Consider the following 57,671-nt stretch of genomic DNA (forward strand, 5'->3'; position numbering starts at 1 on the left):
CACAAGCTTTTTCAATAACTATTTTTAAGGTTTTTTAAACCCCATAACCCAAGCAGCTGAAAAACAAGTTTTTGCAGACTCAAAAAAGGAGGAACAAGATAGTATTTTTTATTGAATATCCCAATTAGGTAAGTCATAATTTACATTAGCCATATCGTTTTAGGCCAACATCCCATCCAATACACCACAGAAGAAAGCTTCAATAAGAGCTATTCCTTATTACCTGCATTGTCTTTCCAGATATTATTAAGGGTGGCATAATCATAATCCAGCACAGATGGCTGCCTCTCCAAACTAAAATCGGCAAAGGCTCGTTGCAGAATATCCTCTATAAGATAGTCTTCATGCACCACATCGGGTTTAAATTCCTCCTTAAGACTTATACTGAACATACTAGCAGTGGTATTGTACCAAAAAGCCCGCCAGCCACTTCGCAGCTCCTTAACCAAGTCGAAGGCAGTGGTGCCTGTTTGTCTATAGATCAACTTCACCAATATCTGCCCTTCACTACGGGTTAGCTTCTTTAACTCCTCGGAAAACTCGTCTTCAATAAATCTTTGGACCTTACGCGTAAACCTTCTTTTGTGCCTATTTTTCTTAATATACACCAAGCTATCGTTCAATTCCACCAATCTTTCGGCGGCCAATTTCGCATAAGGATAAACCTTCATCGTCCTTCTCCGTAGAATATAATAGCGTAACTTATCCTCATAGGAATCAAAACGCAGCTTCCCGAAAACAAATACTTCATTTAAAGCAATGGAGCTTTGCATTACGGAATCCCCCTCCATCATAATATACTGTTGGGAAACGGAGTCCAACGGTTCATCGGGAACCTGTGAAAACCCAAGGAATCCCAATAATCCAATTAACCATATAGCTGTTTTTCTTACCATCGCATCTTTCAACTCAAAAGCCCTGCCAAAATTAATGATAAAGCATGCACCATATTATTAAATAAAAGTGAATATTGTTAAGTTTGCAATTAAACAAATAAGTATATGAGCACAAAGAAGATACTTAATAAGAAGTCTATTGATTTTTTAGAGAAATACCTAAACAATGCTTCTCCGACCGGCTACGAGTGGGAAGGCCAAAAATTATGGATGGATTATATAAGACCCTACGTGGATACTTATATAACCGACACCTATGGGACTGCTGTGGGAGTTATTAACCCAGATGCCAAGTACAAGGTAGTTATTGAAGGACATTCCGATGAAATTTCCTGGTACGTAAACTATATTACGGACAATGGAATGATCTATGTTATACGAAATGGAGGTAGCGACCATCAGATTGCCCCCTCTAAATGGGTGAACATTCACACCAAGAAGGGAATTGTAAAAGGTGTTTTTGGTTGGCCTGCCATCCATACCAGGGACAACTCCAAGGAAGAACCTCCTAAATTAGATAATATATTTATAGATGTTGGTGCCAAGGATAAGGACGAAGTAGAAAAAATGGGAGTTCATGTTGGTTGCGTCATCACCTACCCCGACGAATTCCAGATTTTAAATGAAAATAAGTTTGTTTGTCGCGCTATAGATAACCGTATCGGTGGATTTATGATTGCGGAAGTGGCTAGGCTCTTGCACGAAAACAAAAAAGAATTGCCCTTTGGATTATACATCACCAATTCCGTTCAGGAAGAAATTGGCCTCAAAGGTGCAGAAATGATCACCCACACCATTAAACCCAATGTAGCCATTGTCACCGATGTGACCCACGATACTACAACTCCAATGATCGAGAAAAAGAAACAGGGTCATACGGAGATTGGTGCTGGCCCCGTAATTGCCTATGCACCGGCAGTGCAAAACAAGCTAAGGGAACATATAATTGAAACGGCCGAAGCCAACAATATTCCATTTCAAAGAATGGCTTCCTCCAGACACACAGGAACAGATACGGATGCCTTTGCCTATAGCAATGGCGGTGTGGCCTCTGCCCTTATTTCCTTACCACTTAGATACATGCATACTACTGTAGAAACAGTACATCAAGACGATGTGGAGAATGTGATTCGATTGATCTATGAAACCTTGCTAAACATCAATCCAGACGAAACCTACAGTTATTTTAAATAGGTAGCTGCAATCCAGTCGCAAAAAAGCCGTTTCATAAAATATGAAACGGCTTTTTTTATGATGAAGAAGAAGGTATTTTACCTCCCTCCAATATTACAGTTCTTCTATAAACTGTTCTATACTATCTAAACTATACTCCTTTTGACCGCCTTGAACCATATCCCTAACTACAAATGAATTTGCTTCTAGCTCCTTATCCCCAATCAACACCACATAGGGAACATTGCGGTTATTGGCATATTTCATTTGTTTTTGCATTTTAGCACTTGAAGGGTACAGATCGGCACTTACCCCATTTTTCCTAAGCTGACTCACCAACTTTAGGGAAACCAATGCTTCTTTATCTCCGAAATTAACACAAAGCACCTGTAAAGAATTCTCTATGGTTTCCGGAAACAGCTCCAATTCTTCCAACACCAAATAAATACGATCTAGCCCAAAAGAAATCCCGATTCCGCTCACATCTTTTAAACCAAAGATCCCAGTAAGATCGTCATAGCGACCTCCCCCACCAATAGACCCCATACGCACCCCTTCTGGAGCAGCCACCTCAAAAATGGCTCCGGTATAATAGTTTAGTCCACGTGCTAGGGTTACATCTATATCTAACTTAGCAGATTGCAAGCCCAAATCTCCCAAGGTTTTAACTATAAAGTGGAGTTCTTCTACCCCCTTAGTCCCTATTTCCGAAGAAGCCAAAAGCTCCTTAAGAACAGCGAGTTGCTCCAAGTTGGTGCCATTAAGCGCATATAACGGTGCAGCTTTTTCGATAGCGGTTTCAGAAATACCCTTTTCACGCATTTCTTTGGTAACGCCCTCTATCCCAATTTTATCCAACTTATCCAAGGCCACGGTAAAATCGATCAACTTATCACTCTCACCAATAACCTCGGCAATTCCGGCTAAAACCTTTCTGTTGTTTAGCTTTACGGTCACCCCCGTCAACTTCAACTCCGTAAAAACCGCATCGTACAATTGCACCAACTCCACCTCCTGCAATAAGGAATTGGATCCCACTACATCTGCATCACATTGAAAAAATTCGCGGAATCGCCCCTTTTGCGGCCTATCGGCCCGCCAAACAGGTTGAATCTGATATCTTTTAAAAGGAAAGCTAATCTCATTTTGATGCATTACCACGTAACGAGCAAAGGGCACGGTTAAATCATAGCGCAATGCCTTTTCAGATATTTTCGCAGTAAGCTTATTGGAATCCTTGCTACTAAGCAACTCTCCATCTACCTTCCTTAAATAATCCCCGGAGTTTAATATTTTAAAGATTAGGCGATCTCCTTCTTCCCCGTATTTCCCCATAAGGGTATCCGAGTTTTCAAAAGACGGTGTTTCTATAGGTTGAAATCCGAAGGTTTTAAAATGGTTTTTCACTATATCCATAATATAGTTTCGCTTATTTACTTCGGACGGGGAAAAATCCCGTGTCCCTTTAGCTATGGAAGGTTTTTGTGCCATAATCTGGATTCTAATGTAATTCTATTTATTTACCTGTTTTGTTTTATAAAGATACTGCCCTAACCAATCATCTGATCAAACCATTCATACAGTTCCCCCTTGGTAATAACCGCTCCCTGCTTTATTAGGTTAAACTTATCTAGGTTTTTATCCTCTCCATAAGCTTTGGATGCGGTTAGATACTCAACAAAGTCTGACTGCCAGTTTTTCTTAAACCATGCAAATCCCTCCTTAGTTTTTAAATCAACCTCAGGATTCATCACTTTTACCGATATCAGTTTCATCTCCTTTTCTTCCATGTGGAACAAATGCATATGCTGTGCGGAAATATTCTCCACAAACTGAACTTTAGACAATACCCCTTCCCAAATTAGGTCGCTAAAAACATCCAACTCTTCTTCGGCAACATGGGGCCGCTCCTTTTTTATGGTTTCCCACTCCTCCGCTGTGATGGATTGAGTGGCCAAAAAATTGATAAATTCTTGGTGCAGTTCTTCCAGTTGTTCCTTGGTAAGTCTTGTATATTTCATCGTCATCAATTTTACTCTGGGCATTAATGCTCAATACCTATACTAAATCCCAACTCCCCCCAATAGGCGGAAGTCAATAATTTGCAAAAATAAGAAGGCTGCGCGATTTGCACAGCCTTTTTAGATCTTTAAATGGTAAAATTATTAAACCGGATCTCCTAGAAGAGCCGTTATTCCATTATTTCGGTTAAAATATGTATCGCAATCCTACTTGAGCCTGCCATCTGGATAGCAAACTAGCATCATAGCCATAGGTTTTTATCACCGTATTATCAAAAGTATAAGTAGGTATATTAGTATTGGGATCTACCGTTACCCCAATTGGGCTAATATTGTTGGGTTGCTGAATTACCCCCCAATCGGAATTAATAAGGTTTCCAATATTTAACACATCTACGCTCAACTGAATGGTATTGGTTTTATCGCCTGCCACCTTAAAGTTGTAGTCCTGTAATAATTTCAGGTCCCAGCGCCCTCTCCATGGGGCAAGTGCCCCATAACGTTCCATGTATTCCCCGCGATGATCTTTTAGATAATCATCTTGCTGAATATATGCTTCAAATGCCTCTGCCTGCCCTGGTCCGGAAAACTGCATTTGCCCCACTTCCGAGCTGGTAGGGATATACAACAAGTCGTTGTTTTGGAAAGAGCTATCACCGTTAATATTCCCGGCATAGGTATAATTATACCTTCCTCCCTGTGCATATTCAAAAAAGGTAGAGATGGTGGTTGCCCAAGTATCGCCTCCATATTTAAACTGTTTGGACGCCACCCCAATAAAGCGATGGGTATCTCCATATTTTGAATACCCCAATACATCGTTATTAGCATTTCCTAGGTTGGGGTTAAAATCGAAGGCATCCCCCGTGATTTCTGCCTCTATAGAATTTACATCCTTGGCATTAAGGTAACTATAGGCTAGGCTGGCGTATAGACCGGAAGAGAAGGTTTTTTGCCCCTTCAGCGATACATTCCATATCCTACCCTTGTCCGAATTGGTAAACACATAGGCATTATTCCCTTTATCGGCCGCTGTGTATATAGGCCTGTTATCGCCAGGAGCGTTTAAGGTTCCACTTGGATTTCTAAGCCCCCAATTTTGAACATGAGCAGCATTAATATCCTTGGTATAGGAAACATCCACTGTCCCGATAAAGCCAGACTCGAAACGCTTATCCAACCCCACATTAGTTCTCCAAACCTGTGGGAATTGAAAATCTGGATCCACTAGCTGGAAAAATCCGTCATCGGCACCACTAACCTGGTTTCCCAACCACACAAAGGGCAATCTTCCAGTAAAAACTCCTGTTCCACCACGTAATTGGGTAGATCTATCGTCCATCACATTCCAATTAAATCCAAGACGCGGGGAGATTAACCACTCATTAGTTGGCATAGTAGTAGAGTTTAGAAACACCTCTTCACCCGTATTTGGATTAAAATAAGGAACGGAGGTGTCCCTAGTAGCCCCATTGTCCGTATTTATAAATTTTTGAATTAATCGGGATGTATTAAAATAAAGGGGTTTGTCTGCCCTTATACCATAGGTAAGTTTAAATTTATCCGTTGCATTCCATTCATCCTGTAAATAGAACGCCAATTGACCTACATTGAGTTCGGACAATTTCCATCCTCCATCTTTTCCTACCCCCGCAGCATTGCTACTATTAAATGCATTCTGTGTTGCGGCCAAGTACTTTTCAACCACGCCCCCGGGCTGCGCATTATCCAAAAATTCCTGCACACTCGGATAAGGATTAAACAATCCGTAATAAGGAAAAATTCCGAAATTGAAAGATTCATAATTAATAAGGTTAAAGGAGTTCTTAAACTCAAACTTTTCAAAAGAGAATCCAACGGTATACGTATGGTTTCCTTTAAAGAAGCTCAGGTTATTGGTCAATTGAAATACCTTTTGATCTAGCAAGTTATTAATAGAGAACGGCTCGTGCCCCGCAATAATATAATTGGATCCATTTCCATCTTGTATAGTTATAACGGGTGCGGGTGTGGAAAAAGGATTTCTAAAATCGTCAAATACAGAGTATCCAAGCTGTAATTTATTGGTAGCCTCATCGGAGAGACTGGAGTTAAGCTCTAACTGAATCGAATTTAACTTATTATTGATCTCATAACCCGAATTTTTAAATTGTAGGGTGGCAAAATTAGGTCCACGGGTTGCAATTGCCGTAGGATGGGCCGGCTTCTCCTTAGATGCATCCAAAAAGTTATAGATCAACGCCAAGCGGTTGCTGTCATTTATATTCCAATCTAGCTTAAAAATCCCCTTGGTAGACTGGGCTCCAAAAGTAAAACCTTCATAAGGGCCGGTTTCATATCCTAAATTTGCCAAGGCCGATTGCACCGACATCAAGTCACTTTCACTAACCCTGGATTCGTTCACTGCACCAGACCCCGTATTGGGGATCCAGCCATTGGTCCCCAAGTCGTCCCTCTCATCTTTTTCAAAATTGACAAAAAAGAACAATTTATTCTTAATAATGGGGCCACCAAGACTAAATCCGTATTGATTTTGTTTAAGGCTGGGCTTTACCACATTCTCACCCTTCACCTTGCCGCCTGTTAAATCCTCATTTCTGTAAAAGCCATAGGCTGTACCTTCAAATTCGTTTGTTCCACTTTTGGTTACCGCATTAATAGAAGCACCAGTAAATCCAGATTGGGTAACATCATAGGGAGCAGTCGCCACCTGTATTTGCTCAATGGCATCCAAGGAAATTGGCTGGGCATCTGTTTGTCCACCCGGAGTAGGAGCATCCAAACCAAATGGATTATTAAATATAGCCCCGTCCAAAGAAAAATTATTGTACTGATCATTACGCCCCCCAAAAGAATTACCACTTGCCGTTGGTTCTAGCCGGGTGAAATCTGAGGCGGATCTGGATATGGTAGGCAACCTAGTAAGTTCCCGACTGCCAACGCTGGTTTCGGCCCCCGTCCTGTCACTACCAAAAGTCCCAGTACCCCGATCCGATACCACAATCACCTCCTCTAGTGCCTGACTATCGGCAACTAGGATTACCTCTAGGTTTTGCGTGGTACCTAGCGTTAGAAAAATGTTGCTATCCGTTTGGGTTTTATAACCTAAATAAGAAATGGTTACCTCGTACGGACCCCCCACCCTAAGGTTTAGCAGGTTAAATCTTCCGTCCTCATTAGTTATAGTCCCGTACTTGGTACCTGTGGGGGTATGAATGGCCACAACATTGGCACCAAATAGCGCCTCATTGGAATCGTCCAATACCAACCCTCTAATATTGGAAGTGGTGACCTGGGCAGATAACAATAAGCTACAGCCCACAAAAGCTATGGTCAGTAGCAGTTTACTCTTGGTCAAATGTTTCATAATCAGTTATTTTATAAGTTGGTCCTTATAAAAATAACAAAAAAAAGGCCACATAAAAATGTGGCCTTTAACTAAGTTGTACAAAAGATATTAACCTTTTGCTTCAGCGACTACCTCAAATGGGAAATCTACGATAACCTCTCTGTGCAATCTGATCTGAGCATTGTAAGGTCCTGTTCTTTTAATAACACCACCTTGAATCCCAATATATTTCTTATCAATTGCATGTCCTTCTTTCTCCAAGGCTGCTGCTAGGTCTATGTTAGAAATAGATCCAAATAATTTATCACCAGCTCCGGATTTAGCAGTGATTTTGATGTCCAATTTCTTTAAACTCTCTGCAGTTTTATTGGCTTCATCAACTATTTTCTTCTCCTTGTGAGCTCTTTGTCTTAAGTTTTCCGCTAATACTTTTTTAGCAGAAGGGGTAGCCATGGCTGCCAATCCCTGTGGGATAAGGTAGTTTCTACCGTATCCGTTCTTCACGGTTACCACGTCATCTTTAAAACCTAAGTTCTGTATATCTTCCTTTAATATAAGTTCCATCGTCTTATTATTTTTATTTTAATAAATCGCCAACATAGGGCATTAAAGCTAAATGACGAGCTCTCTTAACGGCTACAGCCACTTTACGCTGATATTTCAAGGAAGTTCCGGTAAGTCTTCTTGGAAGCAATTTACCTTGCTCGTTTACCAACTTCATCAAGAAATCTGGATCTTTATAATCTACATACTTGATTCCGGATTTCTTAAATCTACAATATTTCTTTTGGGTGCTAGTCTCTATATTAAGAGGGGTCAAATATCTAATTTCCCCGTCTTTTTTACCTTTAGCTTGTTGTTCTATTGATGCCATAATCCTTACGCTTTAGCTTTTAACTTTGTTCTTCTTCTCTCTGCCCATGAAACAGCATGTTTGTCTAGTTTAACGGTTAAGAAACGCATAACACGCTCGTCCCTTCTAAACTCCAGTTCAAAAGGCAATAATGCCTCTCCATCTACTGTAAATTCGAACAAATGGTAAAAACCACTCTTCTTCTTTTGGATCGGATAGGCCAATTTCTTTAGCCCCCAGTTTTCTTTGGCTACCATTTTGGCACCTCTGTTAATTAAGAAATCCTCAAATTTCTTAACTGTTTCCTCTACCTGAGTATCAGATAGAACGGGATTTAAAATGAAAACAGTTTCGTAATTGTTCATATTATTAAAATTTTTAAGTGCGCAAAAGTAGTTATTTTTTATTCTATATACAAGAAAATGAATAAATCTTCGTTATAGTTTAGTATCTTGATAATGCAATGCGATAAAACTCAATTGATAACAACTATATTCAATATCATAACCATTTACACAACAAATATAGCAGTATTTACAACTTTTGTTGCAGCACAGCTATTTTTTTATGTACATTGACAATGATTTAACCCCACAAATCAACCAACTATGAAATTAAGATGTATAATTGTGGACGATTCGTCCATGCAACGGATGGCGGTTGCTAAATTGGTCAACAACCATCCCAGTTTAGCATTGGTCGCCGAATACAGCAATGCCATAGAAGCAAAAAACGGCATAAAAAACAATGAAATAGATTTAATCTTCCTGGATGTAGAAATGCCTATTATTACCGGATTTGATTTGTTGGAGTCCTTGGATAATAGCCCTCAGGTGATTCTAATTACCGGAAAACCCGATTATGCGCTCAAGGCATTTGAATACGATGTTACCGACTATTTGCACAAACCCATTTCCTTGTCCCGATTTGATGCAGCCGTAAAAAGGGCTATGGTAAAGTACGAGCAGATTAACAAGGTTATAGAAGACGAAGAACACATTTTTGTAAAGAGCAACCTTAAAAAGCGAAAGGTTATTCTAAATGACATAAAATGGATAGAAGCGTTGGGCGACTATATTAAGCTTGTCACCGATGAGGCTAATATCGTCATTTTATCTACCATGAAATCTTTTGAGAAGCAATTACCGGAAAATAAGTTTCTGCGAATCCACAAGTCTTATATTGTGAATTTGGAGAAAATAGAGAAATTCAACAGTAAAAATGTAGAGGTAAGCGGAAAGCAAATACCGTTGAGCAGGAATAAGAAAACCGAACTTGCACAGGCTCTTAATAATTTTTGATTAAATTATATGTGGTCTACATTATAAATTACCCGCACTCCTCTATAGTAGGAAATGGCATCAAAGGATTTTTGAATTCTCATTATGTTATTTTTTGTTTTCGCGAGAGAATGCTTCTTTTCTATTTTCAATAGTATATTTTTCAGGTACTGATTTCTAATTCTGGCCACCGGAGGATATTCTGGTCCCAACACCATTTCCCCAAAACCGGCCCGCAACGATTTTGCAAACCAGTCTGCAGCCTCGTTTAGTACGTTGTAGTCTTTATGCTTAAAGGTTATCCTGATAATCCGGTTGGCCGGCGGGTATTTAAACTGCTCCCGTTCATAGAGTTGTTCCTTAAACATCTCATCGTAATCATGGGTAGTAACCTGCTGTAAAATTCTATGGTCTGGATCATAGCTCTGAATAAGGACCTTACCCCTTTTTTGGGTACGCCCTGCCCTACCGGCTACTTGGGTGAGCAACTGAAAGCTTCTCTCATGGGCTCTATAATCCGGAAAGTTCAATAAGGTATCTGCCTGCATGATTCCCACTAGGTTCACATTCCTAAAATCCAATCCCTTGGTCAACATCTGCGTACCTACAAGGATATCTATTTCTTGTTGCTCAAAAGCAGTAATGATTTTTTCATAACCAAATTTCCCTTTAGTGGTGTCTAAATCCATACGGCCCACTTTGGCTTCTGGAAACAGAGACTGCAACTCTTTCTCTACCTGTTCGGTTCCAAAACCCTTGGTATCTAAAGTGGTACTGCCACATGCTTGGCAACTGGTTTGTAATGCAATATGGTGACTGCAATAATGACATCGAAGTTGTTTTCGCAATTGGTGGTAGGTTAAGCTAACATCACAATTGGGACATTGTGGGGTATGGCCACAGGTGGTACATTCCAAAATAGGGGCATATCCCCTCCTATTTTGAAAAAGGATCACCTGCTCCCCATTCTCCAAAGTCTCGGCAATTTCCTCCATGAGCCTTTCGGAGAAATGGCCTTTCATTCTCTTTTTCCGGGACTGTTCCTTAATGTTAACCAATTCCATTTCTGGCATAAGGACATTGCCGTAGCGTCTTTTTATCTGGGCATAACCATATTTGGAGGTTTTTACATTATAAAAGCTCTCCACACTTGGGGTAGCGGATCCCAATAGCACCTTGCTTCCATGAAAATTCCCCAAGACAATGGCTGCATCCCTGGCATGATATCGGGGTGCAGGATCGTATTGCTTAAAAGAACTTTCGTGCTCCTCATCTACAATAATAAGTCCCAGGTTTTGAAAAGGAAGGAATATCGCAGAACGTGCCCCGATTATAATCTGTGCTTTTTCTTTCTTTCCTAATACATTATTCCACACCTCTATCCGCTCCTGAACGTTGTATTTGGAATGGTATACAGCTACCTTTTCACCAAAATAAGTCTGTAACCTGGCAATTAATTGGGTGGTAAGTGCAATCTCGGGCAATAAGTACAATGCCTGCTGTCCTGCCTTAATAACCTCCTGGATTAACTTTACATATACCTCGGTTTTCCCAGAAGAAGTAACACCGTGCAATAGGGTAACCTTGCCCATTGCAAAAGATTTTTCAATGTCTTGTAAAGCCTGTTCTTGGTATTCATTAAGGGACTTTAATGCCTCCTGCTGATCCCCGCCCTCAAAAACTATTCGGTCTGTTCTAATAAATTGCTCTTCCAGAATCCCCTTATCAATCAAGGTTTTAATAATACCGGGAGAACAATTGGCAGCTTTGGATAGGTCTGTAACCTTCACCGGTTTTTTGGTCATTGCTTGCAATTGGAACAATGACAGCACCACCTCCCGCTGTTTGTGGGCCCTAGAGAGACTCTGCAGCAATGCCTCTAGTTGTTCTTCAGTGTGGTAATCCTTCCCCAATTGAACATATCGCACCAGTTTTGGCTTGTATTGCTCATAGACTTCTTCCTTTAAAAAAATAATGTCTTTTTCTAGCAGCCTGTTCAGGATTGGGATTACATTCTTCCTTTCTAGGATGTCACTAATTTCGCGCACCCTTAAAATTGATTGGTATTGAAGCGCTTCAAAGACCAAAAACTCCTCATCCTTTAGGTCGCTTTCATCAATTATTGCCTTCTCGTTCCTGTGGATTAGAGTTTCACTCTCAAGCAAAAAGGCGCTGGGGGTTGCGGCGCGAAACACCTCACCAACCGTACACATATAGTATTGTGCCAGCCAATTCCAAAATTGCAGTTGAATTGGGGTTACCAAAGGCTCCTCATCTATAATTTGATCAATTTCCTTGGCCTCATAGACAGTAGGAGCAGTTTGATGGACTGCCATCACCAAGGCGGTATAGATTTTAGATTTCCCAAAGGGAACAGCTACCCGCATCCCTGGTTTTAATAGCTGGGCCTCTGCACTAGAAATCCTATAGGTGAATTCCTTTTCTAGCGGAATGGGCAAAATAACATTGATAAAATACGGTAAACTCATAAATCTCTAACCTTCTGCCCGTAGCCACATCTGGGCTCTAAAATAGCAATAATAGCTTTAGGATTCCCTGTTCTATCGTCTATCGTCTTCCACCTACCAAATACACTCTGTGCATCGGAAGGGATATACATCAACAAACACAATATCCCAACGATCCATTTACTTCTTCTTCCCATCTATCCTAATTTTTTGCGCAAAGAGTTTAATGAGGCATTCAATTCGAACCCCAGCAATAATATATTTGAATTTAACCAAATAAAAACTAACAATATCAGCAGTCCTCCAAGCGCGCCGTACAATTCGTTGTACCTGGCAAATTTCTCTACATACACTCCAAACAAATATGAGGTGAGAATAAAAAGCAGGGTAGTCATCATGGCCCCTGCCGAGAAGAACCTTGCCTGCTTGCCCTCTTTGGTACCAAAATAATACAAGGTAGCCGTAATAAAATAAAAGAGCATTCCCAAAAATACAAACTTGCCATACGGTACCAAAGCAAAATTATCTTCATTCACCTTTAGGGCACTTTCCCCATGTATTATTTCGTATAGTCCCCCAAGAATATAGGCTTCAAAATAAACGTAGATTACCGCCCCCATTAAAAGCAGTACGGATAATAATAGTCCTACGGCCAAGGCAGACACGTATTGCCTAACCATGGTACGGTTGGGACTTTTATGATAAGAGGTTTCGAACCCTCCAAAAATAGCGTTCACGCCATTTCCCATTAAAAATATGGAAGTTATAAAGGCAATTGCCGATGAGAGTACGTCCCCGCGTTCCTGCTCTTTTAGCTGCAGATAGATCTCACTAAAATAGTCGCCGGTTGCGGTTGGAAGAAAAGATTCCAAAAACTCCAGAAACTCAGCGTCAAAATTAGAATTCTCTAGGGCAACATAGGGAATGATAAAGGGAATTAACGTAAATAAGAATATGAGAAGCGGAAACAGTGCCAAAAAAATACTAAATGAAATGGCACTGGCTCGTGTAGACACTGCACCTCGTATAATTCCCAGGATATACATCTCCAATAGATCGTAGGAGGACAAACCTTCAAAACCCGGCAATTTAATTTTCTTTAGCAATCCAATTGCCCAATTAAGAAACGGTATTTTGCTTAATTTTTCCTCAATCTCTTTAGACATCTATATGGCTTTAAGGCTCAGATCCATATTATAAACGGAATGGGTTAGCGCCCCAGAAGATATGTAATCTACCCCACACTGGGCATATTTAGCTATGGTTCCTTCATTGATTCCTCCTGAGGATTCGGTTAAGCAGGCATCTCCAATTAGCGCTACCGCCTTTCTGGTATCTTCCAAGCTAAAGTTATCCAACAATATTCTGTAAACCCCTTGCGAAGCCAATATTTCATTTACCTCATCAAGGTTTCTAGCTTCCACTATAATCTTTAAATCCTTTTTATTTTCCGCTAGATATTCATTGGTCTTTTCAATAGCCTTGGTTATTCCCCCGGCAAAATCGATGTGATTATCTTTTAACATAATCATATCATAAAGGGCAAACCTATGGTTTTCGCCTCCACCAATTTTTACGGCCCACTTTTCTAATGCCCTAATCCCAGGCGTAGTCTTTCTAGTATCTAGAATTTTGGTATTTGTGCCTTTTAACAGACCAGTAAAGTATTTGGTTTTGGTGGCTATTGCACTCATCCTTTGCATGGCATTGAGCACCAAACGTTCTGCCTTAAGAATACTTTGCGAATTTCCAGATACATGAAAAACAACATCCCCATAATTTACCGCAGTTCCATCCTTAATAAGCACTTCCACCTTTAAGTCTTTATCTATGTAGTGAAAGACCTGCTGGGCAAATTCTACCCCGGCGATAATACCCTTATCCTTGACCAGCAACTTTGCTTTACCCTCTGCCGAGGACGGTATACAGGCCAAAGAGCTATGATCTCCGTCACCCACATCTTCCCGTACGGCATTTTTAATAATTAAATCCAATTCGGTCCTAAACTGTTCTTCTGAAATCATGCTAACTTTATTTCCATGCTAAATTAATAAAATGTTTGGGTTGTGCGGAGATTATCCCTGTCAAAGGCAAAGCGTTTCCCCATCTATGAATCCCCATACCTCACAAAAATTGAAACTTATTGCCTGAAAATCATAAGGGCTCAAATTAAATTACCTATCTATTTTTTTATTTTTTTTCATAAAAAACAAAAATTGCAGTTTACTTTTGCCGCATGACCATAAAGTTACTTGTACTGGGAAAAACGGACAGTGCTCCTTTAATCCAATTAATTGAGGAGTACCAAAATAGGATAAAGCATTATGTGCGGTTTGAGTTGGAAATTATCCCGGACATTAAAAACACCAAGAATCTTTCAGAAAAACAACAGAAGGAAAAGGAAGGGGAAGCCATATTAAGTAGGCTGAATCCTTCGGATGTTCTTGTTTTATTGGACGAGAAGGGAAAGCAGTACAGCTCGGTGGCATTTTCCCAATATTTGCAAAAGAAAATGAATTCTGGAATTAAACAGTTAGTTCTGGTCATTGGTGGCCCTTATGGGTTCAGTAATGCGGTTTACCAAAAATCCCAAGGCTTACTTGGTTTATCCAAAATGACCTTCTCCCATCAAATGGTAAGACTATTTGTGGTAGAGCAGATATACAGGGCCTTTACGATCCTGAAAAACCAACCCTACCACCATCAATAGTCTATCTTTTATACCTTACTTTTTTTCTTCAATTTGACGCAGGAGTTCCGATACCGCTGTCCTTAATTGTGCATCTTGCTTTTTAGCTCTTTCATCCGGGGCACTTTTCACCAAGATATCGGGTACCGCGGGTTGAAGTTCCATATCCAGACCGGATTCCTTTATATACCACCCCCTATACGGCATGCGCACACTGGAACCATCTATCAGTCTATGGGATCCGGTGGAAATAACCGCACCAAAGGTCGGTTGCCCCACCAGGGTACCAATACCCAGGGCTTTGTAAGCATGCGAGAATATCTCGGCATTGGAATAACTACGCTCATTACAGAGGGCAATGGAAGGCTTGGTCCAAGCCGCCAATGGCAGTCGCTCGCTGTAGGGATAAGAGTCTACAAATTTCCCATGATCTTTTCCAAGGTCGTCTGTGGCACCCCTAGGAACTGTATACGCATGCTGCCTTACGGTTAATACAGCCATCAAATAATCCGTGGTCCATCCACCACCATTATAGCGAACATCAATTACAATACCTTCCTTCCCTTGTCCGGCAGCGGTCAACTCTCTTTCAAACTCCTCAAAACTGGTCCAGTTCATTCCTTGTATATGGATATATCCCAGCCTTCCTTCAGAATACGCTTCTGTAAGCCTTCTACGCTCTTTAACCCAAGCTTTATAATTGGCCCTTCTGTTAGACGAAACTGGCCTAATAACCACTTCCCTACTAGCACCCTTGCTGTTTTTTACGTTGAGATAGATCTTTTCGTTAACGGTATTGTTGAGCAAACTGTAGAAGTTGGTGGTTGGCGTTAATTTTTTACCATTAACCCCTGTTATGATATCCCCCACATAGAGGGTACTTAGTTGCTTCTGAGCTGGCATGGTTACCGTTGTAGAGACCACCTCTACACTTCCGTCCTTTAAGGGAGTTATGTCTACCCCCAATTGCCCAGTACTTTGGCGCTGCAAGGAGGTTCTAATCTCACCGCCCCTCATACCCATATGGCTGGCATTTATCTGTCCTAACATCCAATTAAAAACGAACTGGAAATCGGCCCTAGTAGATGCCTTTAAGGCCAAGGGTTTATATTGAGCCTTTAAAAGGTCCCAGTCTTGCCCATTAAATTGTGGATTGTAAAATCCGTCGTTTATTGCCCTCCAAGCATCCTCAAAAATTTGATTCCCCTCTTCCTCATAATGGATATCCATGGTAGCGGAAAAGGCGATTCTCTCTATAGCATCCTTTTTTAAGTTGATCCGATTAGGTTTTCCAGATCTGATATAGTATAGAAACTCTTTTTTACTTCCAAAAGTTACGCTTCTCGGATTGGCGTCCCCTTGGGTCAATGCCTTTTTATCTTCTCCATCCCACTGTATCTTATAAAGATCTGCGTAGTTTTTTATATTGGTTCTGGTACCATTGCCCGTGGTGTAATAAAAGGTTTTTCCGTCTGAAGATATTCCTTGTAGAAATTCGCCCCCACTATAACGGGTTACTTGTACCTGCCGCTCATAGATCCCATCCAAGTCAATGGTAATAGGAGCAACCTCCTTGTTTCCATTTTCTTTCTTGGAATCATTTTTAGCGGACACTGCTTTTTTATCTGCTTCCAAAGCTGCCAATTCTTTCCAATCTTCCGGAGTTCGCTCCCAGTCCTTTTTTTGAAGCCACACAAACCAGACGTCATAATCACTGTTATTCCTATTGGAGGTAAACCCTATTTTAGAACCATCATCACTCCAGATAGGATTAATATCCGCTTTGGGGTGCATAGAGATATTGGTAGCGGAAGACCTGCCATCTACCTTTTGTATAAAAATATCGGAGTTAAACTCTAGATCCTTTAAACTATAGGCCAACCACTTATTATCTGGGGACCAAGCTATTCCCGATGGCAAGGACCAACCATTGTTATTTAGGGTAACCGCTTCGGATAGCTGGCCATTCTCAGAAATCTTGGACACATACAAAGACCCCCTGCCTAAGGTATAGGCAAGCGATTTCTTATCTGGCGACAACACCGGATTACCTACTTCGCTCTCAAAAAAGCTAAGCTGCTCTATCTTATGCTTCAAAGAATGAAACAAATCCTTTTGTTGGGCATCGGAAGACGTAATTTTGTAGAAATTCTGTACGCCATTTCTATCCGAAGTAAAGATGATAGTCTCCTCGTTCAGCCAAAATGCATTAGCATCTTTATAGGGAGATTGCGTTAGGTTTACCGTTCTGGTCTCTTCTTTATCGTTTCGGGTCAAGAATAGCTCTCCCCTTACTGTTAAAATACTATACCTACCACTTGGAGAGGGAATTACCTGTTGGATACCATCTGTATAGGTTTTAGTAACAACGGGATCGAAACGGAAATCCGAATTTAACTCAAGTTGTACCAAACTAGACTCCTTGGAATCCACATCCACTAAAAACAACTTGTCCATCTGGGATAAAATGATGGTTTTCCCACCATTACCCAATTGGAAGGAGAAAATACCGAAATCGGCAAATTCGGTTATAGGCTCCATATCCAAAAGACCACCCTCTTCAGAAATACGAGCCATATGCACATTGTACTTCCCTGTCATGGACGATTGGAAGAATAGTTTATTGTCATTGCCCCAGATTGGCGAAAAATCATTGCCCTGAAAAGTAGTGATTTGGTGGTAGCTATCCGTTTCCAAATTGTATACCCATACATCCCTATTGGCACTGCCCCTATAGGCTTCCCTTGCAATACGGCAACTTCCCCTTGTAAATGCCAACAACCTCCCATCTGGAGAAAGCGTAGCATCGAACCCTAAACTGTTCAGTAATCTTTTTGGGGTACCCCCTTCCAGAGCCACTTCAAATATTTCGGGCTCCGACTCTACTTGGGCGAAATCCCTTTTAGATCCAAATAAGACCTTATTCTGGGAAGTCACATCCGTTAAAACATCGGATGCCGAAGCATAGGTGAGTCGCTTTGGAAGCCCTCCATTATAGGGAATCACAAATATGTCGTTACTCCCAAACCGATCGCTTTGAAAGACAATTTTTGAGCCATCATGAGTAAAGAAGGGGTTAGAATCATAGCCTTCGTGGATGGTTATACGTTTGGGATTGGAGCCATCTATATTGGCGGTCCAAATATCTCCTTGATATACAAACGCCAGCAAATCCCCTTTTGGACTTAAGTTTGGATTATGCACCAAATGATGTTGCGCATAGGCCATAAAGGAAAATGGCAGTAGTAGAATTGCCAAAAACTGCAAATAATAAGCAGTACGTTTGGTTAAAAAAACAGGTACATTCTTCATAAAATGAAAATTAAACAGAAATATTAAAAATTTAGAAAATAACATTTTTTACCTCCCCGATGGCAGGGCTATATAAAGGTTCTATCGCTAATATTAATATTGAACTCTATACATAAAAAACCTTTCCTTTTAACCAAGGAAAGGTTTTTACAGTTAAATCAAATAAATAGCCACTAGCTTAAATAGGATTTTGTTCTATCAAAGGATTGGCATCGATCTCATCTTGAGGGATGGCCCAAATCCATCTTTTATCATCCGGAGCAACTTCCAGTACCCCATTGGTGGTAGATTTTTTATGATTAGATCCAGTTCTATCCAAGGGAAGGTTCAATCGCTTTAGATCTAACCAACGGAATCCTTCTCCCCAAAGTTCTATACGTCTATGATCCATAATCTCATCAATTAAAGCCTGACCTGTATTAGTTGATAAGGTGTAATCGTCATCTCGGGTAGAGATTAAATCGAACAATACCTGTGCTGCCAGACCGTACTTCCCATCCCTAGCCAAGGCTTCGGCTTCTATTAAGTACATTTCGGCTGCCCGCATCATAGGAACATCCATTCGGCTATCCGAAGTACTTACCGTTAAAAACTTCTGGTTGGTATAGGGATATCTTTTGGCATTCCCTACAATGTTTACCCCAGAAGGCAGGTTTAAATGCTCACCAGTAGGATCCCACAAGGTTTTACGCACATCGGTATCGGATATTTTATCGTACAATAGGTTGCTTATAGATCTAGGGTTAGACCTAATAGAGGAAGAACTGTAATTTCTAGAAATATAAGCTCCCAGATTTCCAAAATAGTTGGTTTGATCTTCTACAATATGGCTTGCCCACATAAATTCGCTATTGGCATCAAGGTTATCCCTAAAGCCCTGCTTATAGGTTTCCTGATCCATTAAGGGGTACCCATTCCTAGCTTCCTGGGCAAATTGCGCAGCTAGCCCCCAATTTCCTTGAGTCAGTGCCACCCTCGCTTTTAATCCCTTTGCCACCGCTGCATTTAAGTGCGATTTATTGGGGCGCTCGTAACCTTCTAGTAAGGAAATAGCGTCATCAATATCTTTGTTGATTTGAGTATACACCTCTTCTACAGTAGATCGCTTAATAGGATCTATAGAGTTGTCTAATTTAATGGGGACTCCCAATTGCGAATTGCCACCCCCTTTTTTATATGCTGCAGCCCAGGTTTGTACCAACTGATAATGACCGTAAGCCCTGTACAAAAGGGACTGACCTTTAATTATGTCCTTTTCTGCTTGTTCTCCTTCGGCATCGTCTATACTATTGATAAGCACGTTGGCGTTGGCAATAAATTTATAAAACATCCCCCAATGACTAGTGTTATAGGAATTGGTTGGGGACGAGTTTAAATTCCACCTATAGGCGGTAGTCCATGTACTCGCATTAAAAACATGGTCTTCCCCCATTTCGTCCATATGCATACCAAAGTGACCTGCACCACCTCTTCCCTGGCTACCGTAACGAATATACATAGACCTATGAATACCGTTTAATGCCGCCATGGCCGTACCGGTAGTGGTAGAAACAGTTCCAGAAGAAACCTGATCTGTTGGGAACGTATCCAAGAAATCTTTCTCACAAGCTGTAAAGAATGGGAGTACAGCTAATATCGCGATAATTATATATTTTGATCTTTTCATCTTCTTACTATTAAAATTTTAATTTTAACCCTAGGGATACCACTCTGGAAGGCGTGTACACATTTGAGGTTGTACCGCTAAAATTCTGCTGAACGTTTAAGCCCTTCCTGGCGTTTATGGAAAACACATTCTCTGCATTTACAAAAAACTGCGCCGATGCCACATCTAATCTTTCTATCAGGTCTTGGGGTAGATTATAGGACAAACTTGCTTGTCTTAAGTTTAAATAGGAAGAATCTACCAACCATCTATCAGAAGTAGCATTAAAATCGGAGGTATTTCTAGGGTCCATTCTAGGCACATCGGTAATGTCCCCCGGCTTCTGCCAACGTTTTAAAATATCTACACTTAGCGCACTTCCGTAAGATCCAGAACTCATAACTCCCTGGTAGTTGTAATCTATACTTTCCCCACCCAATTGATATGTAAAGAGGAAGCCTAGGTTAAATCCTTTGTAGGAGAAAGAATTGGAAATAGCTCCTGTAAGATCTGGAATAGCCGTACCCGCATAATGATATTCTGCATTCCCTTGCTTAGTAGTCAGCGTGTTACCATCTATCACCCTTATGTCGTCACCATCGCTCTCTATAGCCTCTTCGTTGGCATAATACAAAGCAACCCCATCTGCAGGATCTACCCCGTACCAATTTCTAAGCCAGTAATCATAAATGGAACGCCCTACCATTAGCTTCTTAGAGCCGTTGATTATTTCATCTTGAGGCAGTCTAGTAAACCTATTTTCCAAGGTGGCCATATTAAATCCGAAGTCCCACTGAAAGTTCTCATTGCGTACCACATCAAAATTAAGGCTAAGCTCTATTCCCCTATTGTACATAGCACCAATGTTCCTGGTTATATCCGACACCCCACTGGAAAGCGGTAAGGGTACATTAAACAACAAGTTATCAGACTCCTTATTATAGTACTCTACTACCCCGCTTATTCTATTGAAAAGTCGGAACTCCAAAGCCACATCATAGCTTACGCTTGTTTCCCAGAACAGGTCCTTATTTTCCAAAGAGGCCTGCAAAACACCTGCTTCACTTTGGTTGTTATAACCTAGGTCGTACAGCCCTTGATAGGCGTAATAACCAATACCGGAGTTATTTCCTATTTCCCCATAGGACCCCCTTAGTTTTAACATATCTATCCAAGTTTGGTCTCGGAAAAGCTTTTCCCTATCCAAACGCCAAGCAGTACCAAACGACCAGAATTCTCCCCAACGGGTATCCTTGTAGAATTTGGAGCTACCGTCTTGCCTATAGGAACCACTTAAAAAATACTTTCCGTCATAGTTATAGTTCACACTACCAAAATAACTCTCATCTGCTTGGGAATCTTCATAGGAGTTTAACCTTAAAGTGGTAACAAAATTACTCAGTTCCGAGTTGCCATCGGCAATTACCCCTTGTCTAGACCCATTAAAATTATTGTATCTCATTCGCAGGGATTCGTGCCCCAACAAACCTCTTAGGTTGTGATCTCCAAAGCTTTTGGAGTAATTTAAAAGCTGGTTAAAGCCCACTGTAGTCCTTCTAGTGTAGGTTCTACCAGATCTACCCGCCGTAGCACCGTCACCTACAAACCTATTTTCAAAATCGGTATTGTAAAAATGACGTTGGTCCATACTGACATTGGTCCTAAAGCTCAGATCTTTCAATAGTTGAATATCTACATAGGTCTTTGCACTTAGGGAGGTAATTTCATCAATATCGTCGTTCAAGTCGATTTCAGCCAGTACGTGTCGGCCATTACTTGCACCACTGGGACGAATAACATCCAAGTCGTACATTCTTTTTCCATTTTCATCCAAAACATAGCCGCCATCAGGGGTATGCTGGTAAATATTATAAATTGGACCAATATTTCTAGTAAAACGAATTGGGTTTACAAAGGAGCTAGACTGGGAGGAAGTGGCCTGCGCCTGATTTCCATAGGAAGAGCTAACCCCTAGGTTCAATCCCGTCTTTAACCAACTGTTGGCTTTATAATTAACATTGGCACGACCCGACAATCTAGAAAAATCGGATTTTCTAATGTATCCGTCTTCCGTTAGGTATCCTAGGGAAACGTAGTAATCCATGGATTCTGAACCCCCGGTATAGCTCATATCATAGTTTTGACGATAGCCAACCCTTACTAACTCATCTTCCCAATCTAAATCGTCATAAATAAGTCGTGCATTGGGGTTTATTTTACCATTAGTCCCCACTATTTCATCGTTGGCAACATTATAGGGGTTGCTCAACAATTCACCATAGATATTTTGGGAAGCAAAGCTATTGGCAGCGGCTACATCTGCCTCACTGTCCAATCCAGGAATAGCCTCGGTATTTCTAAGGGCTTCCCACATAATTTCGTAATACTGATTAGGCTTTAACCTATCGTATTCTGGAATAGAACGGTTAACAACGCTATTGGAGACATTAAAAGAAAACTGTCCTTTTCTATTTTTTCCACTCTTAGTGGTTACCATAACCACCCCATTGGCCGCTTTGTTACCGTATAGAGCGGTAGAAGAAGCATCCTTTAAGATAGTAATACTTTCAATGTCATTTGGGTTGATGGAGTTGATAAAACCGTTAAAGGGAATTCCATCTACCACATATAGCGGAGCACTGGAAGCAGAAAAAGATCCAATTCCTCTAATCCGAATTTCCTGACCAGAACCTGGCTGACCACTTGATGCAGTTACGGCAACTCCAGCCGATGATCCTTCAATAGCCCCGGAAAGGTTGGTTATTGACCGCTTTTCCAAAGCGTCTGCATTAATTTGTGTGGCAGCACCCGTATAATCTGCCTTTTTAGCGGTACCATAGGCAACTACAATCACCTCGTCTAATTCACTGGAGCTTTCACTAAGCGTAATATTTATGGTTTTATTCTGACCAACCTTAACATTTCTGGTTTCCATCCCGATATAAGAAAAAACCAAAACGTCCCCTTCTTCGGCAACAATCTGATAATTTCCATCAAAATCGGTTTGTGTCCCTCTGGTAGTCCCTTTAATAACTATGGACACCCCTGGCAATGGAAGCTGCCCTTCATCCGTTACCACCCCTTTTACAGGAGTTTGCTGTGTAGCTTCGGCTATAATAGAAGTAATCTCCGAATCCGTAGCTACTCTAGACTGCTCTCTACGTGCCTGTTGCTCAAACTCCTTTAATAGTTCCTTTATGGAGGCGTTGTTTTTTTGAAACAACACAATTTGATTTTTAAACATCTTGTAATCCAAATCCATGTTAGACAAAAGACTGGCTAGCACATTGTTAATTTCTTGCCGTTTAACATCAATGCTGGTTTTTCTAGCAACATTTACCAAACTGTTGTTGTAGAAAAAATGATAGCCGCTTTTTTGCTCAATTTTATCGAGGATGTTCTTAAGCTCTGTAACCTCGGTTTTTAAGGTAATGGTCTGAGCGTGAACGTCATTAGCAACTAACTTTGCCAGACTAGTAATTAATAAAACTAGATAGATTTTCATAATTCTTAGAAACTGTTTTCTAAGCGAAAACCTTATTGGTCCGCTTTTTTTCATAACTTAGAAGTGTTTAAATGTTAGTCAATGGTTTAATTGATTAATAAAATGGACAAAAGGGGGTGCTGCTACACCCTCTTTTTATCGTTACTTTTTCTCTTTATAATCGAGAATAATCTTTTGGTTTACTTCTTTATATTGAATTGGAGAAGACATTACCAAAAGCTGTAATGCTTCTTTCATTGTTAGATTATCAAAGGTTCCCGTATATTCATATTTTAAAAGTTTTGGTGAGTTGATTTTTATTTTCACGTCGTACTTACGTTCCAGGTCCAACACAACCTGCTCCATGGGAGTGCTTTTAAAAATGAGACTTCCCTTTTGCCATGCCACCGCATCTTCCAACACCACTTTTTCTACATCCATCTTCTTATTTTCCTTGCTGAAGATGGCCTTTTGGGACGGGGCTAATAGAAGGGGTTCCTCAGCTTCTCGCAAAACCTCTACCTTACCGCTAATTAAGGTTGTTTCGGTCTGAGTGTCGTTTAAGTACGACTTAACATTAAAGGTGGTGCCCAACACCTTGATGTCAAAATCTTGGGTACTTACAACAAATGGCTTTATAGAATCGTGCGTAATATTGAAATACCCTTCCCCAATAAATGAAACCGATCTTTTAGCGCCCTTAAAGATTGCGGGGTATTCTATTTGACTGTCCATATTTAAGAGCACCGTGCTACCATCGGGCAACACCACTTCCTTTTGCTCCTTGCCCTTATTGTGGACCAGCATCATCTCGGAATTACTTGGACCTCCCTTATCTCCTAACTTGCCCGGCTGGTAAAGGTGTAAAAGCAATCCAAAAAGAACAACCACTGAAGCAGCAGCGGCGTATTTTGCAAGTTGAACCCTCTTTTTAGCCAACTGTTTTCTTTTAAACTTATCGTAGACTCCAGCTACCACCCCATCTTGCCCCTGTCGCAATTCCTCGGCAACCAGTTCTGCTTTTAAGGCACTAAACTGGGCCAGGTTATCGGGATTTTCCCTGAGCCATCGCAAAACCTGCTTGTCTTCTTCGTGGGAAGTTTGTTTTCTTATATATCTGTATAGTAGCTGTTTCATTGGTAAACTGCGTCTTATACATATAAAGACGAAGGAAATGACAGTACCCCCCACCCAAGTATCATTTTTTTTTAAATAGCTAATATTTTTGGTGGCCATTGACGCTCCAATGAAGGTTTCATTATGCCTAATGCCTTAAAACATTTCTTTAGGAATCGGTAGTAGTAGTAGTAGTAGTAGTAGTAGTAGTAGTAGCAGTAAGACCTGTTAGTGTGAACTAAAATGATGCTGAGGCCAAGATTGCCACAACTGAAAATTGAAAGTATGCCTAGTTTATAAAAACAGGTGCATAAACTCTTGTAAATGCAAGCGCATGTGTTTTAGGGCCTTACCAATTTGATTTTCCACAGTCTTTACGCTAATCTCCAGTTCCTCAGAAATATCCCTATGGGAGAGTCCGTCCACTCTACTTTTTACAAAAACATTTCTGCGTTTTTCAGGTAAGAGCGCAATAGCTTTTCTAATCTGTTGCTCTAACTCGTCCTTTAATAAACTGGAAGCCCCTTTGTTGGAGAGCGCCTGGTAATTGATCCAGTGCTCAATTTGTTCACTTCTCCCGTGTTGGTCCAAGTGCCTACTTTTTTTCCTTAGATGATCTAGACAGCGGTTCTTTACGGTTACAAAAAGATACCCACTTAGGTTGGTCAATACCACGCCATCCTTTCTTTTTTCCCAAAGCGTTAAAAATGCATCCAGGACAATTTCCTCGGCATCTTCCTCCCCACTCACATAACTCTTGGCAATGTGCAGCAATCTCTTGTAGTACAAGTCAAATATTTCTTCGAACTGTATGCTTCGGGAGGCATCTAAATCCATATAGGCATCAATTTGTACGCTCGGCACTACAAGCTTTTACCACTTGCGCATATTGCCAAACATAAATAAAAAAAAACAACTAAGGAAATGTTAAAAGGAAATCTTTGATAATAGCAAGTCTAAGAATTCATTGTACTGAATGCCTATTCTAGGGTGTGGTCTACAACTATTTTGCCCCTACCACAATCGCCATCCAAACGTCCATAATTGGAATTATACAGCAGCATCCTACTTGGAAATCTCCTTAGGGAGAACCCATCCATTTCCGTAACTTCAATGAAAAAGGAACATTTGGATTTGGTAAATATTGGTAATCTTCCCGCTCTCCTCTCTTTGATGAAATGTGGCCGACAGCACCAAAAAAAGAAGCCCCGGGAAGTTCACCCGAGGCTTTAATAATATGCCTGCAGATAAATTTCCCAGGGCGTTCATAATTAATTGGGTGGCTTTGCCATCCCTTTTACGCTTCTAGTACAACACTCTAAATTTTATGGTGTTTTCTATCTTTTTCAAGGCTTTAATAACATCCTTGTTGTATTTCTTATCCAAATCTGTAATCACATACCCCAACTCACTATCCGTGGAAAGGTACTGTCCGGAGATATTCATATTGAACCTTGCTAAAACCTCATTAATTTTAGCCATTACCCCCGGTACATTTTTATGGATATGCAAAAAACGATGTGCATTGTTTTGCTTAGGCAGTCTTATATTCGGAAAATTTACAGCATCTACGGTATTTCCAGAGTTTATATAATCCCTTATTTTATTAGGAACAAACTCTGCTATATCCCGTTGCGCCTCTTCGGTACTACCTCCAATATGCGGGGTTAGGATTACGTTATTTAGACCTTTCAACTCAGTATAGAATTCTCCGTTACTCCTAGGCTCCTCTGGAAAAACATCGATAGCCGCGCCAGCAATTTTCCCGCTCTTTAGTGCGGCTGCCAAAGCACTGATATCTATCACAAAACCTCTGGATAGGTTTACCAGAAGGGCACCGTCTTTCATCTGACTTATCTCTTTCTCACCAATAAAATTATGGTTCGCCTTATTATCATCAATATGCAGGGTAACTACATCCGAGACATTCAATAGCTCTTCCAGAGAAGTACATTTTGTAGCGTTCCCCAAGGCCAATTGATCGCCCACGTCATAGTAATAAACGTGCATTCCAAGAGCTTCGGCCAATACGGACAGCTGTTTACCTATATTTCCGTAACCAACTATACCTAGGTTTTTACCCCTTACCTCCTTAGAGTTTGCAGCGGTTTTATTCCATTCTCCATTGTGAATTTCGGTACTACGTGGAAAAATACTTCTCATCAGCATAATAATCTCACCAATGGCAAGCTCTACCACAGACCTGGTATTGCTATAAGGCGCATTAAATACTGCCACCCCTCTTTTCTTGCAGGCTTCAAGATCTATTTGTGTGGTTCCTATACAGAAGGCACCCACTACCATCAATTTATCGGCAGCTTCCAATACCTTCTCCGTTACTTGAGTCTTAGATCTGATTCCAAGAACGTGCACATCCTTTATTTTTTCTATTAACTCCTCCTCCGTTAAACTGTGCGTTAAAAGCTCTACTGAGAAGCCTTCTTCGGATAGGGATTCATACGCGTTGGGATGGATGTTTTCCAACAAAAGGATCTTAATTCTATTTTTTGGGTAGGATATCTTTCTAGGCAATTTATTTACATATAAAAATTCATCTAAATTTGGAGTGATGTAGTCAGCATTCTTCGCTGCTTTCTCCCTGTGTACATTTTCGGTATAAGCGAAAAACTTATCGGCAATACCTGCTTCACGCATTACGTAGTCGCTATACCCATCGCCAATAACCTGCACTTCCCCTTGAAGACCAAGGTTCTTAAGGCATGCAATTTTTCCGTTATGGGAAGCTAATACATTTTCTTCATCAAAGCCAATGATCCTTCCATTTTCATCAAATTTAAAGGTATTGGCATACACCCTATCTGCAGGGATGTTATACTCCTCTACAATAGGATCTATAAACTCCTTAAATCCGCATGAAATAACATAAATATCATCGGAATAGGTTTCAAAAAACTCCTTATTGGATGCTATAGACTTGGATATTTTATGGCGCAACAAATCTACCAATTGCTCCAAATCGTCTTTATGGGCATCCAATAATTTAATGCGTTTCTCCAAGGATTCCGTAAAAGAGATATCTCCATCTATCCCCAAATTGGTGATTTTCTGGATCTCTTCTATAATTTCTTCCTTATCACTTCTACCTTCCAGTGTGATTTCCGCCAAAACATCCAAGGCTTCTACCCTTGTGAGCGTACTATCAAAATCGAACACGTATTTTCTGCTTTCTACTACCATTTAGCCTGAAAAAAAATTAAGGTGTAAAAGTATGAATAATTATCGTCCGACGCTGTAAACTAACCCAAAAACTGAGCTAAGAACTGGTTATTTAAACAAAAATTAAGAAAAATTAAATTTGAAGGTTGAATATTATGAATTCCTTAAAATGTTTTACACACAACCACCTAAAATTGCTTTTATACATGGCTGAATAAAAGACAATTGGCTACATCCAATCTGCCACCCTCAACCACATTGCCTACTCCGAAGATGTTAATTCTCACCCAATAAGCAACAACCTCCTGCAGTTGTTAGCAGGGAATTAAATCTCTGTAGCGATTAGCTACACTAGTTGGTATTAATATAAATAATCCCCGCAATCATAGCCAGGCCAAAACTCATTAAGGTACCTATAAGAATATATTCTGTTAGCTTCCGAGAATTACCTTCCTTAAGATCATTAAACCGAAATACGGATTTTGCTGCAATTAACAACCCAATGGCCTCCCAACGTCCCATTACGATGAATCCAAGCACAAAAAGCCGTTCTATAATACCAATATACTTCCCAGCATTGGGCAGGGATTTATGGTCTAGCGATATCCGATCTGACATCCCTTCCAGAAGCTGTGCCATTATTATGGAGGAGGGACCCCCTACAAATACAATGGCGGTTACCAAAGACCAGTCCACCTCACTTATTAAGAACAAGCTATGCTCCAATAGATTAGCGTGGTAGGCACAGCTATAAAGCACCACTACGTGCAACAACTGGTCTATAAAAAAGGGAATAGAGCGTTGCTTAAACAAGTGAAGCGCATACATCTTACCCAGATCTATAAAATAATGGGTAACAGCAATCACTACTGCCCAAAACCATAGATCTAGATTCCACAGCAAAAGCATGGTAACCCCAAAATGTACCAAAATGTGCAAATACAAATAACCAGATGCCATTTTATGAACCTCCTTATGCACCACCCATCGGGTAGGTTGCAACATAAAATCGCCAATAAGATGTGCCAATAAAAGCTTGGTAAATAATAGCATCCCTATACTTTTTTTGTAATGGTTTCGTAATACTGCAATAGATCTAGTACTAGATCCATTCTTGCGCGTTGAAGGCGCTGACTCACCGCAGATTGCTTGATTCCCAAGCGATCTGCAATCTCTTGTTGTGATTCCGATGGATATTCTAAGGTTATCCGTACAATTTCCGAAGATACCTCGGACCAGTTATCCATAAAATCCAAGGCCAATTTCAACATCAGATTTAGAGACCTATCTTTTTGCTCATCCCCAGTAGCCATGGCCAGGTTCAACTTTTGATCCTTCAAGGTTTCAAACATCCTTCCAGACCGTTGGTGAGCCTCCCCATTAGACTCACTTACGCTTGCAGCAGTATAGGCTTCGCTCCCTATACCTATCCCCATCCTAACATCCAAAGACTTGTTCATCTTAATGATCGCTTTGATATGTATGGCCGTGCGCAAGGCTTTTTGCGGACTGGTCTTTATCTGGAACTCATCTCCCCTATAAATTTCCCAATCCAAGGGGGAATTGCCCAAACTCCCTAAAAAGCTTTTTAAATTGGCCATCCAATCGGAGGAGCTGTCCCTTTGAGAATTAATAATATCTCCAGTAATTATAGCAACCATTATATATTATCTATAAGGCTAATATACAAAAATATAAGTAAAATCGCTTATATAATGAAATATAAGGTGAAAAGCTTATAATAACCTTGCCATCCCCAGTGCATAGGCCTAGTGGCCATCTACGGTTATGGGGAGCTAGACAATATTAAAACCAACGCCTTACCAGTACGCGATATTTTTGAAACTCTTTTGGGAATTTTTTGAAGAGTATCTCCTCTTCCGGTTCAATTTGGAAAGCATTTATATAGTACACAAAACCAGCTGCAAGCAAGGTATTAAAGGCATTTCCCAAGTACAATCCCCAGCCTAATAAAACAAGCAACAAAGCCAAGTACATAGGGTTCCTAGAATACTGATAAATTCCTCCTGTAACCAATGTAGCAGTCTTGGTAGGTGACTTAGGATTTATAGTGGTAGAAGCCCTAATGAATTGAATTATAGACACCACCCCCACAATCAAAGCCACCCCAAAAAGAAAGGCCATTAGGTATTCCCTTCCAAAAAAATCGAAATACCCAACAGGTAAATATTCAGCTAAGACATACATGAACCCTGCAAAGATAATTGTAACAATCACAGGTGGAATTTTTAATTTCATACGGTAAAAAAATAATAGAGCAATAAAATTACTACTTTTGGATGAGCCAAAATAATTTATAAAACTAAGGCCTACAACTATACACTCTTTAAACTAGAATAATGCAATTGGTATTTGCCACTAATAACCGCAACAAACTACAAGAAGTACAAAAATTATTTCCTCCGGAAATAACCTTATTATCCTTGGAAGACATTGGCTGCCATGAAGATATAGCGGAAACCGCTACCACCTTGGAAGGCAATGCCATTATTAAGGCCAATTTTGTCACCGAAAATTACGGATATCCCTGCTTTGCAGATGATACGGGCTTATTGGTAGATGCACTAGACGGTGCACCGGGAGTGCATTCTGCAAGATATGCTGGAGATCAAAAAAACACAGAGGACAACATAGACAAGTTACTAGATCAATTAAAGGGAGTATCTAACCGCTCTGCTCATTTTAAAACCGTAATTGCATTAAACGTTGACCAGAAGCAATACCTTTTCCAAGGCGTTGTTACAGGTACCATAGGAACGGAACGGAAGGGCGACAAGGGGTTTGGATACGACCCCGTATTTATCCCCGAAGGATACCAACAATCCTTTGCACAATTACCCTTAAGCACCAAAAACCAGATTAGCCATAGAGCTAAGGCTACGCAACAACTGCTTGCCTTCTTCAAATAAACAACCCACCAACTATTATGAGTACCACACCAATTGCTAAGATTAAAAATCATAGAATATTTAAAAGAAAAGAGACGGTTGGAGGCATATTAATTATTGTTTTTGCCATCTTATTAGCCATCACAGAGCTCATAAGCAATAACCTACGTGAGCAAATGCTCATCTCTCAAAACCAAGAGGTAAATTACTCTAACTGGTATCAGGCAAAAAGCATTAAACAGAACTTAAAGGAAAACCAACTAGACCTATTACAGGCGCTTTTGCAAGCAGGACTCATTCCTAAAGAGGAACAACAGAACTTTAAAAACGTTATAGCCCATACCAAGTCCATGGTCATAAAATACGATGCAGAAAAAACCGAACTTTTACTAGGTTCCGCTAACATTCCAACCAAGTATTGGGCACAGGATCTAGACGGGAAAATGGGGAAAATAATAGGTGTAAAGGAATGGGGCGAAAAAACCCTTCTCTATGATGGAGCCTCTCAAAAAATGAGTATGGGAAAACTACTTTTCCAAATATCCATCGTGTTATGTGTAGTCTGCGTTATTATAAGGGATAATGAAAGTTTACGGACCAATTTTATAGTCCTATCCTTGTTTTTTGGGTTGATTGGCATCCTATCTGCCAGTTACGGTCTTATGCAGATATTATGGGAAGTTTAAAAATGAATAGGAATAAAATAATAGTTTTTAAAAATTAAGTATTACCTTTGCCGCTTCAATTAACGCCGCTGGTATAGCATGTGTTGTAGTGAGTCTTAATAGGTTATAGAAAATAATCGCTCCGATCAACATACATATTTGCGATTATTTAATAACATATTATGACAAAATTTGAAGCATTAGGGCTAGATCAGTCCCTATTAAATGCTATTTCGGATCTTGGATTTGAGAGTCCGTCCGAAGTACAAGAAAAAGCAATCCCAATCTTATTGGAAAATGAAACCGACTTGGTTGCCCTAGCCCAAACCGGGACGGGAAAGACCGCCGCATTTGGTTTTCCACTAATTCAAAAAATAGACCGCACTAGCAGAACAACCCAAGGGTTGATTCTCTCCCCTACCCGTGAACTATGTTTACAGATTACCAATGAAATGGTACATTATTCCAAGTACGAAAAAGGATTAAATGTAGTTGCCGTTTACGGAGGAGCAAGTATTACGGATCAGGCCCGACAAATAAAGAGAGGCGCTCAGATAATAGTTGCTACCCCAGGTAGAATGAAGGATATGATCAACAGAGGGTTGGTAGACATTTCCAAAATTGACTATTGTGTACTAGATGAGGCCGATGAAATGCTAAACATGGGCTTTTTTGAGGATATTAAGGATATCTTATCCAATACCCCAAAAGAGAAATCAACTTGGTTGTTTTCTGCAACCATGCCCAAAGAGGTTTCCATTATTGCTAAGAAATTTATGCACAGTCCACAAGAAATTACAGTGGGCACTAAAAACTCTGGTACCAATAACGTACAGCACGAGTATTATGTGGTAGGTGGTAGAGACCGCTACCCCGCATTAAAAAGATTGGCAGATACCAATCCAGATATCTTTTCCGTTATTTTCTGTAGAACCAAAAGGGACACCCAAAAAGTAGCCGAGAAACTAATCGAAGATGGTTACAATGCAGGTGCTCTTCACGGAGACCTAAGTCAGAACCAAAGAGACTTGGTGATGAACTCGTTCCGTAAGAGACAAATACAAATGTTGGTTGCAACTGATGTTGCAGCAAGAGGAATTGATGTGGATGATATTACCCACGTTATTAACTATCAGCTTCCCGATGAAATAGAAACCTATACCCACCGAAGTGGACGTACAGGAAGAGCAGGGAAAAACGGAGTTTCCATGGTAATTGTTACCAGGAGCGAAATCCGTAAGATAAAGGCTATAGAAAATAAGATAAAGCAATCCTTCGTCGCTAAAAACATTCCTACGGGCATGGAAATCTGTGAAATTCAGCTTTACCATTTGGCCAACAAAATAAAGGACACCAAAATAAACAAGGACGTAGACAACTACCTACCAGCTATTAATGATGTACTGGAAGGCATAGATCGCGAAGAATTAATCAAAAAAATTGTCTCCGTAGAGTTTACACGTTTCTTTAACTACTACAACAAATCCAAGGATCTAAATGTTACTTCTACCCGCGATAGAGGTGAGAGCAGTAACGGAGCGCCTAGTAATGGAAATGTAAGATACTTTATAAATGTTGGGGAAAAAGATGGCTACGACTGGATGTCTCTAAAAGACTTTATAAGAGATACCGTTAATTTAGGCCAGGATGATATTTTTAAGGTAGATGTAAAAGATAGTTTTTCTTTCTTTAACACAGATGCCGCAGCTACGGAAGAAATCTTAAAAACCTTTACGGACTTTAAGGTAGATGGCCGATTTGTTAATGTGGAAGTTTCCAAAAACCCAGGTGGTGATGGCGGAAGAAGACGCAGTGGCGGTAGAAGTGGCGGAGGCGGTAAGCGGGATTTCCGCTCTAACGACCGCAGTAAAAGAAGAAGAAATGACCGAGGCCCCGGCAAAGGAAACACTTCTAGCAACTCTGGAAGACGCAGGACTCAGAAAAAAAGTGACTTCTATTAGTTAATTGTATACTAAAAAAATACGCTTCGGCGTATTTTTTTAGTTAGTTTACCAAAACTAATTTTGGACTATTTTAAATGAGAACCTTTTTACTTATCCTTCTAACCCTTTTTGTATCTTTTAGTTACTCGCAGGAAACTGATACTAACGATGATCTAAAAAAGCTAAGAGCGGTAGTCATCAATGCCCAAACGGACCAACCAATGGAAAGTGTCCACGTGGTAAACCTAAATCAGGTTGTGGGAACCATCACCAACGAACAAGGTGAGTTTCAAATCCCCGCCCAGGTAAATGACACCCTGTTTTTCACCTTTTTAGGTTTTAAATCACAAAAAGTTCGGGTTACCAATGATATGTTCAGGTTTAAGAATACTGAAATTTCACTCACGGAGCTAGCCTACGCCTTAGAAGAAGTAATAGTAAGACCTTACTCCCTTACCGGCTATTTGGAAATAGACGTTAAAAACTTACCGTTAAACACCGCATTTCAGTATAGTATTTCTGGATTATCGGTAGGATACGAGGCAGGAAGTAAAAATCCAAGTGCGGTTACCAAAGTATTGGGCGCCATACTAAACCCTGCAGATCTCTTGCGGAATCTATTTGGGAAAAAACCCAATCAGATGCGAAAATTACGCCAGATGAAGGAAGACGATAGAATTAGGGATCTCTTGGCTTCCAAATTCGATAGAGAAACCCTCACCGAGTTACTTCAGTTAGAAAAGGTGGATATCGATGATATTCTCAGCAATTGCAACTATTCACAATCCTTTATCACTACTGCCAATGATCTTCAAATTTTAGACGCCATCAGCAGTTGTTATGAGGAGTTTAAGGTGCTAAATAGAAAGCGATAAGAGTTGCCACAAACAACGGTATCTTAACTTTAACGGAGGCTATACGCATTGTTTCCCCCTTACTGCTGTAGCACTAAACCCAATTTAGTGGTTTTCCCATAGGAGCTTATCGCCACCTGAAATATTAGACAGCCTCTATAGCGCTCTACTACCGCTAATTAGCAAAGCTAAAACAGCTAGACCCCTATAAAAAAGGCAGGTTTTTACCCGCCCTTAGCCTTCATTTAATCCAGTTTTTAAACTGATTGATTCTGGAAGTTATTTTTCCATTACTTCCTTCAAGTTTCTCAGACCTTCTTCAAAATCTTTTCCAATCATTTTATCCATACTCATAAAAAGCATCATAATAGACATGGGGAATTTATTATTTCCTTTAAAACCCCAAACAACCTCTGTCTGGTCTGCACTTTTATCAGCAACGGCAATGTAAGAAGCAGATGTAGATTTAAAGGGCTTTAAGAACCGAAGCTCGCCTTCTACTCGCTCACCTTCTACTATCCTTGTAATTTCTTGCTCCCCTTCCCCTACTTCTTTATTCCCATTCCAGTAGCTCACAGCACCTACTTCTCCATCTGTACCAGTAAACTTTTTTTCCATATTGGGATCTCTTCTTTCCCAAGGCGACCATTCTTGTTGCTTTTTAAGGTATTTTATATATTCAAAAACTTCCTTTTTGGGTTTATTGATTAAAATAGACCTGGATACGTCATAGGTTTTTGGAGCTAGAATGGCTAAAATGGCAATCAACACAATGATTCCCAATACGATATAAATAAATATTGACATGAATAATGGTTTAATGGTTCTATCAAATATACCAATTTTAACGATTGGTTTCGTAATAGCGTTTTAGAACGTCCTCTATGCTTCGAACCGACTTCTTCGTCCAATCTAGCCGTTTCTCTAACTTTTCCTCCTCGGTAAGCTGCCATTTTATATCGGATTTCTTTAAAAGCGTGGTAAGTTGGTGCATTATAATGGCTGCAGACACAGAAATATTGAGACTTTCGGTAAAGCCAACCATGGGTATGGTAAGGTAGGCATCTGCACTTTCCATAACCTCTTCACTTAGCCCGTCTCGTTCGGTGCCAAAAAACAAGGCCGTTTTCCCTTCAAACTCAAAGTCGGGCAACAACACCCCATTCTCATGGGGGGTAGTGGCTACAATACGATAGCCCTGCTGTTTAAGAGCAGTAATACAGTCTGTAGTATTATTGTATCTTTTGGCATCTACCCATTGCTGCGCGCCCATAGAAATACTTTTGTCCAGTCTTTTCCCAAACTTACTTTCAATGAGGTGGGCTTCCTGAACCCCAAAAATGTCACAACTTCTGATAACAGCACTCATATTGTGCATCTGGTACACATCCTCTGCAGCAACTGTAAGGTACTTGGTACGTTCTTCCAATATATCCAAAAATCGCTGTTTCCTCTTTGGTGTAATAAACCCCTCTAAATACGCTAGCAATTGGCTGTCGCTCATACCCTACTTATTGATGTTACAGAAAAAACTTAATTTTACAAATATAGATTGTTTTACATGAAAAATATAGTTGTTTTATCAGGCGCCGGCATCAGTGCAGAAAGCGGCATCAAAACTTTCAGGGATGAAGACGGGTTATGGGAAGGTCATGATGTAATGGAGGTTGCCACACCTCAAGGGTTTGCAAGAAATCCTGAGTTGGTGCTCAACTTTTATAACCAGCGTAGGAGACAGTTACTAGAAGTAAGCCCCAATAAAGCGCATCTTTCCTTGGCAAAATTAGAGTCGTCCTACTACGTACAGATCATCACCCAAAATGTAGACGACCTACATGAACGGGCTGGGAGCTCACAAGTGATACATTTACACGGAGAACTACTAAAGGCAAGAAGTAGCCAAAATCCAGCGCATATCATAGATTGGGAAACCGATTTAAATTTGGGCGACCTTTGTCCGGCTGGCACTCAGTTACGCCCCCATATAGTATGGTTTGGCGAAGCTGTTCCTATGTTAGAGCAGGCTGCAGACATCACGGCACAAGCAGATAAATTGGTGATTATTGGCACTTCCATGCAGGTATACCCAGCAGCTAGCCTAGTGCACTACGCACCCAATAACATTCCTATCTACTTTATAGACCCCAAACCCAATATCAGGGAAGCAGACTTTAACAACCTTACCATATTGCCCCATAGCGCTACCAAAGGCATGGAATTGCTTAAGGAACAACTGTTAAACAAGTAGCGCTATAACGCACCTAGGATAAAAACAAGCATATTGTGGAGGTTCAAGAATTACGCATAGCATTAGAGAGGGTAGATCATTCCAAACGAAAAAGAATGGAAATGGCCACCACCCTTATTAATCATCCCACAAATATGGAAGCCCTTATGGAGATCGCTTTTCAGGTAAACCATCCGCTCTCCTGCAAGGCCAGTTGGGTGATGGAATATGTTGCTAAACAACGCTTAGACCTGCTACTCCCTTATATGGACAGGTTTATAAACAATTGCCCTGCGGTATACCATGAGTCGGCCTTAAGGCCCATCGCAAAAATTTGTGAATACCTCACTGAGTCATATTTTATAGCAAAAGACCCCGACACCCGGAAAGCTTTAACGGAAGCACATCTTTCGCAAATAACCACTAACTGTTTTGATTGGTTAATAGCGGAACATAAAGTTGCTACTAAAGCGTATGCAATGAGCTGCCTCCTATTATTGGGCCAAAAACACCCATGGATATGGCCAGAATTAAGATTGGTATTGGAACAAAACTATGCTCAAGGGAGTGCCGCATATAAAGCAAGGGCAAGAAAAATATTGGCTAAGATCCCGGTAGCAGATTCCCAGTAATATCCTTTGTTCCAAACCTCAACATTATTAAATGAACGCTTTTATACTCTTTAACTTATAGCTATCTTTGCGCTTTTCATAAAAACATCCAATTTCTTATAAAATGTCATTAAATAATTTAAACGCCATTTCGCCTATAGATGGCAGATATCGCAGCAGGACTGCATCCTTGGCACCCTATTTTTCGGAAGAAGCTCTTATAAAGTATAGGGTTCTGGTTGAAATTGAATATTTTATCGCGCTTTGCGAAATTCCTTTGCCGCAATTGTCGGACTTTGACACTTCCAAGTTCACGGCACTGCGGGAAATTTACAGCAACTTTACTACTGAAGATGCTACCGACATTAAAGAAATAGAAAAGGTTACCAACCACGATGTAAAAGCTGTTGAGTATTTTATTAAGAAGAAATTTGACGCCCTAGGCCTTCAGTCCTATAAAGAGTTTATCCATTTTGGACTCACCTCTCAGGATATTAATAATACCGCCATTCCTCTCTCCATTAAGGAAGCGATGGATCAGGTTTATATTCCCCATTATTTGGAGGTTTTGAACAAAATAGAGGAATTGGCCAAGGAATGGGAAGCAGTCCCCATGTTAGCAAGGACTCACGGACAGCCTGCATCCCCTACCCGTTTAGGCAAGGAAATGGATGTTTTTGCAGTTCGATTAAAAGAACAGTTTCGTTTATTGGAAGAGCTACCCCATGCAGCCAAATTTGGGGGTGCCACAGGAAACTTTAATGCGCACAAAGTTGCGTACCCCTCCATTGATTGGAAAGCCTTTGGACAACAATTTGTACAGGAAAAACTGGGATTACACCATTCCTTTCCCACTACACAAATTGAGCATTACGACCATATGGCAGGCTTGTTCGATTGCCTAAAACGCATCAACACCATTATCATTGATTTAGATAGGGATTTCTGGACCTACGTTTCCATGGATTATTTTAAGCAAAAAATAAAAGCTGGGGAAGTAGGATCATCGGCTATGCCACACAAGGTAAATCCGATCGACTTTGAGAACTCTGAAGGGAATTTGGGGATCGCCAATGCTATTTTTGAGCATTTATCGGCAAAATTACCTATATCCAGACTGCAGCGAGACCTTACGGACAGCACCGTTTTGAGAAATGTAGGCGTACCTTTTGGACACACCCTTATTGCTTTCCAAGCAACGCTAAAAGGAATGAACAAACTACTCCTAAACGCAGAACAGTTTGATAAGGACTTGGAGAATAACTGGGCGGTTGTTGCAGAGGCCATACAGACCATCCTTAGGCGTGAAGCGTATCCAGATCCGTACGAAGCCCTAAAAGGACTTACCAGGACCAATGAAAAAATCACCCAAGAATCTATTGCAAATTTCATAGACACCTTGGAGGTGAACGATACCATAAAAGAGGAGCTAAAACAAATCACTCCCCAAAATTATACCGGTATCTAGACAACAGAACAAACCATTTACACTTGCAGAATGCGTGATTCTGATTTAGCTTAATCATTTCGCTGCACTGTAAAACAACGGTTTTAATAGCAACTAAAAAACCCTGCTTAGGAAAATACCAAAGCAGGGTTTTTCTTTTAGTTGCTCCCAAGTTTTTTTTAAACGCCTTTTAAAAATTTACCCACTTGTTCCAGTCCTTCTCCCTGGTAGTCCGATTTCTCTAAAGCTTGAATAAACTGGATCATCATTGCCGGATTCATATTTTTCCCCAATACACGCACCAACACAAATCCCTTATCTTTACTGTCACCATAAATAACCACCTCATCTATGGCATCATCTTCACCTAAATAGTTGACCGTAGCTTTTCCATAGCTGGTATTCATCTTCATTAGTTCTGTGAACTTGCCATTTTTTAAAATTTCCCGTACATGGGCCCGCTCCTTTTGAAACTCGGCATCATTGGCGGCCGACTTTTTAAAGGCCAGAATATTAAGTTTTCGCAAGGAGGCTACGGCCGCTTGTTGCTCTTCAGTTAAATTGGCCTTGTCCAAATTTAGTAGACTTACAGGAAGATCTATCGCCATGAAATTGGGGTTTTCAGCATTATCTACGTAGTACTCCTGAAGGCTTTGGGAAGTAGCACAGGCTAGGAATACCATTAAAAGTAGGGCACTTCCCCTTGTTAAAACCTTTTTCATTTTTGTCTTTTTAAGTTAAATTCTATGAATCCATACTAGGCACAGGATAGGGATAACCATAACGAGATGGTCTCCTACCCTGTACTTTTTCTTTTATCTGTTTTTCCCAGCTTTGTTCAGCTCATTGGGCAGGTTCATTTTTTTGGTGAGCGAGCCAATCTTGTTTAGGTCTATATCCCCGGTAAGCGACAGCAATACCGTTTCTATCTTCCTATCATTGATCTCCATGTCCACATTTTTTATACCGGTCACAAACATCAGGAGTTCGCTAACATGGTCTTCATCCCTTCCGCTTTTTATATAAAACCTTACGTTGGCATCCTTGTCCTTTACCCGCATCAATTCTTGTAGCGATGCAGACTTTAGATACTTCTTCATAGTGGCTTCCATATCGGCAGAGACCGTCTTGTCCTCGGTAATGAACACCCTTAAATTCTTTAAGTTTTGGGCTATATCCATAAAATCCTGTGCCTCTTGGTCATCTACCTCCACATTGATCTTACTAAGCAGCCTAAACATACTTTCGTTTACCACTACGGCACTTACCTTGTCCACATCCTCGTATTTATCAAATATGGATTGGGAATGACCTACTAATGGAAGTACTGCCAATAATGCGATTATAATATGCTTTCTCATTTTTATCATTTTTATTTTTCGTTATAAATCTTTTCTTTTGTTGCCTCAAATTCCTTTAAGTAAGCCACCTTTTCTGTACCTCTTTCAAAGTTGGCAGCCACCAAACTAAGCGCCTTTTTGGTTTGCTGATACGCGTACTCAGCTTTTCGCTGTTCTTGCTGCTTACTGTACGCATTACCAAAATATATACCAAAGATTAAAACTACGACCGCCGCTACGGAAGCCCATTCCAAATACTTTTTTCTAGGTTTTAATGGGACCTGCTTGGTGTACCGCTCTTCTTTGGCTTCGGAAAAATACTGGAACATAGGTGCATATGGTTTTAGATGCACGGGAATGTTCCCACTTGCAAAGAAATCCCGTAGGGTTTCTTCTTCGGCCACCGTAGTGGTAGCCTCAAAATATCTCTCCAATAACTTTTCTATTCTATCCAATTCCATAATTGTGTTTTTGTACCAATTTCTCCCTAACTGTTTTCCTTGCCCTGGACAAAGCCACCCTAATTGCGGTAGGCTTCATATCCAATAAGAGGGCAATTTCGTCGAACTCATATTGTTCCACATCCCGCAATTGAAGCACTAATTTCTGCTGTTCGGGTAATTCCTCCATAATTTTTTCTACCCAGCTAAGACTGTCGCTAACCTCTACCTCCTCTTGCAGAGACGTCCTATTGTCCTCGTAATTGCTATGTACCAGTTTTAAGTTTCCAGCTTGTTTAGACTTTAAACGGTCCAAACAAAAATTCTTTGTCATCGTCATAGCATAGGCCTCCACATTGGTGTAATTGCCCATGGTCTTATTTTTAGTCCATAGCTTCAATAAAATTTCTTGTGTGGCATCTTCCGCTTCCTCCCTAGATACCAATATTCGTTTGGCAAGCCTAAATAGCTTATCCTTAAAAGGAAGCACCACATTTAAAAATTCAGTTTGCTGCATTAGGTTAGGTTGTTTTGTAATCCTCACGATTAGGCTTACAATGGGAAGACGACATACATCGACTTTTGTTACATTTTATTTTTAAATAAAACCAATGTTCGTAATTTACGCTCTTGATAAACCAAATCTGTCTTTTTTCCGTAGATATATAAAATTATTCCCAATCCAGGTATTTTTTTTAATGGAATGATTTTTGTTTACATGAATTTAGTAGAATTTTAATCTTTACCATGAAAAAATATCTAAGCGTAGTAGTACTCGGAATAAGCTTACTTTTTATCCAATGTTCAAAAGATGATGAAGTAGTACCTGTTCAAGAAGATCCCATAATAGATACAGAAGCCAAAGACACTGTAGATGTAACGGTTCAAAACTTTATGTGGCAGACCATGAACCTCTATTATTTTTGGCAGAGCGATGTTCCCAACCTAGGGGACGACCGATTTAAGACAGAAGCCGCATACCTGGAATTTCTTAAATCTGAACAGGATCCAGGGAAATTCTTTGATGAAAAATTACTTTTTTCAGAGGATCGCTTTAGTTTTTTCTCCGAGGACTATAAAGAACTTACCAAAGCCTTTTCGGGCGTATCCAAAAGTAATGGTCTGGAATTTGGACTTAGTTTATTTGCCGATAGTGACGATGTTTTTGGCTATGTGCGATACGTAGTCCCCAATTCTAACGCTGCAGGAAAAGATATTAAGCGAGGGGATTTTTTTACAGGCGTAAATGGCACTCCCCTAAACTTGAATAATTATGTGGAATTGCTTTTTGGGGAGAATGACACCTATACCTTAGATATGGCAGAAATCTCTAACAACGTTATTACCAATACTGGGCGGGAAGTTACTCTTACCAAAGAAGCAGACTTAACGGAAAACCCCGTTCACATCGCCAAAGTCTTGGAAGTGAATGGCCAAAAAATAGGCTATTTAATGTACAATAGTTTCACCAATGAGTTTGATGAGGATTTAAATGATGCTTTTGGCACCTTTAAAACTGCCGGGGTAACAAATTTAGTTTTGGATCTAAGGTATAACCCAGGGGGCTCCGTAAACTCCTCGGTACTTTTATCTAGTATGATCTATGGCCCCTATACAGACAAGGTATTTCTTAAAGCTAGATACAACCAGAAATTGCAGTCGGAATTTGAAGAGTCTAGCCTAACTACCTATTTTGCCGATAAGACCTCTATGAATAGCCCCCTCAACACCCTAGGTCTTAACAAGGTTTATGTCCTAGCTACCGGAAGTACAGCCTCTGCCAGTGAGTTGGTGATTAATGGCTTGGATCCTTATATCGATGTAGTCCATATTGGAACTACCACCACCGGAAAAAATGAATTTTCCGTCACCTTTGTTGATGACCTAGAAAATGGCAACGTTTACGACCCCACTAGAGAAAATCAAATAAATCCTGAAAATTCGTGGGCAATTCAGCCTCTTATCGGTAGAAATGAAAATTCAGCCGGATTTTCGGACTATACTGCAGGACTTGCGCCAGACATCGATTTAAGGGAAGACCTGTCTAACTTAGGCGTTTTGGGAGACTTGGAAGAGCCTCTATTGAAAAAAGCTATTTCGGAAATTACAGGAATATCCGCTAAAATGGATTTCACCGTACAATTACCGGTTCAACTGGTTACCAGCTCCAAAATGTTTACCAAGACTAAGGACAATATGTATATGGATATAAAAAATCCTTTACCATTAATCAAACAATAGCATAAAATTAAAGGTAGTGCTAACAGTTTTTTTATTTAAATTGAACTTTGAGAAATTACATCACATTCAATTCTTTACTATGAAAAAATTTTTAGCGCTGCTAATACTACCCCTAATACTTTCTTGTACCGACTTAGATGACCATGCCTTTATCTACCCCAAGGATGTGGAAGTACAGCACTTTATGTGGCAGGGATTAAACCAATGGTATTTTTGGCAAGCCGATGCCCCCAATCTAGGAGATACTAGGTTTAGCTCCAATGAGAAGTACATTGACTATTTAGAGGAATACAGGGATCCTGCCGAGTTTTTCTACAAAACCTGCTATAAGCATCGGAATGTAGTAGGTGTTGAAAATGCAGTAGACCGATTTAGTTTTACAGGAGATGATTACCGAGTATTGGTAAACTCATTGCAGGGAATTACCAAAAGCAACGGGATGGAATTTGGATTGGCACGTTTCCAAGGAAGTACGGATCTTTTTGGATATGTGCGCTACATCATTCCCAACTCCAATGCCGCCTCCAAACCTATTTCCCGAGGAGAAATATTTACTAGGGTAGATGGCATAAAACTCACGGATGCAAATTACAGGGAGCTGCTGTTTGGAAATAAGGATACCTATACCCTGGGAATGGCCGATATTAATGACAAAGTACTTACAGAGAATGGCAAGGAAGTAATGCTCACCAAAGAGGAAGGCCTGGAAGAAAACCCCATCTTAGTTGCCAAAACTGTGGAAGTAAGCGGTACCAAAATTGCCTACCTTATGTACAACGGTTTTACCAGGGGATATAACGAGGAGCTAAACAACGCATTTGAAACGTTTAAGATGGAGGGAGCTACGGAGCTGGTGGTAGACCTTCGCTACAACCCCGGGGGATCGGTAAATAGCTCTAGACTGTTAGCCAGCATGATCTACGGCACCCATACCAACGAGCTCTATATTAGACAGCGATGGAACGATAAATTGCAATCCACTTTCAGTAAGGAACAGTTGGAAGATTATTTTGCTGCTAAAACCGATAAAGGGACTCCTATTAACACCTTAAACCTCAGCAAAGTATACATACTAGCTACTGGAAGCTCTGCCAGTGCCAGTGAACTGGTTATGAACGGACTTGCCCCTTATATAGATGTAATACATATAGGAGAAAAAACTAGGGGGAAGAATGAGTTTTCCATAACCATGGTAGACGATAGGGATAACGATTATATTTACAGTGGCAGTAGGGAAGATAAGATTAACCCTAACAACTCATGGGCCATGCAGCCTCTTATGGGGCGCAATGAGAATGCGGATGGATTCTCTGATTATACAGACGGATTAGCCCCAACTATTGAACTGAGCGAAGATGTTTCTGATATGGGGGAGCTGGGAGACCCCAATGAACCCTTATTTGCCAGGGCTATCCAAGAAATAACGGGTGCTACTGCTAAAAGGGATTTCACCGTAGTTTCACCAGTAGAAGAGGTATCTAACTCCAAACTATTTAGCCCCCTTAAAGACCATATGTATTTGGATAAGATAGAACACCTGCCACTACCACAATATTAATTGAAAGATGAAGGGCCCGATATTTCTGTATATCGGGCCCTTTTTTCTTATGCCTAAGTATGGTAATTGGGTATAATAAATAATACCTACCTCCTCTTACCTTCCGGAAGACTATAAGTTGATAGTAAGTCCTACTCTTAAATTTCTTCCTTTGGTTGTAAATCCTAATAGCTCCGTATACTCCTCATTTAGAAGATTACTTGCATTCAGGAAAAAGGTGAGTTTATTTTCTATTACTTGGTGCGAAATGTAAAAATCCAATAACCCATAGGTCTCCAATTCCACATCTGTAAAGGGGAAGGATCCAAAATCGGTATCGGTACGTGTTCCAGTTAAGGCGTAACTAACGTTAGCATGGGTACGCTGAGAAAAATCGTAACCTACATATGCATTCGCTTTTTGTTTAGGAAGTCTGATGGCATTATCGCCTTCTCTTTCCGTAAAGGTATAGTTAGCGCCAAGATTTAATTGAGTCATGGGAGTCCAACTAAGCTCTAACTCTACTCCTTTGGCATCGATGGTATTTTCAGCATTTAAATAACCAGTACTGCCATAATAAACGAAGTTCTTTTCTTTTCTATTAAAATAAAGCGCGCTGAATCTAAGGTCTTTGTCAACGGCATATTCAAATCCACCTTCAATAGTCCTATTCTCCTCTGGCTCCAACTCTGGATTGGCCCCAAAATTTCCGAATAATTGGTTTAAACTAGGGGTGATATAAGAGGTAGCATAAGACCCCATTAGCTTCACATAACCATTGGCATTATGAAAAGTAAAGGATGGGTTTACATTATAAACAAAGTGCGACCCATACTCGGAATGATTATTGGCACGTACCCCTGTGTTTAGGTTAAGCCCAAAACTGGATACATAAACCAGGTTAAGGTAGGGATCTATAATATCAAAATCCTGAACCGCCGCATATTTGGTCTCATCATGGATATAATTAAGACCTAAGATGGTATAGAGCTTATCGTTAAAACTGTATTTATTATACAAATCTACTACCGTATTCTTGCCGTTATAGATCGTGGGAAAGCCATCCTTAATATCTGAATCGTACTCACTGTAGCCCGAGTTAAGCACCAAGGATCCGTTATTGTACTTATATTCTGCCGATAATCCTGCTCTTTTCTGCTCACTTATATATTCGTAGGGAGCATCGAACATACCAAAGGCCTCATCATACTCTCCCCTGGTCTTGGTATGATTCCCAAAAACTCCTACATTAAATCTGTCTGAAAATGCATATCCCAATTTCACATTCGTACTATAGCTAGAAAAAATATCTTCCTCATTCTCGGGAGTGACCAATGCAGATAAGCCTTCGGAATAGCGATTGGAGAATCCAACATTATAGCTAAACTTATCCAAGGTACCGTTTATAGCGGCACTGTTGGCAAAATCACCTATATTATAATTTTGATCCTTTGCGGTTTGATTGGTACCAACGCTGGATTGAAAATTTCCGGCTATTTTATTTTCTGATGACTTTTTAGTCGTGATATTTATCACTGCAGTAGCCGCATTGGTACCGTAAAGGGTACTCGCTGCTCCTTTAATGATTTCTATAGATTCTATATTGGCCGTAGAAAGCATTCTTAAATCATATTCCTGATTTACAGACGATGGGTCCGATACTCGTACTCCGTCTACCAATACCAATACCTGTCTACCTCTACCCCCACGGGCATAAACACCTAAAACCGTACCTTCCCTCCCATTGCTACCTGCTATGGCAAAACCGCTTTTAGAATTAATAATTTCGGCAACTGTTTTACCCTGACTTCTTTTTATTTCTTCTGCGGTAATCTTAACCACAGTTTTCCCGGAGTTCTCCCTTTTAAGTTCAAAACGGGAGTCGCTCACTACCACTTCGTCCAGATGCTGGATATCCGCTTCTTTTTCTTGTGCAACTACATTTGTGCAAGCCACTATTGCGGCAAGCATACCAATACATTTTTTGTTCATTTTCCTTTAATTCAATAAATGGGAGTGTGGAATGTCCGTATTCATTCGCAAACCTTTGTCCCGAAAGTTTAACATTGTTTTTTTGAATTTGGCAGGTCTCCTGACTTGCGTACTATCATGCACCTTCCCGCCTCTAGTTTAGGCAGTGGTATTCTGAAGAAATGACAGCCATCCGCATAATACGGACCAAGCTTACAGTTGCGGGAACAGCTTCGGACTTTCACCGAATTCCCTTTTAATCCATTCCTCTTGATACAAGAAGAGCTGGAACCGAAATTCGGCGCGAAACTACTACATTTTTTACTATTTACTCCCTAGTTAAGGGAGTTTCTTAAGTGTAGCTGAAATATTGCCGCAGCAAATTACGCTCTCCACGGATAGGGCCATGTTAGAGATAGCTTATAAAAAAACAGCTCCTTGCATTGTAGAAAGGTATAATTAGATCTCCTCCTAAGTGTACCAAAACACCTATTTCAAAAATGAACAAAAATCCAACAACCAGCGGCTATTTTAGCTTAGTCCTATCACTTTTTAATATCTTTAGGGTTTATGTAATCTACATCCAAAGATTATAAACGAATGTTGGATAAGGCTCGTCGTCAAAAAATTTAGTACTACTTTTGAACCCATAAATCAAAAAATTAGACTTTTGAAGAAGGTTATTTACTTGCTATTCGTACTAGCTATTTTTTCCTGTAAGCAGGAGAAAAAAGATGGCAACCCCAAAGCGGTATCTGCAAAGCCAATCCCCATAGCGCATGCAAAGGGCTTTACCATGGAAAAGCAATCCAATGGAATAACGGTCATTAAAATAACCTCTCCCTGGCCCAATTCGGAAGCGGCATTTACCTATGCACTGGTTCCAAAAGACTCCCTGGCAACGATTCATATTGACGAGGATGCCTACCACGCCATTGTCCCTGTTCCAGTAGAAAATATTGTAGTTACCTCTACCACCCACATTCCGGCCTTAGAAGCCTTGGAGCAATTGGACAAGCTAATAGGATTTCCTGACACACGATATATTTCTTCTAAAACAGCACGGGAATACATAGATGCTGGTAAGGTGAAAGATTTGGGGAAAAACGAGGCATTAAGCACGGAAATGGTGATTGCCTTAAATCCAGACCTAGTAATAGGCTTTGGTATAAATAATGAGAATAAGGCCTATGAAACCGTACAGCGGGCCGGCATCCCAGTAGTATACAACGGCGAGTGGACCGAAGAAACCCCCTTGGGAAAAGCAGAATGGATTAAGTTCTTTGCCCCTTTCTTTCAACAAGAGGCCAAGGCAGATAGCATCTTTGCCTCCATAGCCGATAACTACCATAACACAAAAAAGCTAGCACAACAGGCCAAATCAAAGCCAACGGTATTGAGTGGCGCACTGTATAAAGATATATGGTACCTCCCTGGTGGCAATAGCTGGGGCGCCAAATTTATGGAGGATGCCAATACCAACTACCTTTGGAAAGACACCAAGGAAACTGGCAGCCTCTCCTTAAGTTTAGAGAGCGTACTGGAGAAAGGGCGAGCAGCGGAATACTGGATAGCCCCCTCCCAGTTTATAAGCTATCAAGAGATGGAAGACAGTAACCGGCACTATACGCAATTCGCTGCCTATAAAAACAAAAAAATATACACCTATGCCAATACCAAAGGAGAAACGGGAGGAATGCTCTATTTTGAATTGGCCCCCAACAGGCCCGATTTGGTCCTCAAAGACCTAATTCACATCTTTCACCCAGAATTACTTCCAGAACACCAATCCGTATTCTTTAAACCCTTGGATTAAGTGCCACAATCTAAAACATACCGAATCTACTTTCTACTGTTATTAGTGGTCTTGCTGGCTTGTTTTCTGGTTAACATCAGTTTGGGGTCTGTCGCTATCCCCTTTAAGGAAGTGGTAAATGCCATTTTAGGAAAAGTTACGGAACGGGAATCTTGGGCATATATAATTTGGGACTACAGAGTACCTAAAGCACTGACCGCTATCCTAGTAGGTAGTGGCCTTGCCTTAAGTGGTTTGCTAATGCAAACCTTGTTCCGAAACCCATTGGCCGGACCCTTTGTGCTGGGTATAAGTTCTGGCGCCAGTTTGGGTGCAGCCATCCTCATAATGGGCGCCTCTTTATTTAGTGGACTATTTTCTTTTGGATTGGTAAACGATATTTCCTTGGCCCTAGCCTCCAGTATTGGGAGTTTTGTGGTTCTTTTGGCCGTCATGGTAGTAGCCTCTAGAGTTAAAGATACCATGGCATTGCTCATTATTGGACTTATGTTTGGCAGTCTCACCTCTGCTTTGGTAAGTGTTCTCTCTTACTTCACCACCGCAGAAAAATTACAGCAATATATCTATTGGTCCTTTGGGAGCCTTGGTAATCTTTCATGGCAACAATTACTATTACTTGCTATTATTACCGCCGTGGGCCTAGTCATTAGTATACTATGCATAAAACCCCTAAACTCCCTCTTATTGGGAGAGCATTATGCACGGAGTATGGGCGTAAACATAAAGCGATCTCGCTACGCTATAATTTTGGCCACTGGTCTACTCGCTGGTGGGGCTACCGCCTTTGCCGGTCCCATAGCATTTATTGGATTGGCCGTACCCCATTTAACACGACAAATTTTTAACACCACCGATCATAGAATATTGCTGCCAGCGGTAATGGTCTACGGGGCCATTTTAATGTTGATATGCGATACCATTGCCCAATGGCCTAGTTCTGCCAGTGTACTTCCCATAAACGCCATTACCTCCATCATTGGGGCACCAGTAGTAATTTGGCTCTTGGTAAGGAAGCGAAAAATGGTATTTTAAGGGCTCTGCGAGAGTTTCTTGTAGCGCAAAACACCATAAAGTGCCTACTTTAAAGTATTTTTGAAACCTATTATTTAGCTAAGCGTTAAAATTACATATCATCAGCAACTACGAGGGAAATACCGCACTAACAATTAAGGATCTAAAGATTGGATATACCTCTGGGAAACGGGAAAATGTGGTGGCTACAAACATTAACTTTTCCTTGAACAAAGGGGAGTTAGCAGCAATCATAGGAGTGAACGGAATAGGTAAATCTACCTTATTAAGGACCTTGGGGAAAGTACAACCCAAGCTCTCCGGGAACATCTTATTGAATAGCACGCCCTTGGAGAAACTTACCAGTCTGGCCCTCGCAACAGAAATAAGCGTAGTACTGACCGAGCCCATTGCCTCCAAAAACCTAACGGTAATGGAGTTGGTGAGTCTAGGGAGGCAACCCTACACCAACTGGATAGGAACTTTGAGTGACCAGGACAAGACAAAAATAAAAAGCGCCCTTAATTTGGTAGAGCTCACCTCCCTGCAATATAAGAAGTGCTATGAGCTTAGTGACGGACAATTACAAAAGGTAATGATTGCCAGGGCATTGGCACAAGACACCCCCGTTATATTAATGGATGAACCCACCTCTCATTTAGACCTGTACCACAAAGTCCAGATCTTAAAATTGTTGCAAGACATCGCTCACAAAACCCAAAAAACCATCCTATTTACCACCCATGAAATTGAAATAGCGATTCAGCTATGCGATAAGATGCTTATTTTGGAAAAAGGAAAAAGTGCCTTTGGTGAACCCTGTGACCTGATCCGAAACAAGAACTTTGAAAACCTATTCCCATCGGACACTATAACTTTTGATGGCAAAACCGGGGCTTTTAGGGTAAATAAGTAGTAAGGACTTTTCGCCTATCCCTTTATCGCTGCAAATTTTTTACTTTTATCTTGTTCCCCAGCGGGTATAAGCTAGTATCCGCATCCTTAGGATGTAAGATTAAAACGCCTAGGGAGTCGGGAAAATCTTTAAATTGATTCGCTCCCTATTCTAAACCCAATCCATTATCTTTACCTAAAAGATCAACTAACCATGAGTGAAATGCTTGCTGCCCTTTTGGTAGCCCTTCTATGTTTGGGAGCTGGCTATTTATTAGGGAACTACATACAAGGCCTTAAAACCAAATCTGATCAAAGTACGCTATTGGAGCGAGAACAACAATTGGGCATTACTATTGCCAATTTGGAAGAGCAATTGGTAAAAGCGAACGCGGAAAAAGAGGCGCTCCGAAATACTTGGGAAACCGAAAAAGAACAACTCCGAATAGAAAAGGAACACTTAGGGCACCAGCTTACCAGGTATCAGGCCGACATGGAACACCTGCAGCAAAAAAACAGGGAGCAAAAGGAAGAAGTAGCCAAACTACAAGCCACTTTCACCAAGGAATTTGAAAATCTGGCCAATAAGATCTTGGATGAAAAGAGCAGTAAATTTACTGAGCAGAACCGGGAAAACATCAAAAATATATTGTCTCCCTTACAGGAAAAGATCCAACTATTCGAAAAAAAAGTAGAGGACAGCCAGAAAGAAAGCGTAGGAATGCACTCGGCCTTAAAGGAACAGTTGGCCAATTTACAGACCCAAAACCTGAAAATTACCCAGGAGGCCATCAACCTAACCAAAGCCCTAAAAGGCGACAGTAAAATGCAAGGAAATTGGGGAGAATTGGTATTGGAACGCGTACTGGAAAAATCTGGCCTTGAAAAAGACCGGGAATACAGCGTACAACAAAGTTTTACTCGGGAAGATGGTACAAGGGTTCTGCCAGATGTCATTATCCATCTCCCAGACGGCAAGAAAATGATTGTAGACTCTAAGGTATCCCTAACAGATTACGAACGCTATGTGAATGCAGAGGAGGAATTAAAGAGTAAATTCCTAGCAGACCATATCCAATCGCTCCGAAGACACGTAGATCAACTTTCCGCTAAAAAATACGAGGACCTTTATGAAATGGACAGTCCAGATTTTGTTTTGATGTTTGTTCCGATAGAGCCTGCCTTTGCGCTTGCTATCAATCAAGACAACTCCTTATACAGTAAAGCCTTTGAAAAGAATATCATTATTGTGACCCCTGCTACCCTTTTGGCCACGCTTCGCACCATAGACACCATGTGGAACAACGAAAAGCAACAACGCAATGCCATAGAAATAGCTAGGCAAGCCGGCGCCCTATACGATAAATTTGAAGGCTTTGTGGGCGATTTAACCAAGGTGGGCAAGAAAATGGACGAGGCTAAAACCGAGTATCAGGGGGCCATGAAAAAATTGGTGGAAGGACGGGGAAATATAGTGATCAGTATTGAAAAACTGAAAAAAATGGGGGCTAGGGCAAAAAAATCTATCCCCGAATCCTTATTAGACAATGCCTTGGAACAGGAAGGGGAACTAGATAATACAGATGGGGTACTCCCACTGCGCGAACACTAAAATTTAAAAGGATGAAAAAAATACTTGGCCTTACCGTTCTATCCATTATTGTGCTGTTCACGGCCTACTTCCTGTTTATTTATTACGTTCCCTACTCTACGGGAATCCGTTCTGGCGAGCTAATAAAAATTAGCCATAAGGGGGTTCTCATCAAAACCTGGGAAGGCGAAATCAGTCAAGGTATTTCCGGAGCACAAATATTCACCTTCTCGGTTACGGATCGGGATGCCATAGAAAAGCTAAAAGAGTACCAAGGTTCCTATGTACGATTAAGTTATATAGAGCGCTACCAAACCATTTTTTGGCTTGGAGACACCAAATATTTTATCACTGAGGTAAGCAAGGAAACCTCTCCACATTAAATAAATTATTTTATACTACCCAAACCCCCTATAATCTATAGCATGGTATGGGTAACCTTAACTACTAGTTTCATGCAAAAATTTAAATCTGCCAAACATTCACAACTATCCATAACCCAATTAATGCTTCCCTCGCATTCCAATTTCGGGGGCAAGGTACATGGGGGACACATCCTTAATCTTATGGATCAAATTGCTTTTGCCTGCGCCTCCAAGCACTCTAACAGCTATTGTGTTACCGCCTCGGTAAATAAGGTAGACTTCTTAGGCCCTATTGAGGTGGGCGAGTTGGTGACCTTAAAAGCCTCTATCAATTACACCGGGCGTACCTCTATGGTAGTAGGTGTGCGGGTAGAATCGGAAAATATACGAACTGGGAAAAAGCTGCATTGCAACTCTTCCTATTTCACTATGGTAGCCAAGGATGCCGATGGTAATAATTTACCGGTGCCAGGGTTGATCATTGAAGACGAACAGGGAGTAAGGCGTTTTGCCCGAAGTCTGGTACGCAAAAAACAAGCCATGTCCAGATCTACCAAATTTGATGAAACCCAGTTTAAGCTGCAGGACTATTTAAAGAAACTAGACCAGGAGAACGTGAAGTTAAAATTGAAATAAAACAATATTGCCGCATAAACCATTACTGGCATATGCGGCAATTTCCGTTAAACCTACTATGGAATCTTATTGGATTCCGGCTGCGGCATCTTGATCCATAAACCAAATTAGGTTATTGGAAGTAGGTGCCACCAAGGAAGCTGGATACGCCTTGTACCCATCTTCTTTTCCGATGATGGTTTTTACTTTTTCGGCCTTGTTTTCCCCAGTAACCAAAAATGCCACCGTCTTGGCATTGTTTATTATTTTTCCAGTAATGGTAATTCTTCGTTGACCTGAATCTGGGTGGATGGCAACCTCACAATTCTCCTTAGATTCCCATAATTCTATTTCATGTGGAAAAATGGAAGCAGTATGTCCGTCATCGCCCATACCCAATATCACTAAATCAAATTGGGGAATACCATTCGCCTTAGGCAACTGATCCTCCAATACGTTCCCATATCGGACCGCTTCTGTTTGCGGATCTGCCTCTCCCAATACGCGATGGATATTTCCTTCTGGAATATCTATCTTGGAAAGCAGGTGATCTACCGTCATTTTATAGTTACTCTCGGCGTCTGTTGGATCAACACAACGCTCATCGCCCCAATACAAATGTACTTTGGACCAATCTGTATCCTTTGCATTTTCAGACATATAATCGAACACCCCTTTTGGCGTACTACCCCCTGAAAGGGCAATATGCATCACTGTGTTGTTCTTAATCTGTTCTTCCAAATACTCGGAAAATCTCTTAGCAACCTCCGTCTTGGACGGGTCTACATTAGTTTTCATTATATATTACTTTTATAAATAGCTAATAGCCCCCTAATATTAGGGAGCTATATATTAATTTTAAGCTATGGGACCTAATCCCACTATTCTTCAATGCCTACTTCTATTTTAGAACGCAAAAGCCAGGATCGTCTGCCAAGCTTTCACCGGGATTTCGCCATCTAAGTTCTCCCTCTAGCAGATCGTCCGAGTTTTTGGGTCCCCATGTACCTGCAGAGTACCCATAGATATTGACATCGCTGCCATTTTCCCAGTAATCCAAAATAGGATCTACAAAGTCCCATGCCGCTTCCACCTCATCGGCACGTGCATATAGGGTGGCATCTCCTTGCATCGCATCCAATAATAGACGCTCATAGGCTTCCATCACGTTGTTTTCCTCCAATCCAGAGTAGTAAAAGTCTAAATTGGCGCGCTCTACCTTAAAGCCTTGTCCGGGAACTTTCACCCCAAACTTTATCAATATTCCCTCATCGGGCTGAATACGGATAATTAGCTGATTGTCCTTGCTATGCAAGTCAGAATTTTTAAATACCTGGTGGTGGGGCGACTTAAAATGGACTACTACCTCGGTAACCTTGGTAGGCATTCTCTTTGCCGTTCGCACATAAAAGGGAACGTCTTTCCATCTCCAGTTATCCACATAAAACTTCACGGCCGCATAGGTTTCGGTTTTGGAATTGGGGTCTACCCCCTCTTCTTCCCGGTATCCCTTAACCTTCTCCCCATTAATAACCGAAGAAAGATATTGGCCTCTAACCGTATTTTTAAAGAGCGTTTCTTCGTCACGCATCACACGGATAGATTTTAGGGCCTTTACCTTTTCGTTCCTAATTTCCAAGGCACTAGCATCTATAGGAGGCTCCATTACAATCAGGGAGACAATTTGCATCAGGTGGTTTTGGAACATATCGCGAAGCGCACCCGACTTATCATAATACCCTCCTCTTTTTTCTACTCCGCCACTTTCGGCATTGGTAATCTCTATATGATTGATATAGTTCCTATTCCAAAGCGGCTCAAAAATACTGTTAGAGAAACGGGTTACCAATAAATTCTGTACGGTTTCTTTTCCCAAATAATGATCTATCCTATAGATCTGGGATTCCTTAAAGTATTTTTGAAGTCCCTTATTTAATTTCTTAGCAGTCTCTAAACTGTAACCAAAAGGTTTTTCTACAATAATTCGCTTCCAACCATTGCTTTCATTATTCAGTTGCTGCTCCGAAAGGTTTTTGGCAATTACCTCGTATAAACTTGGCGGGGTAGACAAATAGAAAATATAATTCCCGCCAATGCTATACTTGGAATTCAAATCGGAAATCCTAGTGGCCAACTTACTGTATTCACGGCTATAGTCGTCCCCTAAATCTTCATAAAAGAATTTATCTGAAAAATCGTTAATCTCCTCCTCGGTAGCATCTTTCAACATATCCGAAAGGTGGGGACTTTCCAAAACTACCCTCTTTCTAAATTCGCCATCGGTTAAATTACTCCTACTAACCCCCAATACCACAAAGTTTTCTGGAAGCTGATTCGCCTTATATAACTTATATAAAGAAGGGACTAATTTTCTTGCCGTTAGGTCACCAGAGGCTCCAAAAATAACAAGCATTTGATTTGCTGTTTTGTTCATCTTATAAATATTGGAATATTAGTTCTTTTTGTTGGATTTTATAACAATGGATTAAAAAACCCATAAAATCACTACTTTTGAACTTTATTTTAGGCTGCGAAGATAAAACTTATTTAGCTTATACATTTTATAAACACGAACTCTTAACAAAAGTTACATTATTTTGTTAGGTTTTTTTAATAAACAAACATGGGAAATACATACGATTTTGGATTGATCGGACTAGGTGTTATGGGAAGGAACTTTATACTGAACGTAGCCGATAACAACTACTCTGCAATGGGTTACGACCTGGATAAGGAAAAAGCGGACGCTCTTATCGCTGAAGGGGAAGACACTAAGAAAGTAAATGCCACATCGGACATAAAGGAATTTGTAAACTCCTTAAGCACCCCCAGAAAAATTATGCTTTTGGTACCCGCAGGTAAAATAGTAGATTCTGTTATTGAGAGTTTATTGCCGCATTTGGATAAGAACGATTTAATTATTGATGGAGGGAATTCATTTTTCACCGATACAGACCGCAGGGAAGCTTATTTAAAAGAAAAAGGCATCCACTTTTTTGGATCAGGTGTATCTGGTGGTGCCAAAGGAGCCAGACGCGGACCCAGCATTATGCCAGGAGGAAACAAAGAGGCTTACAAAGAGGTACAGCCTATATTTGAAGCAGTATCCGCAAAATTTAAAGGGGAGCCTTGTGTAGCCTACCTGGGACCAAAATCGGCAGGTAACTACGTAAAAATGGTCCATAACGGAATAGAGTACGGCCTAATGCAGCTAACCTCCGAAATCTACGATATCCTGAAAAAAGCTGGAAACTTTAGTTACGAAGAACTCCACACCCTATTTGACAGTTGGAACAAAGGCAGGTTGCAATCCTTCCTTATTGAAATATCTGCAGAAATCTTTGAAAAAGATGACGACAAGGGCAATGGTAAATTAGTGGAGAAAATATTGGATAAGGCCAAGCAAAAAGGAACCGGTAAATGGACCTCCCAGAATGCGATGGACTTAGGGATTCCAATTCCTAGTATAGACATTTCCGTGAGCATGCGTCAGATTTCCGCCTTAAAGGACGAACGAGTTAAGGCCGATGAGCTTTACAACAGACCGAAAATTGCGGCCATGGACAAAGACGAATTGGCAAAATGGGCTGAAGAAGCACTTTACTTTGCCTTTATCACTACCTATGCCCAAGGACTTCACCAGTTATCCGATGCCTCTGTGGAATATGGATATGAATTGGACCTCTCTGTTATTGCTAAAATTTGGAGAGCCGGATGTATTATTCGCGCCGGATTATTGGAGGATATATCCAATGCCTATACGGAGGATAAAGAATTGAAAAATCTATTGCTATCGCCCAATTTTGTCCCTAAAGTACAAGCGACCGTAGGGGCAGCAAGGAATTTAGTAGCTTATGGAGCCAAAAATGGAATACCCCTACCAGGCCTATCCAATTCTTTAACTTATTTTGACGTTTATACTTCTGGAAGATTGCCCTTAAACCTAATTCAGGCGCAGCGAGACCATTTTGGATCGCACACCTATGAGCGTACGGATATGGAAGGTATTTTCCACACAGAATGGGAATAATATAAACCTATAAAAAGGTAGTTTTAAAACTCCCTCCTTGTATGGCAGCTAAAACCGTTGCCAGGAAGGAGGGAGTTTGTTTTTATAAGAATAGCTTGTTTGGGTTGAATCCTATGAACGCACCACTCCCCCATTAATCTACCCGCCTAAAGCCCGGATTACCACAGCTTACTCACAAAACTACATAGATTACCAGAAGAAGGCCATACCCGCCTAACGGAGCTTTTCAGCATATTAAATCCAGCTGAAATATTTATTAAAAAGCAGCCAAAAGAATAAGCTCACCTACCCTGGCTTACTGAAGTTTTGAGATCATTTTACGCAAAGTAGCACCCCCTAATCCAGTTGTATTTATTTTAGTGTAAATTTACTATCTAAAATATTGATGTTATGAACCCATCGGCCTCTGGTTGGATAGATAAATTTGGACATCTAGTTAAGAATGAGGATCAGTATTGCAACTCCTTTGAAACCCTATACGCCCAATTAAAGAAAACAGGTTTCGTATATGGTATAAACTTAAACGTCCCCTCTTTTATAGAAATAGAACACAGGCTTTCTGAAGATGAAATGGCAAAAATAAACCTATTGACCGGTTTATATTACACCTATAAATTTACCACTGGGAATACTGACTTTAAAGATTTTGTTAAGCGCTTACTTAGGTTTTACAAAGGCTTGGACATTGCTAAGATATCCTTCATAAATAAACTATTGATCGGTAGAAAAACCTCTGCCAAACTAGAATCGCTCATCAACTCCAGGATCTATTTGGAGGATAACTTAATCAGTAAAACCTTTAATAGCATCATTACCAACTCCCTTCTATTTATAGATGTACTAACTTTTAAACGTCATCTAGAAGGAGAGAAAAACAAAAAAGACATTGCGCACCGCATAGAGCATATTACCATCAACATAACCTACCACACCTTAAACTCTAAACAGAAAAGTAGGAATGACGAAAAGCTAGCCCAGCTCTTTGCTTCTTCCCTCACCTTTACCGAAAGCGGAGAAAATAGTGTGGACAGCAGTTACAGCAACAAGCAGTTACAGCAGTTTAAAACTTGTGAAAAACAATACTTTTTGGATGTGGCCTGTTTAACTGTTTGGGAAGATCAATCCTTGGCCTACACAGAATCCAAGTTTATTTTTGAATTGGGCGAGGACATGGGTTTCAGCAAATCCCACATTAGCAAATCCATATTTGAGGTTACTGAATTCTTTGAACTGAACGCCTCCAAAATTCCGCATTTAAAGGATCAAAATATGGCCGTACAATTCTATGAAAGCATGGCAAGAATTGTAAACAAATTAATCCTAAGAAATAGCAAAAGACTTCAAAAGGAATTATCGGAAAGCAAGGAATTAGTGTCCCTATTATCTAAGTCTACCGTTAAGGATTTAACTGCAGAAGAGAAAAAAAAGGTACAAGATCAGCTATTGGATATTTTTAAAAGCATTCCCTCCTTGGCCATATTTATTCTTCCCGGGGGTGCAGTTTTATTGCCGATATTTATAAAATTAATTCCTAAATTGCTACCTTCTTCCTTTGACGAGAATAGAGTGGATTAAAACCTCTGAAAAACCATCAAAAAACGCAGTATAAGGAAAATCTATACAAGGCTTTAAATTCACCTATCACTATATAAACCAACTAATTAACACCCACTACTCCAACCAATACTTGAAACTTTTTAC

The 57,671-nt window shown here is 40.5% G+C and carries 50 protein-coding genes and 1 riboswitch (1 of these 51 running past the window's edge); of the genes, 20 read left to right on the top strand and 30 right to left on the bottom strand.

Annotated elements, in window-relative coordinates; translation table 11 throughout:
- Positions 1 to 209: 209 nt before the first annotated feature.
- Positions 210 to 896 (bottom strand): DUF4294 domain-containing protein, encoded by a 687-nt coding sequence (locus tag BV214_RS11970; RefSeq protein WP_086477747.1) that lies wholly within the window; start codon positions 894 to 896, stop codon positions 210 to 212.
- Between the two features lie 105 nt (positions 897 to 1,001).
- Between BV214_RS11970 and BV214_RS11975 the strand changes: the two genes are divergently transcribed.
- A complete protein-coding gene (locus tag BV214_RS11975; protein ID WP_086477748.1) occupies positions 1,002 to 2,090 on the top strand; it encodes a M42 family metallopeptidase in 1,089 nt (362 codons plus the stop codon).
- A 93-nt stretch (positions 2,091 to 2,183) separates the two neighbouring features.
- Here the strand turns inward: BV214_RS11975 and hisS are convergent, their stop codons facing one another.
- The 6 genes from hisS to rpsF form a co-directional block, all read right to left on the bottom strand.
- Positions 2,184 to 3,560 carry a histidine--tRNA ligase gene (gene hisS, locus BV214_RS11980; RefSeq protein WP_176328507.1) on the bottom strand — a complete coding sequence of 459 codons (1,377 nt, stop codon included), beginning with the start codon at positions 3,558 to 3,560 and terminating at the stop codon, positions 2,184 to 2,186.
- A 59-nt stretch (positions 3,561 to 3,619) separates the two neighbouring features.
- Complete coding sequence (locus BV214_RS11985; RefSeq protein ID WP_086477750.1) at positions 3,620 to 4,090, bottom strand: DUF6495 family protein; 471 nt, start codon at positions 4,088 to 4,090, stop codon at positions 3,620 to 3,622.
- A 187-nt stretch (positions 4,091 to 4,277) separates the two neighbouring features.
- Positions 4,278 to 7,457 (bottom strand): TonB-dependent receptor, encoded by a 3,180-nt coding sequence (locus BV214_RS11990; RefSeq protein WP_086477751.1) that lies wholly within the window; start codon positions 7,455 to 7,457, stop codon positions 4,278 to 4,280.
- A gap of 90 nt (positions 7,458 to 7,547) precedes the next feature.
- The gene (gene rplI / locus BV214_RS11995) at positions 7,548 to 8,003 is read right to left on the bottom strand and encodes a 50S ribosomal protein L9 (protein ID WP_086477752.1); all 456 of its coding nucleotides are present in this window, start codon (positions 8,001 to 8,003) and stop codon (positions 7,548 to 7,550) included.
- Between the two features lie 13 nt (positions 8,004 to 8,016).
- Complete coding sequence (rpsR, locus tag BV214_RS12000) at positions 8,017 to 8,316, bottom strand: 30S ribosomal protein S18 (RefSeq protein ID WP_176328511.1); 300 nt, start codon at positions 8,314 to 8,316, stop codon at positions 8,017 to 8,019.
- A 2-nt stretch (positions 8,317 to 8,318) separates the two neighbouring features.
- Complete coding sequence (gene rpsF / locus BV214_RS12005; RefSeq protein ID WP_086477753.1) at positions 8,319 to 8,657, bottom strand: 30S ribosomal protein S6; 339 nt, start codon at positions 8,655 to 8,657, stop codon at positions 8,319 to 8,321.
- Between the two features lie 243 nt (positions 8,658 to 8,900).
- On the opposite strand from rpsF, the gene BV214_RS12010 reads away from it, so the two are divergent.
- Positions 8,901 to 9,593, top strand: coding sequence for a LytR/AlgR family response regulator transcription factor (locus BV214_RS12010; protein ID WP_086477754.1), 693 nt, complete (start codon positions 8,901 to 8,903; stop codon positions 9,591 to 9,593).
- Positions 9,594 to 9,598: 5 nt separating this feature from the next.
- On the opposite strand, the gene priA is transcribed toward BV214_RS12010, so the two are convergent.
- Genes priA through nadC form a run of 4 tightly spaced genes read right to left on the bottom strand, consistent with a single transcriptional unit; the run spans position 9,599 to position 14,064 of the window.
- Complete coding sequence (priA, locus tag BV214_RS12015; protein ID WP_086477755.1) at positions 9,599 to 12,061, bottom strand: replication restart helicase PriA; 2,463 nt, start codon at positions 12,059 to 12,061, stop codon at positions 9,599 to 9,601.
- A complete protein-coding gene (locus tag BV214_RS12020; RefSeq protein ID WP_086477756.1) occupies positions 12,058 to 12,237 on the bottom strand; it encodes a hypothetical protein in 180 nt (59 codons plus the stop codon). The genes priA and BV214_RS12020 overlap by 4 nt, the downstream gene beginning before the upstream one ends.
- Positions 12,238 to 13,206 carry a YihY/virulence factor BrkB family protein gene (locus BV214_RS12025; RefSeq protein ID WP_086477757.1) on the bottom strand — a complete coding sequence of 323 codons (969 nt, stop codon included), beginning with the start codon at positions 13,204 to 13,206 and terminating at the stop codon, positions 12,238 to 12,240. It lies immediately after the preceding gene.
- Entirely contained in the window at positions 13,207 to 14,064 is an 858-nt protein-coding gene (gene nadC, locus BV214_RS12030; RefSeq protein WP_086477758.1) for a carboxylating nicotinate-nucleotide diphosphorylase, read from the bottom strand.
- Between the two features lie 212 nt (positions 14,065 to 14,276).
- On the opposite strand from nadC, the gene rlmH reads away from it, so the two are divergent.
- Positions 14,277 to 14,750 (top strand): 23S rRNA (pseudouridine(1915)-N(3))-methyltransferase RlmH, encoded by a 474-nt coding sequence (gene rlmH, locus BV214_RS12035; protein WP_086477759.1) that lies wholly within the window; start codon positions 14,277 to 14,279, stop codon positions 14,748 to 14,750.
- Positions 14,751 to 14,765: 15 nt separating this feature from the next.
- On the opposite strand, the gene BV214_RS12040 is transcribed toward rlmH, so the two are convergent.
- The 9 genes from BV214_RS12040 to BV214_RS12080 all read right to left on the bottom strand — a co-directional run bounded on the left by BV214_RS12040 (position 14,766) and on the right by BV214_RS12080 (position 29,701).
- Positions 14,766 to 18,041 carry a S41 family peptidase gene (locus BV214_RS12040; protein ID WP_217868736.1) on the bottom strand — a complete coding sequence of 1,092 codons (3,276 nt, stop codon included), beginning with the start codon at positions 18,039 to 18,041 and terminating at the stop codon, positions 14,766 to 14,768.
- A 178-nt stretch (positions 18,042 to 18,219) separates the two neighbouring features.
- Entirely contained in the window at positions 18,220 to 19,707 is a 1,488-nt protein-coding gene (locus tag BV214_RS12045; protein WP_086477760.1) for a RagB/SusD family nutrient uptake outer membrane protein, read from the bottom strand.
- 10 nt (positions 19,708 to 19,717) lie between these two features.
- On the bottom strand, positions 19,718 to 23,191 hold the full coding sequence (locus BV214_RS12050) for a TonB-dependent receptor (protein ID WP_176328508.1): 3,474 nt from the start codon (positions 23,189 to 23,191) through the stop codon (positions 19,718 to 19,720).
- A gap of 141 nt (positions 23,192 to 23,332) precedes the next feature.
- Complete coding sequence (locus BV214_RS12055) at positions 23,333 to 24,307, bottom strand: FecR family protein (protein WP_150451992.1); 975 nt, start codon at positions 24,305 to 24,307, stop codon at positions 23,333 to 23,335.
- Between the two features lie 273 nt (positions 24,308 to 24,580).
- The gene (locus BV214_RS12060) at positions 24,581 to 25,123 is read right to left on the bottom strand and encodes an RNA polymerase sigma-70 factor (RefSeq protein ID WP_086477763.1); all 543 of its coding nucleotides are present in this window, start codon (positions 25,121 to 25,123) and stop codon (positions 24,581 to 24,583) included.
- 468 nt (positions 25,124 to 25,591) lie between these two features.
- Positions 25,592 to 27,484, bottom strand: a complete 1,893-nt coding sequence (gene serA / locus BV214_RS12065; protein WP_086477764.1) for a phosphoglycerate dehydrogenase — start codon at positions 27,482 to 27,484, stop codon at positions 25,592 to 25,594.
- A 330-nt stretch (positions 27,485 to 27,814) separates the two neighbouring features.
- Positions 27,815 to 28,516: a DUF3307 domain-containing protein gene (locus tag BV214_RS12070; RefSeq protein WP_086477765.1), complete on the bottom strand. Its 702-nt coding sequence runs from the start codon at positions 28,514 to 28,516 to the stop codon at positions 27,815 to 27,817.
- A 2-nt stretch (positions 28,517 to 28,518) separates the two neighbouring features.
- On the bottom strand, positions 28,519 to 29,124 hold the full coding sequence (locus BV214_RS12075) for a SatD family protein (protein WP_086477766.1): 606 nt from the start codon (positions 29,122 to 29,124) through the stop codon (positions 28,519 to 28,521).
- A gap of 145 nt (positions 29,125 to 29,269) precedes the next feature.
- Entirely contained in the window at positions 29,270 to 29,701 is a 432-nt protein-coding gene (locus BV214_RS12080) for a methyltransferase family protein (RefSeq protein WP_317045183.1), read from the bottom strand.
- A gap of 122 nt (positions 29,702 to 29,823) precedes the next feature.
- Between BV214_RS12080 and BV214_RS12085 the strand changes: the two genes are divergently transcribed.
- From BV214_RS12085 to BV214_RS12100, 4 genes are all read left to right on the top strand, one after another.
- Positions 29,824 to 30,393 (top strand): non-canonical purine NTP diphosphatase, encoded by a 570-nt coding sequence (locus BV214_RS12085; RefSeq protein ID WP_086477768.1) that lies wholly within the window; start codon positions 29,824 to 29,826, stop codon positions 30,391 to 30,393.
- 17 nt (positions 30,394 to 30,410) lie between these two features.
- On the top strand, positions 30,411 to 31,058 hold the full coding sequence (locus BV214_RS12090) for a DUF4337 family protein (protein WP_086477769.1): 648 nt from the start codon (positions 30,411 to 30,413) through the stop codon (positions 31,056 to 31,058).
- Positions 31,059 to 31,219: 161 nt separating this feature from the next.
- Positions 31,220 to 32,998, top strand: a complete 1,779-nt coding sequence (locus tag BV214_RS12095) for a DEAD/DEAH box helicase (protein WP_086477770.1) — start codon at positions 31,220 to 31,222, stop codon at positions 32,996 to 32,998.
- Positions 32,999 to 33,075: 77 nt separating this feature from the next.
- Positions 33,076 to 33,855 (top strand): carboxypeptidase-like regulatory domain-containing protein, encoded by a 780-nt coding sequence (locus BV214_RS12100; RefSeq protein ID WP_086477771.1) that lies wholly within the window; start codon positions 33,076 to 33,078, stop codon positions 33,853 to 33,855.
- Between the two features lie 258 nt (positions 33,856 to 34,113).
- On the opposite strand, the gene BV214_RS12105 is transcribed toward BV214_RS12100, so the two are convergent.
- Positions 34,114 to 34,641 (bottom strand): SRPBCC family protein, encoded by a 528-nt coding sequence (locus tag BV214_RS12105; protein WP_086477772.1) that lies wholly within the window; start codon positions 34,639 to 34,641, stop codon positions 34,114 to 34,116.
- Between the two features lie 37 nt (positions 34,642 to 34,678).
- Positions 34,679 to 35,338 (bottom strand): TrmH family RNA methyltransferase, encoded by a 660-nt coding sequence (locus BV214_RS12110; protein ID WP_086477773.1) that lies wholly within the window; start codon positions 35,336 to 35,338, stop codon positions 34,679 to 34,681.
- 57 nt (positions 35,339 to 35,395) lie between these two features.
- Between BV214_RS12110 and BV214_RS12115 the strand changes: the two genes are divergently transcribed.
- From BV214_RS12115 to purB, 3 genes are all read left to right on the top strand, one after another.
- Positions 35,396 to 36,082, top strand: coding sequence for an SIR2 family NAD-dependent protein deacylase (locus BV214_RS12115; protein WP_086477774.1), 687 nt, complete (start codon positions 35,396 to 35,398; stop codon positions 36,080 to 36,082).
- Between the two features lie 35 nt (positions 36,083 to 36,117).
- Positions 36,118 to 36,693, top strand: coding sequence for an adenylosuccinate lyase (locus BV214_RS12120; protein ID WP_176328509.1), 576 nt, complete (start codon positions 36,118 to 36,120; stop codon positions 36,691 to 36,693).
- A 103-nt stretch (positions 36,694 to 36,796) separates the two neighbouring features.
- Positions 36,797 to 38,140 carry an adenylosuccinate lyase gene (gene purB / locus BV214_RS12125; protein WP_086477776.1) on the top strand — a complete coding sequence of 448 codons (1,344 nt, stop codon included), beginning with the start codon at positions 36,797 to 36,799 and terminating at the stop codon, positions 38,138 to 38,140.
- A gap of 158 nt (positions 38,141 to 38,298) precedes the next feature.
- Here the strand turns inward: purB and BV214_RS12130 are convergent, their stop codons facing one another.
- The 4 genes from BV214_RS12130 to BV214_RS12145 form a co-directional block, all read right to left on the bottom strand.
- Positions 38,299 to 38,841, bottom strand: coding sequence for a DUF4252 domain-containing protein (locus tag BV214_RS12130; protein ID WP_086477777.1), 543 nt, complete (start codon positions 38,839 to 38,841; stop codon positions 38,299 to 38,301).
- A 93-nt stretch (positions 38,842 to 38,934) separates the two neighbouring features.
- The gene (locus BV214_RS12135; protein WP_086477810.1) at positions 38,935 to 39,480 is read right to left on the bottom strand and encodes a DUF4252 domain-containing protein; all 546 of its coding nucleotides are present in this window, start codon (positions 39,478 to 39,480) and stop codon (positions 38,935 to 38,937) included.
- Positions 39,481 to 39,491: 11 nt separating this feature from the next.
- Positions 39,492 to 39,920 (bottom strand): hypothetical protein, encoded by a 429-nt coding sequence (locus BV214_RS12140; RefSeq protein ID WP_086477778.1) that lies wholly within the window; start codon positions 39,918 to 39,920, stop codon positions 39,492 to 39,494.
- On the bottom strand, positions 39,907 to 40,416 hold the full coding sequence (locus BV214_RS12145) for an RNA polymerase sigma factor (protein WP_086477779.1): 510 nt from the start codon (positions 40,414 to 40,416) through the stop codon (positions 39,907 to 39,909). The genes BV214_RS12140 and BV214_RS12145 overlap by 14 nt, the downstream gene beginning before the upstream one ends.
- Before the next feature lie 230 nt (positions 40,417 to 40,646).
- On the opposite strand from BV214_RS12145, the gene BV214_RS12150 reads away from it, so the two are divergent.
- Together BV214_RS12150 and BV214_RS12155 are read left to right on the top strand one after the other, a co-directional pair.
- Positions 40,647 to 42,140 (top strand): S41 family peptidase, encoded by a 1,494-nt coding sequence (locus BV214_RS12150; protein WP_086477780.1) that lies wholly within the window; start codon positions 40,647 to 40,649, stop codon positions 42,138 to 42,140.
- A gap of 79 nt (positions 42,141 to 42,219) precedes the next feature.
- Positions 42,220 to 43,698, top strand: coding sequence for a S41 family peptidase (locus BV214_RS12155; protein WP_086477781.1), 1,479 nt, complete (start codon positions 42,220 to 42,222; stop codon positions 43,696 to 43,698).
- 111 nt (positions 43,699 to 43,809) lie between these two features.
- Here the strand turns inward: BV214_RS12155 and BV214_RS12160 are convergent, their stop codons facing one another.
- Positions 43,810 to 45,669 carry a TonB-dependent receptor plug domain-containing protein gene (locus BV214_RS12160; protein WP_086477782.1) on the bottom strand — a complete coding sequence of 620 codons (1,860 nt, stop codon included), beginning with the start codon at positions 45,667 to 45,669 and terminating at the stop codon, positions 43,810 to 43,812.
- A gap of 73 nt (positions 45,670 to 45,742) precedes the next feature.
- Positions 45,743 to 45,959, bottom strand: a riboswitch (cobalamin riboswitch).
- A gap of 359 nt (positions 45,960 to 46,318) precedes the next feature.
- On the opposite strand from BV214_RS12160, the gene BV214_RS12165 reads away from it, so the two are divergent.
- From BV214_RS12165 to BV214_RS12190, 6 genes are all read left to right on the top strand, one after another.
- Positions 46,319 to 47,464: an ABC transporter substrate-binding protein gene (locus BV214_RS12165; RefSeq protein WP_086477783.1), complete on the top strand. Its 1,146-nt coding sequence runs from the start codon at positions 46,319 to 46,321 to the stop codon at positions 47,462 to 47,464.
- Entirely contained in the window at positions 47,465 to 48,496 is a 1,032-nt protein-coding gene (locus tag BV214_RS12170; RefSeq protein ID WP_086477784.1) for a FecCD family ABC transporter permease, read from the top strand.
- Positions 48,497 to 48,677: 181 nt separating this feature from the next.
- Positions 48,678 to 49,391: an ABC transporter ATP-binding protein gene (locus BV214_RS12175; protein ID WP_394334939.1), complete on the top strand. Its 714-nt coding sequence runs from the start codon at positions 48,678 to 48,680 to the stop codon at positions 49,389 to 49,391.
- A gap of 192 nt (positions 49,392 to 49,583) precedes the next feature.
- Positions 49,584 to 50,981 (top strand): DNA recombination protein RmuC, encoded by a 1,398-nt coding sequence (gene rmuC / locus BV214_RS12180; protein ID WP_086477786.1) that lies wholly within the window; start codon positions 49,584 to 49,586, stop codon positions 50,979 to 50,981.
- 11 nt (positions 50,982 to 50,992) lie between these two features.
- Positions 50,993 to 51,343 (top strand): 6-phosphogluconate dehydrogenase, encoded by a 351-nt coding sequence (locus BV214_RS12185; protein ID WP_086477787.1) that lies wholly within the window; start codon positions 50,993 to 50,995, stop codon positions 51,341 to 51,343.
- A gap of 72 nt (positions 51,344 to 51,415) precedes the next feature.
- The gene (locus BV214_RS12190) at positions 51,416 to 51,961 is read left to right on the top strand and encodes an acyl-CoA thioesterase (RefSeq protein WP_086477811.1); all 546 of its coding nucleotides are present in this window, start codon (positions 51,416 to 51,418) and stop codon (positions 51,959 to 51,961) included.
- A 66-nt stretch (positions 51,962 to 52,027) separates the two neighbouring features.
- Here BV214_RS12190 and pgl read toward each other — a convergent pair whose 3' ends face one another.
- Together pgl and zwf are read right to left on the bottom strand one after the other, a co-directional pair.
- Complete coding sequence (gene pgl / locus BV214_RS12195) at positions 52,028 to 52,738, bottom strand: 6-phosphogluconolactonase (protein WP_086477788.1); 711 nt, start codon at positions 52,736 to 52,738, stop codon at positions 52,028 to 52,030.
- Between the two features lie 103 nt (positions 52,739 to 52,841).
- Entirely contained in the window at positions 52,842 to 54,374 is a 1,533-nt protein-coding gene (zwf, locus tag BV214_RS12200; RefSeq protein WP_086477789.1) for a glucose-6-phosphate dehydrogenase, read from the bottom strand.
- A 189-nt stretch (positions 54,375 to 54,563) separates the two neighbouring features.
- Between zwf and gndA the strand changes: the two genes are divergently transcribed.
- Both gndA and BV214_RS12210 read left to right on the top strand, forming a co-directional pair.
- Positions 54,564 to 55,970: an NADP-dependent phosphogluconate dehydrogenase gene (gene gndA / locus BV214_RS12205; protein ID WP_086477790.1), complete on the top strand. Its 1,407-nt coding sequence runs from the start codon at positions 54,564 to 54,566 to the stop codon at positions 55,968 to 55,970.
- A 390-nt stretch (positions 55,971 to 56,360) separates the two neighbouring features.
- Positions 56,361 to 57,545 carry an LETM1-related biofilm-associated protein gene (locus BV214_RS12210; protein WP_086477791.1) on the top strand — a complete coding sequence of 395 codons (1,185 nt, stop codon included), beginning with the start codon at positions 56,361 to 56,363 and terminating at the stop codon, positions 57,543 to 57,545.
- A 96-nt stretch (positions 57,546 to 57,641) separates the two neighbouring features.
- Here the strand turns inward: BV214_RS12210 and BV214_RS12215 are convergent, their stop codons facing one another.
- Positions 57,642 to 57,671: the 3' end of a LytR/AlgR family response regulator transcription factor gene (locus tag BV214_RS12215; protein ID WP_086477792.1), read on the bottom strand. Its footprint extends 726 nt past the window's final position; 30 of the gene's 756 nt are visible here — the last part of the coding sequence; its start codon lies off the right edge, out of view — the gene reads right to left on this strand; it ends in the stop codon at positions 57,642 to 57,644.

This window comes from Arenibacter amylolyticus, assembly GCF_002150785.1.
GTDB lineage: Bacteria > Bacteroidota > Bacteroidia > Flavobacteriales > Flavobacteriaceae > Arenibacter > Arenibacter amylolyticus.

What these genes read in the sequence shown, in the direction of transcription:
- BV214_RS11970 (WP_086477747.1), bottom strand. Translation starts at nt 896, where the DNA reads ATGGTAAGAAAAACAGCTATATGGTTAATTGGATTATTGGGATTCCTT.
- BV214_RS11975 (WP_086477748.1), top strand. Translation starts at nt 1,002, where the DNA reads ATGAGCACAAAGAAGATACTTAATAAGAAGTCTATTGATTTTTTAGAG.
- hisS (WP_176328507.1), bottom strand. Translation starts at nt 3,560, where the DNA reads ATGGCACAAAAACCTTCCATAGCTAAAGGGACACGGGATTTTTCCCCG.
- BV214_RS11985 (WP_086477750.1), bottom strand. Translation starts at nt 4,090, where the DNA reads ATGAAATATACAAGACTTACCAAGGAACAACTGGAAGAACTGCACCAA.
- BV214_RS11990 (WP_086477751.1), bottom strand. Translation starts at nt 7,457, where the DNA reads ATGAAACATTTGACCAAGAGTAAACTGCTACTGACCATAGCTTTTGTG.
- rplI (WP_086477752.1), bottom strand. Translation starts at nt 8,003, where the DNA reads ATGGAACTTATATTAAAGGAAGATATACAGAACTTAGGTTTTAAAGAT.
- rpsF (WP_086477753.1), bottom strand. Translation starts at nt 8,657, where the DNA reads ATGAACAATTACGAAACTGTTTTCATTTTAAATCCCGTTCTATCTGAT.
- BV214_RS12010 (WP_086477754.1), top strand. Translation starts at nt 8,901, where the DNA reads ATGAAATTAAGATGTATAATTGTGGACGATTCGTCCATGCAACGGATG.
- priA (WP_086477755.1), bottom strand. Translation starts at nt 12,061, where the DNA reads ATGAGTTTACCGTATTTTATCAATGTTATTTTGCCCATTCCGCTAGAA.
- BV214_RS12020 (WP_086477756.1), bottom strand. Translation starts at nt 12,237, where the DNA reads ATGGGAAGAAGAAGTAAATGGATCGTTGGGATATTGTGTTTGTTGATG.
- BV214_RS12025 (WP_086477757.1), bottom strand. Translation starts at nt 13,206, where the DNA reads ATGTCTAAAGAGATTGAGGAAAAATTAAGCAAAATACCGTTTCTTAAT.
- nadC (WP_086477758.1), bottom strand. Translation starts at nt 14,064, where the DNA reads ATGATTTCAGAAGAACAGTTTAGGACCGAATTGGATTTAATTATTAAA.
- rlmH (WP_086477759.1), top strand. Translation starts at nt 14,277, where the DNA reads ATGACCATAAAGTTACTTGTACTGGGAAAAACGGACAGTGCTCCTTTA.
- BV214_RS12040 (WP_217868736.1), bottom strand. Translation starts at nt 18,041, where the DNA reads ATGAAGAATGTACCTGTTTTTTTAACCAAACGTACTGCTTATTATTTG.
- BV214_RS12045 (WP_086477760.1), bottom strand. Translation starts at nt 19,707, where the DNA reads ATGAAAAGATCAAAATATATAATTATCGCGATATTAGCTGTACTCCCA.
- BV214_RS12050 (WP_176328508.1), bottom strand. Translation starts at nt 23,191, where the DNA reads ATGAAAATCTATCTAGTTTTATTAATTACTAGTCTGGCAAAGTTAGTT.
- BV214_RS12055 (WP_150451992.1), bottom strand. Translation starts at nt 24,307, where the DNA reads ATGAAACAGCTACTATACAGATATATAAGAAAACAAACTTCCCACGAA.
- BV214_RS12060 (WP_086477763.1), bottom strand. Translation starts at nt 25,123, where the DNA reads ATGGATTTAGATGCCTCCCGAAGCATACAGTTCGAAGAAATATTTGAC.
- serA (WP_086477764.1), bottom strand. Translation starts at nt 27,484, where the DNA reads ATGGTAGTAGAAAGCAGAAAATACGTGTTCGATTTTGATAGTACGCTC.
- BV214_RS12070 (WP_086477765.1), bottom strand. Translation starts at nt 28,516, where the DNA reads ATGCTATTATTTACCAAGCTTTTATTGGCACATCTTATTGGCGATTTT.
- BV214_RS12075 (WP_086477766.1), bottom strand. Translation starts at nt 29,124, where the DNA reads ATGGTTGCTATAATTACTGGAGATATTATTAATTCTCAAAGGGACAGC.
- BV214_RS12085 (WP_086477768.1), top strand. Translation starts at nt 29,824, where the DNA reads ATGCAATTGGTATTTGCCACTAATAACCGCAACAAACTACAAGAAGTA.
- BV214_RS12090 (WP_086477769.1), top strand. Translation starts at nt 30,411, where the DNA reads ATGAGTACCACACCAATTGCTAAGATTAAAAATCATAGAATATTTAAA.
- BV214_RS12095 (WP_086477770.1), top strand. Translation starts at nt 31,220, where the DNA reads ATGACAAAATTTGAAGCATTAGGGCTAGATCAGTCCCTATTAAATGCT.
- BV214_RS12100 (WP_086477771.1), top strand. Translation starts at nt 33,076, where the DNA reads ATGAGAACCTTTTTACTTATCCTTCTAACCCTTTTTGTATCTTTTAGT.
- BV214_RS12105 (WP_086477772.1), bottom strand. Translation starts at nt 34,641, where the DNA reads ATGTCAATATTTATTTATATCGTATTGGGAATCATTGTGTTGATTGCC.
- BV214_RS12110 (WP_086477773.1), bottom strand. Translation starts at nt 35,338, where the DNA reads ATGAGCGACAGCCAATTGCTAGCGTATTTAGAGGGGTTTATTACACCA.
- BV214_RS12115 (WP_086477774.1), top strand. Translation starts at nt 35,396, where the DNA reads ATGAAAAATATAGTTGTTTTATCAGGCGCCGGCATCAGTGCAGAAAGC.
- purB (WP_086477776.1), top strand. Translation starts at nt 36,797, where the DNA reads ATGTCATTAAATAATTTAAACGCCATTTCGCCTATAGATGGCAGATAT.
- BV214_RS12130 (WP_086477777.1), bottom strand. Translation starts at nt 38,841, where the DNA reads ATGAAAAAGGTTTTAACAAGGGGAAGTGCCCTACTTTTAATGGTATTC.
- BV214_RS12135 (WP_086477810.1), bottom strand. Translation starts at nt 39,480, where the DNA reads ATGAGAAAGCATATTATAATCGCATTATTGGCAGTACTTCCATTAGTA.
- BV214_RS12140 (WP_086477778.1), bottom strand. Translation starts at nt 39,920, where the DNA reads ATGGAATTGGATAGAATAGAAAAGTTATTGGAGAGATATTTTGAGGCT.
- BV214_RS12145 (WP_086477779.1), bottom strand. Translation starts at nt 40,416, where the DNA reads ATGCAGCAAACTGAATTTTTAAATGTGGTGCTTCCTTTTAAGGATAAG.
- BV214_RS12150 (WP_086477780.1), top strand. Translation starts at nt 40,647, where the DNA reads ATGAAAAAATATCTAAGCGTAGTAGTACTCGGAATAAGCTTACTTTTT.
- BV214_RS12155 (WP_086477781.1), top strand. Translation starts at nt 42,220, where the DNA reads ATGAAAAAATTTTTAGCGCTGCTAATACTACCCCTAATACTTTCTTGT.
- BV214_RS12160 (WP_086477782.1), bottom strand. Translation starts at nt 45,669, where the DNA reads ATGAACAAAAAATGTATTGGTATGCTTGCCGCAATAGTGGCTTGCACA.
- rmuC (WP_086477786.1), top strand. Translation starts at nt 49,584, where the DNA reads ATGAGTGAAATGCTTGCTGCCCTTTTGGTAGCCCTTCTATGTTTGGGA.
- BV214_RS12185 (WP_086477787.1), top strand. Translation starts at nt 50,993, where the DNA reads ATGAAAAAAATACTTGGCCTTACCGTTCTATCCATTATTGTGCTGTTC.
- BV214_RS12190 (WP_086477811.1), top strand. Translation starts at nt 51,416, where the DNA reads ATGCAAAAATTTAAATCTGCCAAACATTCACAACTATCCATAACCCAA.
- pgl (WP_086477788.1), bottom strand. Translation starts at nt 52,738, where the DNA reads ATGAAAACTAATGTAGACCCGTCCAAGACGGAGGTTGCTAAGAGATTT.
- zwf (WP_086477789.1), bottom strand. Translation starts at nt 54,374, where the DNA reads ATGAACAAAACAGCAAATCAAATGCTTGTTATTTTTGGAGCCTCTGGT.
- gndA (WP_086477790.1), top strand. Translation starts at nt 54,564, where the DNA reads ATGGGAAATACATACGATTTTGGATTGATCGGACTAGGTGTTATGGGA.
- BV214_RS12210 (WP_086477791.1), top strand. Translation starts at nt 56,361, where the DNA reads ATGAACCCATCGGCCTCTGGTTGGATAGATAAATTTGGACATCTAGTT.